The sequence below is a fragment of the Leucobacter sp. genome (genome assembly GCF_053528595.1).
Genome location: NZ_JAIVPF010000075.1, coordinates 56,600 through 114,270, shown reverse-complemented (window position 1 = coordinate 114,270; position 57,671 = coordinate 56,600). Strand labels below are relative to the sequence as shown.

The following is a 57,671-nucleotide window of genomic DNA, read 5'->3' as shown; positions in this document are numbered from 1 at the left end:
ACTCAAGAACAACAGGGACGCTCGACACAAAAACCCTGGTCAAAGGCAAAAAAGAACCCCCGCAAGTAGAAGCCTTGCGGGGGTTCAGTAGCGGTGTAATAGCCGCTACGTGGCTCCGACCGGCATCGATCCGGTGACCTTTCGATTTTCAGATTGATCAGGGGTTTTTCTCTACTGTATATATATGCAGATCGGCAGAATCACGCGGTTCGGGTCGGTGAGTGTCAGTTAGTTTCAGTTGCTCTTCACGGGATTTATGGCACAAATATGGCACACAATCCAGTGGCCTACTTCCGCTTCACCGTTGCGTGTTTGACCTTCTCAAGTTTCGCCAAGCTCTCCTCGCTCATCAAGCCGGAAGCTACTCGAGTGAGGACAGGACGCTCGCGGTAGAACACCTCACTGTGGTGCAGATCAGAGATTGAGCTCTGCCAGAGATGCAACTTAGACTCGTGCGTTATCTGATGCCTCATGTGTCCGGCCAGAGCGTCGGGAATCCAGCCGTATCGCGACTGCGGCTCCAATTGATAGTCAATCGCTCGACTCACCGCTGTCGCCACCCAGTCCGCGAACTGGATGTTCGAGCTGAGTGCGCTGTCGATATGCATTGGTGGTTCGACAGCAGCCTCCATCTCGGGGAACTCTTTTGAACGCGAGAAGATGTGGGCGTAGCTTGCAGAAACATGCGCGGCGCGTTGCTTCTCGTTGATCTGATCCATCATGATGAGCAAGTTTGAATCTTGACCAGCCGCGTAGCGGCAAAGCCGGTTCACGGTCTCCTGCATGGCGCGCGTCTCCCGTTCGTCACGGTCGAGGCGCACTTGCTTCTCAGTGCCCTTCTCCTTCTGATCGGCGTAGTAGAAAACCTTGCCGCCAAGATTGCCCAGCGTCCGGATGAGGCCTCTGAAGGTGCGGATCTGGCTCCGATAGCTGACCCAAGCGTCTGGAGTAAAGATGTCTGAGCCCTTGCGTTCCCATCGCCCCGGATGCTCGATACCAACCAACTCGTTCGCGAACTGACGTCGCTTTTCTTCGGTGAAGTGCCTACCGAAGCGGCGGGCCGTGCGCTCGGGGATCACGAACCCGGCATAGCCGAACACTGGATTGGTGTTGAAGCGCGGGTGCTCCTTGGAGACGTATGCGCCTGGCTCGCCAATCTCATCGATGTAGGCAAGCAGCACCGGAACTCCTATCGTTCAACGCAGAAACCCACACCGAGGTGTGGGTTTCGCGACTTGGCGCTCTGAGAGATCAAGCTCCCCGCTACCACTAAACATTCTTACACCGTCAAGCGCTCAAATCAACCTTGCTGTTACCTTGAGCACTGCTTCCTCGCCAGCAGCGAACGGCCTCGGCACCAAGCCTGCCGCTGGAACTCGGGGGCCTGGAACGAGGGCTCGCGGTCGTCCAACACTCCGGTCTGCGCCTCACAACATCGGGCTCAAAGTTGAGGTTGAACATTATTTGGACGGGCTCTGCACTTTCTCAACGAGCTCTACCATGCGCTGAACAGATTCAAGTAGTTGAGTCTCGCTGACTGCTGCATTCATATCGTTTTCAGGGTGGTGAACCGAGTTTCTAACGTATGTAGGAAGCGTTGTCATGTACTCACTGCCCGATGTGCGTTTCCATTTCATACATTGGTCGAGTCCGTTTTGGTGAATGAAGCCGTCAATTTCCTTCTCTCTAGCTTCTTTCCCGTCAGGGTCGGCCTGCTCAAGGTGCCATTGGATCCTTCCGTACAACTCATTGTGAAACTCGTTACTACAGACACCGAACGCTCGGTAGTTGATCTCGCCCCAGGTAGGCTCCCCGATACCGAATAACCCGAACTTGGTCGAAGGGTCAACCCGCCGTTCGACACCCTGCCCCGCGACCACTGTAAGCAAATGGCTTTGGGGATCGAACTTGCGGATGAGGTACGGCGAGTGAGTGATAATGAATACCTGCTCGCGCTCCCCAATTTTGCTGAGCGCCTCACCAAGCTTGAGTTGAGCGCTCGGATGGAGCCACGTCTCAGGTTCGTCCAGCATCAGCACAAGAGGGGTTGCATTGCTCTCATCGAGTAGCGCGGCTGATCTGGCATAGAGCTGGATGATTCCAAGCGCAATAGCGCGCTGCATACCAGTTCCCTTACCGTCAACCGGCGTCTCCCCAGCACCATCATCGACGTGCAGACGACCTTGCTTCATGAACACAGCGGCATCGGGAAGCCCGAAATCGAATCGGTAGTCGGCTTGCCCGTACTGCTCATCAACGAGTTGCTTGATACCCGCAGCAAGCTTCTTCGTCTCTGCGATGAACGAATCCTCTTCATCGAGCGCGAATGCTCTCTCATGCGCTTCCGCGAGAGCTCTCCAACGTTCCGTCTCCACAAATCGTTTGAACGACGAGTCAAGCAACCGACCAAGAGTCTTGGTGTTGGCAAAATCGATATGGTCGCCAGGCTGAGCGTCCGCCCATACTGCTTCAAAGTCGAAGATGGCCTTAACTTTGGCATCAATGCCAGTAACATTCTCGAACTGTTGACGCTCCGGATGCCAGAAGCACACCGCTTTCACATCAACGCTCTTTTCCTTACCGCCTTGCACGACTGATCTGGCCTCACTACTTCGCTCCAGACGAAGCACTCGCTGCCCCTCGTCATCGAATACGAAGTCCTTGAGCACCTTAAACTTCTCTTGCTGCACGAGTTCATCAACGTCGTCGGCTACGTCCACCTCCACACGCGTTGGCCCGCTCGCATCGGAGCAATAGAACTTCTCCGGCGTCCACTTTGAAGCAGATGGCCCCTCGAACATGAACAGCAGTGCCTCAAGCACCGTCGATTTGCCACTATTGTTATCGCCCACGAAGTAGTTCACGCCTGGCCTCAACTCGAAATGGTGCTTCCCTCGGAAGCTCTTCACATTCTCAACCGTGACGCTTCTGATATGCATAGCAACTCCATCTGTTCGAGTATTGGTGCGGCGGACAGGCTGCGATCTCAGAGTATCGACTCCCTCCGACAACGAGAGACGACCGATCCCGGTAGAGGCACTTAGAGTCCGCGCGTCAGGCCGCTCTGCGGGCGCGTGTGGCGGTGCTCGTGTCCGTAGTCGTAGCGGTTGGCGCGCTCCTGCGCTGCCCGTTGTGCGTTTTCGCGGGCTGCTTCGGCGGCGCGGGTCTGCTCGATCCGTGCGACCGCTTCGGCGGGTGTGAGTGACCGCAGTAGCTCGGCCTCTGCTCGTGCGTGCTGCGCGGTTTGTGCCGCGCTCTCGGCGCGCTGTGCGGGGTTGGTGCTCAGGTAGGCGTCACGGTTGCGGAGTACGCGCTCTGCGCCGAAGACGCGACCGAACGCCGCCAAGCGCGCGGTCTGTGCCCGCTCCGGCCTGCTCAGGACTTCATTACGCGCCGCCCGGTGTACTTGCTCTGCTTTGATCAGGCGGGGGTCGTTCTCGATCTTGGGCTTGGTGACTCGCTCGACCCAGGCATCGGCGCGTTCGTTCCACTTCGGCGGCTCGCCCCACTCGTCCGTCAATTCCTGGCGCGCTTCGTGAGTTCGCACCTTGCTGCGGTCATACTCGTCGCGGGCACGCCGCTTCCCGAACCACGACGACCCCCGCACCCGCTCACCTGCCGTCTGCTCGGTGGCTTCTGCCTGCTGCCACTCGGTAAGCACTGACTGTGCCGCCGTGACCAGCGGTGTTGTGACCTCGACGCGTACCTGCTCAGCGTGCTGCCTCGCCTGACGCTCGGCCTTGCTTGCCGCTTCGCGTATCGCTGTCTCGCGGGTACGGAGGTCGGCAAGGGCGGCGCTGACCTGCTGCCAGCGTCCGGCCTGCGCCTCAGCAGTCGCCGCCCGTTGCATGAGCGCGGCTACCTCGTCGCCCACGAACCGCGCCGGGCCATCCGCGATCAGCCCCGCGACTTCCTCAGCGGCGCGCTGGGTCGCCTCGGAAAGGCCACGGTCGGCCCGGTCGCGCTCCATCGCCGCCACGAACTGCACTCGCGCTTGATCCAAGTCCTCTGCCACGAAATGCAGCAGATTCGATTCGCGACCTCTGGTCATGCCGACGTAGATGCTTGCGGCGCTGGTGGAGTCGGTCAGGAGGGTGTGCGAGGCGGGCACAGTCGCGCCCTGCACCCCGTAGGAGGTTGCCGCGTAGGACAGGTGGGCGTGCTCGGCCACATAGTCGGCAGGCAGGCGCACGGTGCGCGGTCGTTTCCGCCCACTCGCCGCCTCGCGCGCGGTGACGGTGCCGTCGTCTGCGACGTGCTGCACGATCCACTGCTGCCGATTCGCCACCCCCAGGCGAGTGTTGTTCTTGCGGGTCTGGATCAGGTCACCGGCTCCGACGGGGAGACCGTCGTTCCCGTAAGCGGTGCGGTGCTCGTCGACCTCGCCGCGTGCCACGCGCTTGTCGCGGATACTCGAGTTCACGGCCCGCGCCTCGTCGTTCGAGGTCACCGTGACGGCCTCGCCGTTCTGTCGCTCCTGAGCGATATACTCGCGCAACTCATCACGGCCCGCGTGGAGGCGTACAAGTCCAAGTGCGGCGAGCTGGTCGAAGACCGCGCCGGGGTCTCTGCCGTCGCGCATCTGCAAGGTGACTTCGGCATAGGCCGGGTCGGTGAAGCGGTGGACTTCGGCCATGTCGTAGGTGCGGCCTCTGAGTTGCGCGGCCATGTCGAGCACACCGCCGCGCCCGACTGCAGCAAGCTGCGCACGATCCCCAACCAGTGCGACCGTCGCCCTAGCCTCAGCGCAGACGGTGAACAGTGCGATTGCGGTGTCTTGGTCGAGCATCCCCGCCTCGTCCACGATCACCCGCTCACCCTGCGCTATCCGCGCACGCTTGCAGGGCCCACGATAGACCTCGCCAGTCTCGGGGTCGGTATCGCCTGGCGCGAGCCGCGACCATACGCCGTCACTGTTCCAGCGCCACCCGTATGCGCGAACCAGCGCCGCCACCGAAGCGGTCTGCACACCGAGTTCGTCGCGCGCAACCAGCGCGGCACGTTTCGTCGGTGCAACCACCCGTGATGCTCTGCCGTGTTGCGCTGCGGCTTCGATTGCAACGCCGAGCATGGTTGTCTTGCCTGCGCCCGCTGCTCCCTCCACGATCACCAGCGGATCGGCTGATGCAACGGCGGCGGCGGCGCGCTCCTGCCCTGCATTAAGCCCTCGCGCTTCTGCCGCCGCGCGCACGTCAGCGTGTTCCGGTTCGTGGTCTGGCACTCGTGCGGCAATGAGGTCGCGTAGTTCCGTCTCGGCCTGCACTACGCGCAGGCTCGTGAGGTGCGCCACGCGCTCCGGCGTCGGCGCACCAGGTGCGAGCACCGAGAAGCAGTCTTCTAGCGCGAGCGCGGTGGCGATACTCACAAATTCGCGTATCTCGGCGGGTGCTGCTTGCACGCCGTACTCGGTCATGATCCGGATGGCGTGCTCCTGCACGGTATGGCGCGTCCAGGTCGAACTTCCTGCGGCGCAGCGATCCAGCGCTCGGTTCGCCACCGTTTGCACCAAGAGATCATCCAAAGACACCGGCGCACGGCACACTGGCCGGCGCAACGTAGCGGGATCGTAGCCGGCCTCGCGCAACTCCGTCACCCACGCATTTTCTTCGCGGAGCGTGGTGGGCTTCTTCGCGGGTCGCTCATACGCCCACGCTTTCGCCGCGAGCCGGGCGGAGATAACCGGCCCTATCGATTCCCCGGGATGTGCCGCCTCCCACTCTGCCCGCATACGGTCAAGATGACCGCGCACCTGTTCACCGCGCTTACTCATCACCGCGTTGAATCGTTCGAGTTCGGCAACCTCGCCGGTCACGGGGTCGAGGGTAAGGTCGTGCCGATCCAGCACCTCGGCAAGCTCAGGGTGCGCGGCGATCACTGCCATGCCCAGGGCGCGGATCGCACCCTGCTGTCGGAACAATGCAGCGGTATCGAGCGCCCGCCACTTCCCTGCCGCCCGCACCCGTGTACCGATCTGGAAGTGGATGTGCCGGTGGGGATCGCCTGCCCGCGAGGTTCGGTGCGAGACGGCTACGGTCTGCAACTGCTCAACGGGCACGACCTCCTGTTTTCCGCGTGAGCCGACACGGGTAACCGAGTGCTGAGCGAGCCAGTGCTGAATCTCCGCCACGGCGTCCTGCTGTGCCCGGTCGAGCGCAGCCGATACCTCGGGATGGAGTGCGGCAGCGATTGAGAGCGACTTCGGGGCGGTCACGACCATTTCAGCGAATCGCGGCGACCCCCGCCGATCCTCCCCCGGCAGACGCGGTCTGCCCATCGACTCTCCCGCGAGCGGGTTCACCCAGTCCACCCAGCTTGAATACGCTTCCGGGTCAAGCCCCAGCGCGGCGGTCACGTCGCCGTCACCATCGAGCGCGGTGAACGCTGCGACAGTCGTCTCCGCGCTGAGATAGTAGTCGTCCGCGCGGGAACGGTCGGCCTCGACGTAGCGGCGCGCGTCAGCTCCGGTTCCCCGGAACAGGATCACGCCGCCATGCATGTCACTCGCCTCACTTACTCATGTTCTTGCAACTACACACTGTAGCATACGCCCATTCTCTGAAATCCAGAAGATCAAGAACGATGACATGGATGCCTGAAGATGAGGGGCACTTTCAAGTATCAGATCGAGTGGCAGATGAAGCATCATAAGAATGGGCACAGCGCGTTCTGCTGGGGCCCTAGCCAGGCCGAATGTCGCTGGTTGCGGATACTCTGATCAGTATGGTTGACCCTCAATCTGCTATGGATTACCGCAGCGCGGTCGAACGCGCCTCCAGAGAGTGGAAGAATTCGCTGCTCGATATCGGCGGGAACAATCGTCTTCTTTTCTTCAAGAAAGCTTCGGGCCAGCTCGACTTGGGTGAGGCCGATCAAACTGCAGTCCAACAACTCCTCGAGGGCAAATCGGTGGCTCTCGGCCGTTTGTACCCCGATCCGCAACAGGCCGACATCGCTGCAAGAGCTTGCAGGAGGCTTGCCGCAAAGCAGAAGGAGTCTCTGGAGGAGTATGGGGTTTCAGTAACGTACCTAGCGCTGGGACTCGCCTCTTGGGGCCATCAAGAGGGCAACGCACCAGGGGATGGCTCTCAAGAGGCCGATAGAGGCCCAAACACTGAACTGCGCTTGCGTGAGCCCCTCCCGAATGCTCCCGTCTTCTTGCGCTCAATAACAATTGAACGCAAGAAAGCTAGAACAGAAGCGTGGGAGCTTCAACTCGAAGAAGACACGCAGTTCAATAGTGTGCTTGCTCACGTCCTGGAGGCTGAGGGAGTGACCTTAGATGAAGAAGCGCTACTCGACGCACTGACCTCCGGTGATTTTCGAGCAGGCTTGAGCGAAGCCTACGATGCATTGGTTTCAGCATGTGCTCAAGCTCATGGTTTTCGGATAGAGCCTATAAGTGTCATCGGCACTTTCACCTATCAGAAACAGCCGATGGTCAACGATGTGACTGACATAGAGGCTCTCAGCAGGTCGGACCTCGTTGCCGCCCTCGCTGGAAGCGCAGAAGCTGCCCAACGTGTTCGTTCCGTTGCACAGGACACGCCGGTTGATGAACGTGACCCTGATTACAATCCCCCTCAGTCAGAGTTTCTCGTTCTTGATGCAGATGCCAGCCAGTCGTATGTAGTAAATGCTGCCGTTGCAGGCAGAAACATGGTGGTTCAAGGTCCTCCCGGAACTGGTAAGAGTCAGACGATTGCGAACGTAATTGCTGCGCTCGTTGCAGCAGGCAAACACGTGCTGTTCGTAGCGCAAAAACGAGCAGCAATTGAGGCTGTGCTTGATCGTCTTGAGCAGGTTGGTCTTGATCACTTGTTGCTCGATCTATTCGCCGCCGATGGCTCGCGACGCTTTGTCAGCCAGCAAGTCCGGGAGTCTCTGGAGCGACAGAACACGGTAACTCTTCCAGATGTTTCCGAACTCCACCATCGGCTAGAAAGAAACCGCACGCACCTGGTTTCTCACAAAGATGCGCTCTTCAAACGATCACATGCATGGGGTACCAGCGTCTCAGATCTCCGTGTCGCTTCCGCAGCGATACCGACCGCCGCGCGGACCAATCTTCGACTCCCAACAAACACGTTCAAACGATGGTCCCCCACAACTCTCACTGAAATCTCAGAAGATCTCGACACGCTCTATCGGCTGGGTGGATTGAATTCCGGATGGGAAGAGAACTCAAGCTGGCGTCAGTCTTCATTGAAATCCAGTGCTGACCTTCAGAGAGGATTATCTGCAGCTCAGAATCTGCAGGCCATCCTGCATAATACTCAGATCCTGCGCGCTCACCTAGCTCGTAACGCAGGATATGCCGAACCTGCGACCTGGGCTGAAGTAGCCGGCCTGACCACCCTACATCGCAGACGATCTGGGCTCCAGCAAGAGCTACCATTGCTCCTGCAAGACCATGACCTTGAAGCGATTATCGCAACGCTCAATCGCACTTTCCGTAAGGAACATCCTGAGATCGACCGAAAGCGGTTAGTAGACGCCAGGAAGCGTCGCAAGTCGATCTTTGGGAGTTTAAGGAAGAAGCAATGGGCACATAAGGCCGCAGATGCCCTGGAACTCCAACAAACCTGGCTCTCGCCGGAATCTCCACTTACAGAAAGAGATCTCTCTTCACTTGACGCTGCCGAGACCCAGGCCTCAGTGTCGTCCGGGGTCTTGGCGACGCTCACGCGGCTCCCTGATCCGCAGGTGCTTCCTTTCTCGACGCTTGAGTCGCGACTCAACGAATTGGTTGTCGACAGAAAGGCCGCGCAGTTCGTCAGAGCGAATGAGATACAGGCAAAGCTAGAAGCGCATGGCGTTGGACAAGTAATCGCGATGCTTCGCAGCCACCTTGCACAAGGCAAAGATCTTTCTGCACTGCCGAGCGAGGTTCTTCGCTGGGTTGTCTACCAGTCGGTGTTGACTGATGCTCAACTGCAGTCACCGGCGCTGGCGAACCTTAACGGTGACGAGCTTGCTGCGGCGACTGAGCAGTTCCAGGATGACGATAGGGCTCACCTATCTGCTAATGCTGCACGCGTGCGTCGTCGCGCAGCCGAGTACCTCAAATCCGCCTTCGACACCCATCCAGACCAGCACTCCATACTCAAGACCGAAGTCACCAGGAAGCGTCTTTTCCGCCCGGTACGTCGGCTTTTTGCAGAGGCTCCAGACCTGCTTCTTGCAACTAAACCTGTATGGGTAATGAGTCCTCTGCAGGTATCACGGGTTTTGCCACCAGAACAGTGCTTTGACGTGGTGATCTTTGACGAAGCAAGTCAAGTGAAGCCAGCTGATGCGGTTCCCGCGCTGATGCGAGGGACCCAAGCGATCGTCGCAGGAGACAGTCGTCAGCTTCCTCCGACTGAGTTCTTCAGCAAAGTGATGGAAGACGATGAAGAGGAAGACGAAGAAGTCGAACTGAGTCACGGAAACTCTGAAGAAACTGTCACTCGGAGATCTCGTCGCCAAAGCCTCACTCGAGATGCCGAGAGTATCCTCACGTCCATGGATCGACTGCTCTCAGGACAAAGCCGGAGCCTGCAGTGGCATTATCGTTCCAGAGACGAACGCCTCATCGCTACTTCGAATGAGCACATCTATCATCGCAGTCTGACCACCTTTCCGGCGGTCGATGCGCTGGAAGCCGTTAGGCATATCACCGTCCCTCCCAGTCGTGGCATTGGATCAACGACTAACAGTCCGGAGCTTGAAGTCCAACGGGTGGTCGAACTCGTGAAAGAGCACACTCACAATCACCCCTCAGAGAGCCTCGGCGTCATTACATTCGGCATCAAGCACCAGCAGCGAATCGAACACGCGGTGGATGAAGCCAGGCGGATGGACCCTGCATTCGATGAAGCTCTCGCGAGCAGCACGAACGAGCCCTTCTTTGTGAAGGCAATTGAACGAGTCCAAGGCGACGAACGCGACGCCATAATTCTCTCTGCTGGCTATGGCAAAGGCCTTGACGGAAAACTCCGATATTTCTGGGGGCCAATCCTCAAAGACGGCGGCGAACGGCGCCTCAATGTTGCTATCAGCCGCTCTAAGCGAAGAATGACACTGGTCACGAGTTTCTCTCCCGACGATCTCGCTCCCGACGCACACCCCTCCGCAGGATACAAGCTCATGTATCACTTCATTCGCTTTATGGCTTCCAAAGGTGAGGATCTCAAAGACGGCAATCTAAGCAGCGTTCCGCTTAACCCTTTTGAAATCGATGTAAAGACTCGTCTTGAGGCCGCCGGGCTTGAGCTAGATTCTCAGGTCGGAGTTGGGAGCTACCGGATTGACTTTGCGGTTCGACACCCAGAGCATCCAGGACGTCACGTCTTAGCGGTGGAGGCAGATGGGGCCGCCTACCACTCGGGCCACACGGCTCGAGAACGAGATCGATTGCGCCAACAGTTGCTTGAAGCTCGAGGCTGGAAATTCCATCGGATCTGGAGCACGGACTGGTTTAACGATTCAAGTCGAGAAGTGGAAAAAGTAGTCCGCGCATACGAAGCAGCCATCGCCGACGGCGAGCGACCAGAAACGATTAAACAGTCCGATTCGACTCCGAGAGAAGCCTGGCTAGAAGATAAGCCTCAAAGGTCGCTTCCACGTCCTCCAATAGGCAATCGTGCCAGCATCACTGATTACAGGGATGCCGAACTCATTGCCCTTCTCCAGCACATCCGCTCAGATAGCATTCTTCGCTCAACCGAAGACGAGCAACGCCTCATGATGCAAGAGCTTGGATTTAGTCGGCGAGGCGTTCGGATCGCACAAACGTTTGAACGGATACAACAGACACTTGATTCTGGCGGCGCGCCCGCCAACCTCCGCTGATTCCGAGAGATCAAGAAACCCAATAGAAAGTTCTGCCTACGCCGTATTGACTCACCGACGGTAGGCATCAGATTATCCCGCCCGCCCGCGACGACCAGGCGGGAGCAATCCTCGGCTGCGGGCTTTAGCGACCCAGCCCTGCGCTGTGCTGAGCGCCACACCGTTAATGTCGGCCATCGTCGCTGACGGATTCTCATCGCCCTGCCCCGAGAGCTTGCCGTGCTGTAGGGCGACGAGTTCGTAGAAGTCGGGTATCTGCTTCGGGTTGCCGAGCGGTTTCAGCAGGTCCCGGTCGCTGACCTTTCGGCCGCTCGGGAGCACGACCTTATTCCCGGTGACGGTGGTAACCGGCTTCATGGCAAACAGGCGCCTGTTGATCGCTGCCTCAATCTTCGCAGTTGGCAACTCGCGTAGCAGGTGACTCGTGATGGGCTCGCCCGGTCGCCACGGTAGATAGATCACGCCCGTAATCCGCACCTCTTCCGGGGTGGCATAGAGCTGTCGCTGCAAACGGATCATCACACGGGTATGGGTGCCCTCGTGCTCGATGTAGCGCCAACGCCCGTCAGCGGTTTCGTTCTGCTCAGAGTCGGCACCGCTGCCGCTTACCTGGTCGTCGTAGCCGAGCACGCGGTCTATCTCGTCGCTGGCATCGTCGGCCCGTTCGCCAGGGAATCTCGCCGCGAGGTGCCAGCCTGCGGGCAGGTCGTCCTGAGTGAGCAGACCGTCTTCGGTCTGATCCCAGGGGCGGGACGTCGGAAGTGCCATGTGCATCAGTCTAGCGAACAGACCCACCTATCTCATGTAGTTGCGATTACGTCTTGTTTGTGTTTCAATATCAGGTACTAGCAAGAACGCTAGGTATTGACGGCGTTCATCCGCCCCGGCGGAAGGAAAGGGCATGACCGAAGCGACGACGCAGACGGACTACCTCACGCGCGCCGAGGCCGCCGCCCGATGCCGGGTGCCGCTACCGACGTTCGACAAGCTGCGCCGTGACGGGCTGATCCCTGAGCCTGATGCCGAGGTCGGCAAGCACAAGCTCTGGCGCGCAGACACCATCGAGGAGTTCCTCGAAGTCGGCGGAACGAGACGCTGATGGCTGGCCGACCGTCGAAAGATTCTCCGCTGCGGCTCGATCCGCACACTGGGAGGCCGCTCCCCGAGGGCATCCGGTGGCGTGAAGATCGGCAGCGGTATCAGATTCGCGTGCTCGTACCCGACCTCTACGGAAACTGGGCCGAGCGCGCCCGCACATTCCGCACGCTGGGCGAAGCGAAGAAAGAGCTTGCAAAGGCCGTCGCAGGGAAGAACCCGAATGGCGCAATGACGCTGACCCAGTGGCACGAGCGGCATTGGTCGGCGATCGAGGCATCGGTGCGCCCTGGCACGGCACGGGCCTATGGGGTGGCGTGGCGCAGGCGCGTGCAGCCGACACTCGGGCACATGAAACTCGAAGCTATCACCTCCCCGCTGATCGAATCGGCGATGGTCGAGTGGGATTGCTCGCCCTCGACCAAGGTGGATTCCCTCGCGCTCATCAGCCGCCTACTCGACGCCGCACGACGCGCACGCATCATCGACTACAACCCGGCGCGGGAAATCAAACGCCCCACTCAAGAAGCCGGGGCCGCTCCGACCTCGCGGGCGCTCACCATGCCGCAGGTCACCAAGATGCTCGAACTCATCCCTGCGGGGGTCTACCGCCGCTACGCCGCTGCGCTTGTGTTCACGGGGATGCGGGCAGGTGAGGCAACCGCGATCCGCGTGCGCGACGTTGATCTGCAACAGGGCGTCTTGCGCGTGAGCCGCAGTTTCTCGCCCGGCCTGAACGGGGAACTAATCGAGCAGACCCCGAAGAGCCATAAGGAACGACAGGTACCCATCGTCAAGGCGCTGCTCCCGCACGTGCAGGAAGCGATGAAAGACAAGGAGCCCGACGATCTGCTGTTCTCGGGGCCGCACGGCGGCAGACTCGTTGCGGCGAATTTCCGCCGCGCGGTGGACTGGGCTGTGATCCGCACCGCCGTCAAGCGCCCCGATCTGCGCGTGCATGATCTTCGCCACACCTTCGCCACCATCTTGTTCGATGCAGGCGCGTCGGCTCCTGATGTGCAGGCGGTGCTCGGGCATTCGAGCCTGCAAGTCACCGAACGCTACTCACGCGCCCGCGAGGGCGTCGCCAGACGAACCGCCGCCGTGTTCGATACACTCACCCACGACAGCGAATATGGCACAAATATGGCACAGCGCCCCGATATGCCCCGCCTATGAGCGCCGCCAGCGATCCTGCGACTGCGCACAGGGTGACCGTGGGGTGGAACTGGACGGCGCGAGAGCGGCACAAAACTACCGCCTGACCAGGGAAAACAAGCGAACCCCCGCAAGTAGAAGCCTTGCGAGGGTTCAGTAGCGGTGTAACAGCCGCTACGTGGCTCCGACCGGCATCGATCCGGTGACCTTTCGATTTTCAGTCGAACGCTCTACCAACTGAGCTACAGAGCCAGGCACTCACCTCATGGCGACCGCCAGAGACGAAGAAACCCTTCCGTAGAAGGGCTCTTCATCTGGCGACCCTGACGGGACTTGAACCCGCGACCTCCGCCGTGACAGGGCGGCGCGCTAACCAACTGCGCCACAGGGCCATGGTGTATTCAATTGTATTCGGTGTTTAGTGACCCCAACGGGATTCGAACCCGTGCTGCCGCCGTGAAAGGGCGGTGTCCTAGGCCGCTAAACGATGGGGCCGAAGCAATTTCTCGCTTGCTACCGAGATGAAATCCTATGACGGATCTCACGTCGAGCGCAAATCGAGCCCGCGAAAGCGGGATCCCTGGCGTGTCGCAGCCCCATGAGCGCCCGCCGGCGGCGCGGCCGCCTGCGGGTCCGAGCTCCCGAATCGGCCGGAACCGTGGCACAGTGGGAGCCAGCGGTCTGCAACGGCGCGGCCCGGCGACTGGAGGAACCATGGGATCCCACCCGCTCGATTCACTGACGGCAGACGAACTCTCGGCGACCTCGGCCCTGCTGGCCGCGGAGAAGGGCGTCGACGCCGGCTGGCGCTACGCCTCGATCATCCTGCGCGAGCCCCCGAAGATCGCGGTCAAGGCGTGGCGGGAGGGCGACCCGATCGTGCGCCGCTCGCTCGCGGTGCTCTGGAACAAGCAGAGCAACGACGTCTACGAGGCCATCGTGAACCTGACCGAGGGCTCGCTGGAGAGCTGGGAGCACGTCCCGGGCGTCACCCCCAACTTCACGGTCGACGAGTACCACGACTGCGATGTGACGCTGCGGCAGGACCCCGCGGTGCGGCAGGCGCTCGAGCGCCGCGGCGTCGATCCCGAACTCGTGCTCTTCGATCTCTGGACCTACGGCCACGAGGTGATGCCCGAGCAGTGGCGGGATCGCCGGCTCGGCTGGGTGGACGTCTGGAGGCGCGCGACGACCGGGGGCAATCCTTACGCCCACCCCGTGAGCGGCCTCAAGGTGATCGTCGACGTGAACACCATGGAGGTGCTGCAGATCGACGAGGGGCACGACCGCGGCTTCCCCGAGGTCGATGCGGAGTACACGCCGGAGCTGCGCGGAATCGAGGAGCGGCGGGACCTCAAGCCGCTCGACATCGTGCAGTCCGACGGGGTCTCCTTCGAGATCGAGGGATCGCGACTGCGGTGGCAGGACTGGGAGTTCCGCCTGGGCTTCAACTACCGCGAGGGCCCGGTGCTCTACCAGGTGCGCTTCAAGGACGGCGACGAGTACCGCGACATCGCCTACCGCATGTCGCTCGCCGAGATGATCGTGCCCTACCGCGACTCCGGCTTCGACCACTACCGCCGCACCGCCTTCGACATCGGCGAGTGGGGCTTCGGGTACATGTGCACCTCGCTGGAGCTGGGCTGCGACTGCCTGGGCGAGATCACCTACCTCGACGGGGTGCTCCCCGACACCGCGGGACGCCCCCGTGTCACGAAGAACGCGATCTGCCTGCACGAGGAGGACGACGCGGTGCTGTGGAAGCACGTGGATCCCGACGCCGGCGCCGAGGTGCGCCGCATGCGCCGCTTCGTGATCTCCGTGCACGCGACCGTGGCCAACTACGAGTACCTGGTCTACTGGCGCTTCTATCCCGACGGCAACATCGAGTGCGAGATCCGCGCCACGGGGATCATGGTCTCGACGCCGATGCAGGAGGACGGGGCGACCTTCCCGACGGGCACGGTGGTCGACCGCCGCACCTACGCGCCGTACCACCAGCACTTCCTGGTCGCCCGCCTCGACCTCGACATCGATGGCGACGACAACACCGTGGTCGAGTCCGATTCGATGGCTGCGCCGATCAGCGAGGCGAACCCGCTGGGCCTCGACCTCCACACGCAGGGCACCGTGATCGCCTCGGAACAGGAGGCGGGGCGCATCTACAGCTGGGAGCGGCAGCGAGCCTGGAAGGTGCAGAATCCCGGCCGCCTCAATGCGTGGGGTGCCCCCACCGCGTACAAGCTCGTGCCCACGGGGTCGTTCCCGGCCATGTTCGACGAGTCCTCGCCGATCCTGCGCCGCAACCCCGTCATCGGCAGCACGGTCTGGGTCACCCGGCACCACGACAGCGAGATGTGGCCGGCGGGCGACTATCCGACGCAGTCGAAGAACGACCTGGGCAACGGCATGAGCTCATGGATCGCCGACGACGAGAACCTCGTCGACACCGATGTGGTGCTCTGGTACGTCTTCGGCATCCACCACATCACCCGCACGGAGGACTGGCCGATCATGCCGGTCGACAAGGTCGCGTTCACGCTGAAGCCCTTCGGCTTCTTCGATCGCAACCCGTCGCTCGATGCGCCGCGCTCCCCCGCCAAAGGATCCTGCTGCGCCGGCGGGGAGTGCCACTGCGGGCACGACTGATCCACGGGAGCGGGGCGGGTTTCGGCTCGCTCCGCTCGCTCGACCGGCGGGCGCGGGAGCAGCGCGTCGCGTCAGCCGCCGAGCGCGCGCTGCACGCGGCTCAGCGAGATGTTCTCGTGCAGCATGGTGCCCGAGCTGGTGCGCTGCTCGAAGTGGTACCCCATCTTGCCCTGGCAGAGCATGCCGATGAGGAACGGCTCGTCGGCATTCCACATGATCCACGTCGGCTGGCCGTACGCGTTATTGCCCAGGAATGTGATCTCGATGTCGCGGCCGCCGATGCGCTGCACGCTCGGTGTCAGCGTCTCGCGCGTCAGGGCCACGCTGCCGTTCCCCGCCTGCTGCATCTCACTCATAGCACGATCCTAGCGAACGGCAGTGCCATTCGGACAGAGCCCCTCCGAGGATGACGCGAACGTCGCCCCCGGAGGCTCATCAGGCGAAGAACGCCCCGGTCGCACGGGCGAGCCCGTGGAGGTCGTCGACGTGCGCCAGCTCGCGCGCCGAGTGCATCGACAGCAGCGGCACGCCCACGTCGACGGTGCGGATCCCGAGCCGCGTCGCGGTGAGCGGTCCGATCGTGGATCCGCACGGCACCGTGTTGTTCGACACGAACTCCTGCGTCGACACCCCCGCCGCCTCGCAGATGCCGCTCCACAGCGCGGCGCCGTGCGCGTCGCTCGCGTAGCGCTGGTTCGCGTTGACCTTGAGCATCGGCCCGTTGCCCGCCAGCGGGCGCACCCGGGGATCGTGCTTCTCCGGGTAGTTGGGGTGCACGGAGTGGCCGGCGTCGGCGGAGAGGCACCAGGATCGCGCGTTCGCGCGCGCGGCATCCTCCGCCGAGGCTCCGAGTCCGGCGCGGATGCGATCGAGCACGTCGGCGAGGAAGGGGCCGCTGGCCCCGGAGCGCGTGTCCGATCCCAGCTCCTCGTGATCGAAGGCGGCGAGCATCGCGATGGTGCCGGGGGCCGGCTCGGTCTCGATCAGCGCGACGAGCCCGGCGAAGGTCGAGCTGAGGTTGTCGAGGCGCGGCGAGGCGAGCAGATCGCCGCGTGCACCGATCCGCTGCGGGTACTGGGTGTCGTACAGGCGCACATCCGCGCCCGCGATGTCATCGGGGCCGATCCGGCGTGCATCGTTCGCGAGCGCGGGATCGGCGGCAGCGGGATCCTCCGCAGCCGCCGGGTCCGCTCCCTGCGCGAGCAGCTCGAGCACGGAGACGCGCTCGGCGCCCGCCGCCAGCACCGGCTGCACGTGGCGCTGCCGGTCGAGCGCGAGGCCGGTGTTCGCCTCGCGGTCGAGGTGGATGGCGAGCTGCGGGATGCGGGCGACCGCGGGCGTGCGCACCAGGTGCTCCGCGCCGTCACGGGTCACCACGCGACCGGCGAAGCCGAGGTCGCGGTCGAGCCACGAGTTGATGAGCGGGCCGCCGTACACCTCGACGCCGGCCTGCGCCCATCCGTCCGCGGTGAAGTCGGGCCGGGGCTTGAGCACGAAGCCGGGCGAATCGGTGTGGGCGCCCAGCACGCGCACCGGGCTCGTCGCCACGACGTCCACGCCGGCCCGCCACGCGATCACCGCGCCGTCGCGCACCACGAAGCCGCGGGAGCCCCCGCGCACCGCCTCCCACGCCTCGGCCTCGTCGTGCGCCTCGAAACCGGCGTCCCCGAGCGCGGCGGCGAGCGCCGCCGCAGCGTGGTAGGAGCTCGGAGACGACGCGACGAACGCGGAGAACTCCTCGACGTAGGTGTCCCGATCGGCCAGCAGGTGCCGGCGGAGACCCCGCTGCAGGTTCTGCTGCTCAGCCCCCACGGCGCCTAGACCTCGTCCGTCTCGCCCGACTCGGTATCGGTCTCGTCGGTGTCCGGCTTCTCGAAGGCCGCCGCGAACTCGGCGAGCAGGCGCGCGCCGAAGCCGGTGGACCCCGTCGAGCGCCACAGGTCGTCGCTCTCGGCCTGCATGGTGCCGGCGATGTCGAGGTGGCCCCAGGGCAGGCCGTCGACGAACTCGTTGAGGAACAGCGCGGCGAGGATCACGCCGGCGTACTGACCGCCGATGTTGGACAGGTCTGCCGTGCCCGACTTGAGCTGGTCGCGGTAGCGGTGGTCGAGCGGGAAGCGCCAGATGTTCTCGTCGGTCGCGTCGGCCGCGGCCTGCAGCTGCTCGGCGACGGCGTCGTTGTTGGCGAGCATCGCCGCGGTGCGGGTGCCGAGCGCCATCATCGCGGCGCCGGTGAGCGTGGCGATGTCGACGATCGCGTTGGGGCGGCGCTCCTCCTCGGTGGCGAGCACGAGGCCGTCGGCCATGACCAGGCGGCCCTCGGCGTCCGTGTTCTTCACCTCGACGGTCTTGCCGCCGCGGATCGTGAGCACGTCGCCCAGCTTGGTGGCGCTGCCCGAGGGCATGTTGTCGGTGCACATGAGCCAGCCGGTCACGGCGGTCGTGGCGCCGAGCTCGCGGAGCGCGGTCATCGACGCGAACACCGCGGCCGCGCCCATCATGTCGAACTTCATGGCGGCGTGCATGGCGTTCGACGGCTTCAGGCTGATGCCGCCCGAGTCGTACATGATGCCCTTGCCGATGAGCGCGAGGAAGCCGTCGGCGTCGACCGGGCGGTACGAGACCTTGATCATGCGGGGTTCCTCGATGCTGCCCGCGTTGACGCCGAGCAGTCCGCCGGTGCCGAGTTCCATCAGCGCCTCGCGGTCGAAGACCTCGACCTCGAGCCCGAACTCAGGGGCCAGGCGCTCGACCACCTCTGCGAACTTCACGGCGCTGAGGTGGCGGGGCGGGGTGTTCGCCAGGTCGCGGGCGATCGCGGCGGTGCGAGCGAGCACCAGGCCGCGCTCGACGCCGTACTCGGCCGCCTCGACGTGCTCGTCGCCGATCTGCAGCATGAGCTCGTCGAGCGCGACGGTGCCGGGGTCGCTCTTCAGCGCGTCATAGCGGTAGCGGGCCAGCACGGCCCCCTCGATCGCGGCCTGCACGGCGACGTCGGCGTCCCAGTCGCCCGATCCGAGGATCCCGGTGAGGTCGACGGCCAGCCGGTCGGCCTCGCGGGCCGCCCGGGTGAACGCGGCGACCGCGTCGCGCAGCTGCGCGTCGGTCTCGATCCCGGACTTGCCCGTGCCGACCAGCACGCGCAGCGGGGAGCCAGGCAGCAGCAGGGTCTGGTTCGCCGCGCCGGTGAAGCCGGCGGCGGCGAGCGCCTCGCGACCGATTCCGGCGAGGTCGCCGGGCAGCTCGCCCTCCGAGGCGACGAAGACGGACGTCGCGGCGGGATCCTCGGGGGGCGCCGCCGAGACGCTGACCCGCGTGGAGTGCGCGAGCGAGGGAACGGGATCGAAGGAGGGATCAATCACTACACTCATGGGCTCCAGCCTAGCCCTCGTCGGGCCGCAGCCATCTCCGGCGCATCATGCGACCGCACCCGTCGCCGTGCGCGCAGTCGCAGGATCCTCCCGCCATGGATTCTGCGACTGCGCGCAGAATGACCTCGGGGGCCGGCAGAAGACGACTCCCGCTTCGCGGATCAGTCGACCGCGAGCGCCACCACCGGTGACACCCGGATCGCCCGACGGGCCGGGGCGGCGGCGGCGACGAGCGCGAGCAGCACGCCGAACACGCAGATGCCGACCAGCACGGGCCAGGGCACGGTCGGCGCGGCGATCCCGAGCTGCGAACCGAGCAGGGACTGGGCCGCGGCCCAGCCGTAGAAGACGCCGAGCAGCAGCCCGAAGCCGAGCGCGGCGAGTGTCGTCTGCGCGCTCTCGGCGAGCACCATGCGCCGCACCTGGCCCCCGGTGAAGCCGAGCGCGCGCAGCAGGCCGAGCTCGCGGGTGCGCTGCAGCACGCTGAGCGACAGCGTGTTCACCATGCCGACGGCGGCGATGACCGCCGAGAAGCCGACGAGGCCGGTGAACACCGCAGTGGTCACCGCGAGCGTCTGGTCGAGCGCCGCCGCGAGCATCGGATCGTTCTCGAACGCGAGGAGGGTCATGGTGCGGTAGCTGTCGAGGGCGACCGCGAACATGGTGACCAGCGTCACGCCGATCACGAGCCCGATCGTGGAGCGCGAGCTGCGCTCGGGGAAGCGCACGGCGTTCGCGGCGGCGAGCCGGCCGGTGGGCGTGCCGGCGAAGAGGCGCCCGGCGAGGCGGAGCAGCGGCGGCATCACGAGGTGCGCGCCCAGGGCGATGCCGGTGAACGAGCAGAGTCCGCCGAAGAACGAGACGAGCAGCGCGAGCGGGGACACGAGGCTGAGCAGCAGACCCAGTCCGAGCAGCGCGGCGCCGACGACGACCAGGATCACCGCCCACACGGTCCGCGCCGTGCGGCCACGGGCCTCCTCCGGCCGCAGCTCGACGGCGGCGCCGGTCGCCGCGACGGGCGACACCCGGCCCACGCGCCTCGATCCCGCCCAGGCGGCGGCCCAGGTGGTCGCCGCGACCACGGCGGCCGCGACGAGCGCGAGCGGGTCGAACAGCGGATAGTCCCGTCCCGCCGGCAACCAGCCCAGCCCCGGCCCCCGGACGACCGCGAACGCGCAGAGTCCCTCCGCGAGCGCGAAGCCGAGCGCGGCTCCGAGCGCGCCCATGACGAGGCCCTCCCCCGCGACCCTGGCCCGCACGCGCGCAGAGGTGGCCCCGACCAGCCGCAGCAGCGCGATGGTGCGGGTGCGTCCCGCGATGATGGTGGCGAAGGTGTTGGCCGTGACGATCGCGCCCACGTAGAGCGCGATCACGATGAACACGAACGACACGACGAGCAGCATCATGCGGAAGGTGCCGGATCCTTCGACGAGCTCGGGATCGAGCGCGGCTGCGAGGATCCCGGTGAACAGGATCAGCGTGACCGCGAACAGGGTGCTGAGCGCGGAGACGACGACGGTGGCGGCGTGCTCGCGGATCCCGGATCTCACGCCGCGGCCCCCTGCGCCTCGAGGTTCAGCATGGTCTCCGAGATCTGCTCCGGCCGCATCGCGCCGCGATCCGAGACGATGCGCCCGTCGGCGAGGAAGAGGATCCGGTCGGCGTGGCTCGCCGCGACGGGGTCGTGGGTCACCATGGCGATGCTCTGCCCGCCCTCGACCACCGCGGAGCGCAGCAGGCCGAGCACCTCGCGGCCCGTCCGCGAGTCGAGTGCCCCGGTCGGCTCGTCGGCGAAGACGACGTCGGGCCGGGTGGCGAGGGCGCGCGCGATCGCGACGCGCTGCTGCTGCCCGCCCGAGAGCTCGTGCGGGCGATGGGTCGTGCGCCCCGCGAGTCCGAGCGCCTCGACGAGGGCGTCGATCCGGTCCCGCTCCTGCGGCGACGGCCGGCGCCCGTCGAGTTCGAAGGGCAGCCGCAGATTGCCCATCACGTCGAGGGTGGGCACGAGGTTGAAGGACTGGAAGACGAAGCCGATCCGGCGTCGGCGCAGTCTCGTGAGCGCCGCGTCGCCGAGGTCGGTGATCTCGTCGTCGCCGAGCCAGACGCGGCCCTCGCTCGCGCTGTCGAGACCGGCCATCACGTGCATGAGAGTCGACTTGCCCGATCCCGACGGCCCCATGATGGCGGTGAACTGGCCGCGCTTGATGCCGATCGAGACGTGGTCGAGGGCGGTCACCCGGTGGGCCCCGTCGCCGTAGTGCTTGCTGAGGTGGGCGACCCGCGCCACCAGGTCCATATCGCTCGGTCGAATATCCATGCTCCGACGCTATGGGCGGGAATCGCCCCGCCGCGTCGGCCCTGGGTACCGCGGGGATCGTCCCCCGGTACCGCGTTCGCGCGGCGCGGCGCATTTATATGCACAGGAATACAATCCCGTGTCGCGTGTTGCACCGGGCATGAAAGCGTTCGGATTCCTCTCCTTCGGGCACTACGGGCCCGTTCCCGGCTCGCGCGTGCGCACCGCGGGCGACATGCTGCACCAGACCATCGAGCTCGCCGAGGGAGCCGATGAGATCGGCGTCAACGGCGCCTACGTGCGCGTGCACCACTTCGCACGCCAGGCGGCCTCGCCGATCCCGCTGCTCACCGCGATGGCCGCGCGCACGAAGCGCATCGAGGTGGGCACCGGCGTGATCGACATGCGGTACGAGAATCCGCTCTACTTCGCCGAGGAGGCCGCGGCGCTCGATCTCATCGCCGACGGGCGCATCGCCCTCGGCGTGAGCCGGGGATCCCCCGAGACGGCGCTGCGCGGCTACGAGGCCTTCGGGTACACCGGAGCCGAGGATGCGCGCGGCGCAGACCTCGCGCGGGACAAGTTCGAGCTCTTCCTGCACGCGATCGAGGGCGGCGCGGTCGTCGACAGCGACCCGCAGATGGCGCCTCCCGGCCGGCTCGCGATCGAACCCCGCTCGCCGGGCCTGCGCGACCGCATCTGGTGGGGTGCGGGATCCCGCGCCACCGCCGAGGACACCGGCCGCCGGGGGCTCAACCTCATGAGCTCCACGCTCCTCACCGAGGCGACGGGCGAGCCCTTCCACGTGCTCCAGCGCGAGCAGATCGAGCGCTTCCGAGCGGCGTACCGGGAGGCCGGGCACACCGGGTCGCCGCGCGTCTCGGTGAGCCGCAGCGTGTTCCCGATCGTGAGCGCCGAGGACGAGGCGTACTTCGGGCTGCGCGGGCGCGACGGGCAGGATCAGATCGGGATCATCGACGGGTTCCGCTCGACCTTCGGCAAGACCTACGCCGACTCCCCCGATCGGCTCATCGAGCAGCTCCGGGCCGACGAGGCGGTCATGGCCGCAGACACCCTCATGCTCACGATCCCGAACCAGCTGGGCCCGGAGTACAACCTGCACGTGCTGCAGGCCTTCGCCGAGCACGTGGCCCCGGCGCTGGGCTGGAAGCCGAACACGGAGGGACCGGTGCGGGGCGACGCCGCGTAGAACGCAGGGGGCGTCGTGCCGCAGGCGGTGAGGGCTCAGCGCCGATACCTGGTGTAACCCGGAGTCCGCGCCGATGCGGTGAGTCCGGCGCGTTCGAGGACGCGCCGGAGGTCGCTCGACAGCTCGGGGAGGTCGGCGCGATGGCCCGAGAGCGGCCGGGCGATCCCGGCGAGGAGCGAGCATCGTCCTCCCCGCCAGTCGAGGACGATCCGAGCGTACTCGGTGCCGGTGCACCAGACGAGGCTGTTCATCTCGCCAAACGGCACCCGGTGGGCATCCGCGCCGATGGCGAGCGTCAGGGCCTCGTCGTCGTAGGCGAGCCTCACCAGTCTCGTCCGGGCCCGGAACGGCGCCTTCACCAGGAGGAGCAGCGGGAGGCACAGGCACAGCGCGGCCGCGACGATCAGGATACGCGCCGCGCTTCCGGACTCGGGCGCGAGCAGGATCGCCAGAGCGCTGACCAGCGCTCCCGCGCAGAGGGTGATCACCGCGGTGGCCGCCGCGAACGTCGCCAACCGGGACCTCGCGGCGGAGAACACCAGGGATTCGCCCTCGTCGCACCGCTCCCATCCGGGTGCAGGCAGCGGCAGGACGCGAGAGCGGGAGAGGAGCATTGGCAAGCCGGTCCAGGGGTGGGGCGATCGCTGCGCCGGGCATCGATCGCGGTCTTCACGGGTTCGTCAGTCCGCGAAGAGCGGACGGGAGTTCAGTGTATTGGCCCGGGCGCGCCGCCGACGATCCGGAGGCTGCGGCCCGGATCCTCTGCGAGCAGCCCCGCGAGGAGGCCGCCGTGACGCCGAGCCGTCACCGGCGGGGGGGTGACGCGGGCGTCAGTTGATGATCTCGGCCCGCTCATCCGCGCGAATCGCGGCGAGGCGCTCCCGCCAGAGCCGCAGCGCGTCGGGCGTCAGCCGCACCCAGTCGTCGATCTCGCGCACGACGCGGAGCGGGGAACCGCTGCGGTACGAGCGGGTGGGATTGCCGGGGAACTTCTTGTCGGTCACGTTCGGGTCGTCCTCGAACGGCCCCGTCGGCTGTACGAGGTACACGTGCGGGTCGGCGCCGCCCGAGGCGAGCTCCGCCGCGATCTCGGCGGCGAGGCCGGCGCCGTCGGGGAGCGCCGTGAAGTAGACGTGGTTCATCACGATCTCCGGGCGGTAGTTCGACCGGTGGCCGGCCGTGAGGAGCTCTCCCGCGCGGAGCACCGCGACGGTGCCGTGGAAGAACGGCCCGGCGTCGAGAACGTCACTCGGAGGAGTCATCCGAGGACGCCTCCCGCGCGCGCCGGGTGGACGTGCCGGAGCTGAGCGCGCGGAACGAGTCGGTCACGATCTGCTCCAGCACGGCGAGATCGTTCTGCTCCGGCCCGGTCAGGTCGAGGCGCCCGACGCCCTTCCGGTGGGGCCGAGCCGGGCCAGCAGTTCCCCGTGAGCGCGTCACGCCTCCGCTTCGCGGGCGCGACCTTCGCCAGGAACTCCTCGGTCTCCTTCGACACGGCTCGAGTCTACTCCGCGATCCGGCTCTCGCCACGGGGTGTCTCGGGACCCTGGCGCCTCGTTCGACGCAGGCGCCGCCGCCCCGGCTCAGGACGCGGCGCGGCTCGCGAGCCAGGAGCGGTGGCGGCGCAGCGCCACCCGCTCGCGCAGCTGGTCGCTCACGAACGCCAGCTTCGGGTTCACGCCCGGCCGGGTGCGCGCGCCGCGACCGAGCCTGCGCAGCTGGTGCCGCACCCGCGCCATGCCCGCAGCCGACGCGATCGCCTTGTCCTCGATGTTCACCGGGGCCAGCACGACCTTCGCCTCGTCGCTCGTGCGCCACCGGTTCGGCAGTTCCGGATCGACGGCGAGCGCGGTGCCCATGCCCACGAGCGCGACGCCGCTCGCCAGCACCTGCTCGGCCACGGGACGCCGCGCGATCCCGCCGGTCAGCATGAGCGGCACGGCGCTCGTCTGCGCGAGCGCGCTCGCGAGCTCGAGGAAGTACGCCTCGCGCGCGACGGTGCGCGAGTCGGCCGAGCGACCCGACATCGCGGGGCTCTCGTAGCTGCCGCCCGAGAGCTCCACGAGGTCGACGCCGAGCGGGGCGAGCATCTCGATCACCCGGCGCGCGTCGTCGGCGTCGAAGCCGCCCCGCTGGAAGTCGGCGGAGTTGAGTTTGACCGCGACGGCGAAACCGGGCTCCACGGCGACCCTGACCGCGCGCACGACGTCGAGCAGCAGGCGGGCCCGGTTCTCGAGCGATCCGCCCCAGCGGTCGGCGCGACGGTTCGCGAGCGGCGAGAGGAACTGGGAGAGCAGGTAGCCGTGGGCCGCGTGGATCTCCACCCCGTCGAACCCGGCCTCCTCCGCCCGGCGGGCGGTCACCGCGAAGCGCTCGACCGTCTCGGCGATCTGACCCGCCGTCATCTCGGTGGGCTCGGCGAGCACCCGGCTCGCCCTCCCCGCCTGCACCCCGATCGCGGAGGGGCCCCACGCGACACCCGGCATCGCCGCCTTGACCTGCCGACCGGGGTGGTTGATCTGCATCCACACCCGCGCACCCCCGCTCCGGGCCGCGCGCGCCCACTCGCGGAAGGGCTCGAGCGGCGAGCGCTCGTCGAGCACCACCCCGGCGGGGCCGGTCATCGCCTCGGCGTGCACCATCACGTTCCCGGTGATGAGGAGCCCAGCTCCCCCGCGGCTCCAGCGGCGGTAGAGCTCGAAGAGACGCCCGTCGGGCAGCTGCTGCCCGTTCGCCATGTTCTCCTCCATGGCGGCCTTCGCGATGCGATTCGGAATCTCGACGCCGCGGCGGATGACGAGCGGTTCGTACAGGGATGACGGCATGGCTTGCTCCATCGGATGAATTATGTTTACACTGCTTACATTGGAACGATAACGAAGGAAGTGTTCAGTGTCAACATCTGCGCGTGAGGCGTACCATCACGGCGACCTCAGATCCGCCCTGCTCGACGCGGCGACGGAGATGCTCGAGGCCGGCGAGTCCTTCTCGCTCCGGGCCGTCGCCCGCCGGGCCGAAGTCTCGCAGACCGCCCCCTACCGGCACTTCGCCGACCGCGAGGCACTGGAGTCGGCGCTCGCCGTGCGGGGGTTCCGCGACCTCAAGAGCGAACTCTCGCTCGACGGCGCCCCGGCCGCCTCGGAGGAGCAGCTCGTCGAGTTCGCCGTCGCCTACGTCGCCTTCGCACTCCGGCGCCCGGCGCTGTTCAAGCTGATGTTCGGGCAGGAGTGCGACGACCGGAACGACGAGCGCGTGCTCGCGTCGGGCGAACTGCACGCTCTGCTGGCCGACTCGCTCCGTGGGATCTTCCCCGGAGCGGATCACGACTCGCTCGCCACCGCGCTCTGGGCCCTCACGCACGGACTGGCGTTCCTCCACCTCGACGGCAAGCTCGCCGCCGTTGCCCCGGACGCGGTCGCCTCCCGGGTGCGCGAGTCGTTCTCGGCGCTGCGCGCCGCGTTCGGAGCCACCGTCACCGCGCCGCCGCGCATCTGACGCACCCCGCACCCGACGCACCCCGCATCCCACCGCGCACCCGCACCAGACCGCGCCGCACCGCGCACCGGCTGAACCAGGGAGAACCCGCATGACCACCCGTATCCTCCACATCGTCACCAACGTCGGCCACTACGACGACGCCGCTCACCCCACCGGGCTCTGGCTCTCCGAACTCACCCACGCCTGGCACGTGTTCGAGCAGCGGGGCTTCGAGCAGACCATCGTCAGTCCGAGCGGCGGCCGCGTTCCGCTCGAGCCGCGCTCGCTGAAGTTCCCCAACTTCGACCGGACCGCGAAGGCCTGGCGATCCGATCCCGCGAGAATGGCGCTGCTCGAGCGCACGCCGAGCCCGGACCAGATCGACTCCGCCGACTTCGACGCCGTCTCCTTCACCGGCGGCCACGCGGTCATGTACGACTTCCCGGACAGCGAGGGTCTGCAGCGGATCGCACGCGAGATCTTCGAACGGGGCGGCATCGTCTCCTCGGTCTGCCACGGCTATTGCGGCCTGCTCGACACCCGGTTGTCGGACGGCTCCTTCCTCATCGCGAACCGCAGGATGACCGGGTTCTCCTGGCGGGAGGAGCAGCTCGCGGGGGTCGCCGGGCTCGTGCCGTACAACGCGGAGGCCGAGGCGAAGCAGCGGGGCGCCCTCTACGAGAAGGCGAAGCTCCCGTTCGTGTCCCACGCCGTGGTCGACGGCAGGCTCGTCACCGGGCAGAATCCCGGATCGGCGCAGGAGACCGCGCGGAAGGTCGCCGAGCTGCTCTGATCCGCTCTCGCGGTCCCCGCGCCCCTCGGCTAGGGTGAGGGCATGAGCGGGGGAACACGCATCGCGAGACTGATCGGCTGGGCCGGACTCACGGCGGCCGGAGCGCTGCACGCCATCTGGGCTTCGGGATCGCCGTGGCCGGAGAAGAACGCGAGGCGGCTGAGCGAGGCCGTGGCGGGAAGCGCGAAGGCGGCGCCGAGCCCCGCGGCCACCTGGGTGGTCGCCGGAGCCGCGCTCACCGGAGGAGCGGTGGTCGCGGGCGGGCTCGGCGAAGGGCGCGCGGCGGTCGGGCTCAGGCGCCTCATCGGGCTGGGGCTGCTCGCTCGAGCGGCAGCAGGGGGCGACGCCGCACTCGCCGTGCTGGGACTCCCGCCGGCCGGCAAGCGCTTCCGCGAACTCGACCGCACCTGCTACCGCCCGCTGTTCGGCGTACTGGGGCTTGCAGTGCTGCTCGGAGCCAGGAAGAAGTAGCACCCGCACCACGGCCGGGCGCTACCGCCTCCGCGCGATGATCGTTCCCTGAGGACGGGCGCCGGGATCCACCCTAGTGCGCGCCTCGGTCACGATGAACCCCGCCCGTTCCAGAGGCCCGGTAAGCGCCTCGGCCGACCAGAAGTAGGCGGTCGTCACCGCGTGATCGAACGGCTCGCCCGCCGGTCCGTCGAAGAAGCCGAGCAGCAGGCCGCCTCCGGGCCCGAGGCAGCGGGCGAACTCCGCGAGCGGGGCAGCGATCGCGTCGGGTGCCGTATGGATGAGCGAGAACCACGCGAGGATCCCGCCGAGGGCGCCGTCCCCGACCCCCAGCTCCTCCGCGCGTGCCACTCGATAGCGCGCATCGGGGTATCGCACCGTCGCTCTCTCGACGAAGGCCTCGGTCGGGTCGATCCCCTCGACGTCGATGCCCGCACCCCGGAGATGGTTCGTCCACTGCCCCGGCCCGCATCCGACGTCGAGGACGCGTCCCTCGATCCCGCGCGCCCAGGAGAGGATCAGATCGCGATCCCGCTGCGCCGCGTGCTCGATTCCGCCGACCACGTCGATGTACTCGGCGGCCCGCGCGGTGTAGGCCGCCCGCACCCGGTCGATCGTCACGGGCGCTGCGACAGATAGGCCTCGCGCAGCGACGGGTAGTACTGGTCGAAGCCCGGACGCTCGGTGCCCTCGGTCGCGGCGATGAGCAGATCGAGGTAGTACTCCCAGCCCGGCCCGATCTCGCCGACGCCGTCCACGCCGTCGTCATCGAGATGGTGCACGAGCGTGAGCAGGGCGTCGTCGCCGTCCTCCTCGAGCCGCAGCTCCATGTGCCAGCCGCCGACCTCGTCGTCGGCCTTGAGCACGAGCCGCTCGAGCGCCTCGCAGGCGATGATGCGGATGCTGATCGCCGGCTCGTGATCCTCGAAGCGCATCCGCACGCGCACCGCGCCGCCGGCGCGGCCGTCCCCCTCCCACGGCCCGAACCACTGCTCCGTGAGCTCGGACTCGGTGAGGTACGCCCACGCCTCGTCCACGGGCAGCGCGAGCGAGCGCACGAGGACCAGATCGACCCCGCGCTCCGTGCGCACCAGCTTTCCTGTCGCCTCAGCCATGTGCCCAGAGTACTCTTCTCCGGCCCCCGCGCGCCCGCCGGTCGTGGATCCGAGGCACGGCGGACGGGACCGGGGATCGGGACCGTGGATCGGGGCCGGAACCGAGGCCGGGATCGGGAGCCGGGGCCCGGCGGCCGGAAAATGCCCCTTGCGCTCCCCCGCACCCCGTGGCGTACACTCGTGGGCGTGAAGATCTGACGCAGCTCCGACCCCTGTTTCGGTTCCGCCGGCCTCGACCCGAGTGCCGATGACGGTCCCGGGGAAGCTGCACGTCACACCGGGCACGGCCTGCTCGATCGCCTCTCGCACCCGCGCGATCGCAGGCCGCAGTGCCGACGATGCGACCCGGCGTCGAGCGACGCGCGCGCCTCCCGCCTCCGCCGCACGCCCGCTCCGACCCGCAGCCCTCGGGCCCGGTGGAACCATCCGAACCCGAGAGGCGGCTCACATGCCCGCACCACACCCCGCACGCATCTCCACCGCGCCCGACCTCGCCGCGGCCGCTCGCGCCGCGGCCCGCGATACCGGATCCACCAGCCTGACCCACCTCGCGGTCGAGGGTCTCTCGCACGCGTACCAGGACCGCCGCGTGCTCAGCGACATCTCGTTCTCGGCTTCGCCGGGCGATCGCATCGGTCTCGTCGGCGAGAACGGCACCGGCAAGTCGACGCTGCTGCGCATCCTCGCGGGTGCGCAGCGCCCCGATACCGGCGCCGTGTCGCTGCCCGGCAGCGTCGGGCTGCTCGCGCAGGAGCTGCCGTATCCCGAGGACGCCCCGCTCTCCCGCGTGCTCGACGACGCCCAACGGGCCGCCGTGGCCGCCCTGACGCGCATCGAGGCCCTCGGCGAGCAGCTCGCAGCCCACCCCGACGACGCCGGAGTCGCCGCCGCCTACGCCGCGGCCCTCGAGGACGCCGAGCAGAGCGACGCCTGGTCGGCGGAGGCTCGCCGCGGTGAGACGCTGACCGGCCTCGGGCTCGGCGGGATCCCGCCGCACCGCGCCATCGGCGCGCTCTCGGGCGGGCAGCGGCTGCGGTTGTCGCTCGCGGCCCTGCTGCTGGAGGCGCCGCACACGCTGCTGCTCGACGAGCCGTCGAACCACCTCGACGACGCGTCGGCGGCCTACCTCGAACGTGTGCTGTCGGCGTGGCCGGGCATCGTGGTCGTCGCGAGTCACGATCGGGCCCTGCTCGACGCCGTGAGCACGCGGATCCTCGACCTCGATGCACTTCCCGTCGCGGCGAGCGTGCTCGCCGACGCCGCTCCTTCCGGGCACCCGGATCCCGCCGCCATCGGGCCGAGCGGCGCGGCGGTCCCCGACAGCGAGGATCCCTACTCCGCCCCCGAGACCGACGACACCGGATCGGGCCTGGGCGTGCGCGTCTGGGGCATGGGCTACTCGGCGGCCCGCGCCGCGCGGCAGGCCGAACTCGCCCGCTGGCGGGAGCGCTACGCGGCCGAGCAGGAGGAGCGCGCGGGCCTCATCCACGAGATCGAGGTCGGGTCGCGCGAGGTGAACCGAAAGCACGAGTCGAAGTCGGAGGCCAAGATCACCCGCAAGTTCTACGCCGACAAGGACGCCCGGGTCACCGCCCGTCGGGCGCGCAACGCCCGGGTGCGGCTCGAGGCGCTCGAGCGCGAACGCGTGCGGCGCCCGCCCGAACCGCTGCGCTTCGGCGGTTTCGGGGCCGTGCCGGAAGTCGGTACCTCGCCCGCCGTCGCGACCGGCGATGGTTCCGGCCCCGGCCATGGGTCCGGGCCCGGCGAGGGGGCCGTGGCCGACACCGCTTCCGAGACGCCCCTGCTGCACGCGCACGGGGTGGCCCTCGCCGAGCGGCTTCAGGAGACCTCCCTCGAGGTGATGCCCCGCGGACGGATCATGCTCACCGGGCCGAACGGCGCGGGGAAATCGACGTTGCTCGCCATCCTCGCCGGTGAACTGCAGCCGGATCGCGGCACCGTGGAGCACGAGACGCGCGTGGGCTACCTCCCACAGGAGGTCTCCTTCGCCGACCCCGCCCGCGAGGCGTCGGCCGTCTACCGCGATGCGGTGGGGCCCGACATCGCCGAGGCGACGCCGCTCGCCGCCACGGGCCTGCTCGCTCCCCGCGATGTCGAGCGGTCGGTCGGAAGCCTGAGCGTCGGCCAGCGCCGCAGGCTCGCGCTGGCCGCGCTGGTCGCGGATCCCCCGCCGGTGCTGCTGCTCGACGAGCCGACCAACCACCTCTCGCTGACACTCGTCGAGGAGCTCGAGGAAGCCCTGCGCGGCTTCGCCGGAGCACTCGTGATCGCCACCCACGACCGCTGGCTGCGCTCGCGCTGGGCGGGCACGATCAGGGAGATCGCAGCGGTGCCGTGAGCCGGGGTCCCGAGCCGCGGGGAGTCGGGACGCCGCTGCTCCGAGTTCGATGCGGCGAACTCGGAGCAGCGGATCGGCGAGGTGGGATGAGGGCTTCTCCCTCTCGCCGGAACCTTGCTAGCGTGGCTGCTCGTGCGGATCGCGGCGGCCCCGCGCGCACCCGAGCACCACGAAAGCGATCATGAACGACATCGACATCTCCAAGCCCCACGAGTACGATCACCGTCACGCCGACGTCTCGTCGGGCTGGCTGCGCGCGAGCGTGTTCGGCGCGATGGACGGTCTCGTCTCGAACGTGGGCCTCATCGCCGGCATCGCCGCGGCCGGGGCGGCGCCCGGGATCGTGGCCATCACCGGCGTCTCGGGCCTCATCGCCGGCGCGATCTCGATGGCTCTGGGCGAGTTCACCTCCGTGCGCACGGCGAACGAGCAGCTCGACAAGGAGGTGCGCACCGAGCAGGAGGCGCACCGCCGCAACCCCGACGGCGAGCAGGCCGAGCTGGCTGCCCTCTTCGAGCGTCTCGGCATGGAGCAGGACGTCGCGGACGTCGCCGCGGGCCAGGTGCACGCGAACAGCGACCAGGCGGTGCGCGTGCACCTGGCGCACGAACTCGGTCTGAGCCCCGAGGAGAAGCCCTCGCCCTGGGTTGCGGCGGTCTCCTCCTTCCTCTCCTTCGCCGTGGGCGCGATCATCCCGATCCTGCCGTTCCTCTTCGGCTTCGGCACCCTCTGGTGGGGGCTCGCCTTCGGCGGTGTCGGCCTGCTGTTCGCGGGTGGCATCGCGGCGAGCATCACCCGTCGCAGCTGGCTCGCCGGTGCCGTGCGGCAGCTGACCTTCGGCGGCATCGCTGTGGCCGCGACCTACTCGATCGGCATGCTGCTCGGGGTGTCGTCGCTCGGATAGCGGCGCTCGATGCCGAAGCGCCCGCACCGCCTATGCTGGGGGCATGGTGTCGGAGGAGTTCGCCGAGCAGGTGCTCGACGTGGTGACGCGCATCCCGGAGGGCCGGGTGATGACCTACGGCGACGTCGGCATCGCGCTCGGCTCGGAGGCTCCGCGAGCGGTCGGCCGGGTCATGGCGCTCTACGGGCACTCGGTGCCCTGGTGGCGCGTGGTGCCCGCGAGCGGGCTGCCGCCGCAGGGGCACGCTCGACTGGCACTGCCGCACTACCGCGAGGAGGGCACACCGCTGCGGCACGTGGTCGCGCCCGACGACTACCGCATCGCGCTCTCCTCGGCGCGGCTCCCCTATACGCATGAGATCTACTCGGAGATAGCGCTGTGAACGCACCCATCCTGCTCGGCTTCACCCGCGGCGTCGCCCCGAGCAAGTGGGCGGCGCGCTGGTCGCAGGCCGCACCGGGGCATCCTCTCGAACTCGTCCCCTTCGCGCGGCCGTTCGGCCGGCCGGCCGATGCCGAGCAGGACATGCTGATCGAGCGCGCGGCGCCCGGTGAGCGACCGCTCGGCAGCGATCCCGCGGACGAGCAGCGCTCGCACCACGCGCTGCGCCTCTACGAGGAGGCCTTGGCGCTGGTGCTCCCCGCCGACCACGAGCTCGCAGAGCTCACGGAGATCCCCCTCGCCGATCTCGCGCTGGTGCGGCTCCTCGACCACCCCCACCACGCCCCCGGCTGGCCGGCCGCCGAGCCGTGGGACGATCCGAGCTGGATGCCGCGGGGACTCCCCGCGGCACTCGAACTCGTCGCGACCGGGATCGGCGGTGTGCTCGCGCCGCTCCCTCTCGCGCGGCATCTCGTCGGCAAGCGCGAGCACGCCGTGCTGCGCGTCGTCCCGGGCGACGAGCCGCTCCCCGGGACCACGATCTGGGCGAGCTGGCGCGTGGAGCGCGACGCAGCCGACCTGCAGCAGCTGGCCGGGATCCTGCGCGGCCGCACGGCGCGCAGCTCGCGGCCCTCGGCGGCGAGCGCGGAGGGTAGCACCGGCCCGGGCGCGGGATCCGGAGCCGACGCGACGAAAGCCGCGAAGGCGGCGAATGCGGCGAAGGCCCCAGCCAAGAAGAAGCCGGCCCTCAAGCCGAACTCCCGCGGTGCTCAGCTCGCCGCGGCGCGCGAGAAGGCCGAGCGGGAGAAGGCCGCGAGACGCAGGGCGAAGAAGCGCCGCTGAGGCGTTCGCCCCCTCGGCTCGCCCAGCCAATCGAGACGGCCCCCGCGCGCCTCGAACGGCGAAGGGCCGGGAAGGATCCCGATCGGCGCGATCCCCGCCTACAGCTCCGAGGCCGGAACGTCGAAGGTGCCGCAGGCCGTCGGGCCCTGCTCGTAGCCCGTCCGGAACCACCGCATCCGCTGCTCGGAGGTGCCGTGCGTGAAGCGCTCGGGATTCACGCCCACCCCCGCCGACTCCATGATGTGGTCGTCGCCCACCGCGGCCGCGGCGCTCATGGCGTCGGCGATCTGCTGCTGCGTGATGGGCTTCAGGAACGGCACGCCGCTGTCGTCGGTGACGGTCGACGCGTTCTGCACCCACGCCCCCGCGAAGCAGTCCGCCTGCAGTTCGAGACGCACCGATCCCGAGGCCGGCCCGCTCTCGCGACCGACGCCCTGCAGGGAGCCGATGAGATTGGAGATGTGGTGGCCCCACTCGTGGGCGAGCACGTACATCTGCGCCAGCGAGCCGTTCGAAGCCCCGTACTCGCCGCTCAGCGTGTCGAAGAAGGAGACGTCGATGTAGATCTTCTCATCGGCCGGGCAGTAGAACGGACCGGTCGCCGCCGAAGCGGCGCCGCAGCCGGACTCCGTCTGCCCTTCGAAGAGCACGACGTTCGCGGGGCCGCGGTAGTTGCCGACCTGCGTGGCCCAGTAGCGCTCGAGCGAGTCGCTCGCGGCCGCCATCCGGCACTCGACATCGGTGTTCGCGTCGGCCCCGGTCTCGCAGCCGGGCACCGACCCGGCCTGCTCCTCCGAGACGACTCCGCCGCCGATCGCCTGCTCCACCACGGGGGCGAAGGGCATCAGGTTGACGCCCAGCAGCTGCGAGCCCAGCGCCAGCAGCAGTACGACGCCGATGCCGCCACCGGCGATGAGGCCGCCGCGGCGGCCACCGCCGCTCCGCTTCGACACCCGGCTCGTGTCGATCCGCACGTTGTCGTTGAAGGTCATGGACTAACGGTACCGCGGCGAGCGCCCGTTCCACCCACTGCGGAAGTCCCCCACGCCGAAACCGAGCCCGTTCGCCGAGACCGAGCCCATTCGCCGAGACCGAGGTCTCCAGCGACGATACTTCACGCGGTTCCGAACAATCGGGTCGGGTTCGAGAAGGCGCGCGTCGACGAGCCCGCTACGCGGCGAAGCGGTCGGTGGCGCGCACCAGGGCGTCGACGATGCCGGGTTCGCTCGCCGCGTGCCCCGCGTCCGGGATCATCGCGAACGCGGCCTCCGGCCAGGCGCGGTGCAGATCCCACGCCGTGCGGGGCGGGGTGCAGGCGTCGTACCGGCCCTGCACGATCACACCCGGGATACCGGCGAGCTTCTCGGCGGCGTCCCGGATCAGCTGGCCGTCCTCCATCCAGCCGCCGTTCGAGAAGTAGTGGTTCTCGATGCGCGCGAAGGCCACCGCCGCCGCGATGTCGGCGCGCGCCTCGGCGATGCCGGCCTCGTCGGGGATGAGCCTGACCGTCGAGTTCTCCCACACTGTCCAGGCGACACCCGCCGGAACGTGCACGGCCGGATCCGCGTCGAACAGCCTCCTGTGGTACGCCGCGACCAGGTCGTCGCGCTCGGCCTCGGGGATCACCGCGAGGTACTCCTCCCAGACGTCGGGGAACAGCTGCGAGGCGCCCTCCTGGTAGAACCAGTGGATCTCGCTGCGGCGGAGGGTGAAGATGCCGCGCAACACGATTTCGGTGACCCGCGCCGCGTGGGTCTGGGCGTAGGCGAGGGCGAGAGTCGACCCCCAGGAGCCTCCGAAGACCTGCCAGCGGTCGATGCCGAGGTGCTCGCGCAGGCGTTCGATGTCCGCCACGAGGTGCCAGGTCGTATTCGTGGACAGGTCGGCATCCGGTGCGCTCGCGTGCGGCGTGCTGCGTCCGCAGCCGCGCTGGTCGAAGAGCACGATGCGGTAGCGATCCGGGTCGAAGTACCGGCGGTGGTCCGGACTGCAGCCGCCGCCGGGACCGCCGTGGAGGAAGACCACCGGCTTGCCGTCGGGGTTGCCGCTCGTCTCCCAGAACACCTGGTGGTCGTCTCCGACGGGGAGCCGGCCGAACGCGTAGGGTTCGATGGGCGGGTAGAGCGTGCGCAGTTCAGACATGGATCCACCCTATTCCCTGCCCGGTCGCCCGCGCCGGGCGCCGATCCCGCATCCGGTCGCTGCATCCGCGGTCCGAGCAGCACCTGCGACGATCCGAGGCCTGGCCGAACGCACCCGCCCGGTGCACAACCGAGCACCGGCCTTCAGCACCGGCCTGCGGCAGCGACCGCAGACAGCCGCCGCGTGGGATCGCTACGCGCTCGCCCTCTCCTCGACGCGCTGCTTCTCGCGCTTGCGCAGCTCCTTCTCGTGGATCGGCCAGGTGCCCGCCGCCATCTGCGCCGCGACGTAAGCCTGCGCCTCCTCCTGACGCTCCGCCTCGATGCCGGTGGCGATCTCGGCGCGCAGCAGCTGCGGGGTGAGCCCGAACGCTTCGACCAGGTCGAGTGCGTGGGGCCGCAGGCGGGAGATCAGCCGGTCGATGTAGGCCGTCACGGCCTCGGCGCGCTGGCCCGAGATGCGGCCCGCCACGAGGTACCAGGCGGCGTTGCGCTCGATGATGCCGAGACCGAAGAGGTCGCGCAACCAGGTCAGCACCTGGCGCGAGTCGGCGTCGTCGAGCTGCTCCACGGCCTCGGTGAAGGCCTCCCACTGCAGCAGTTCGCCGTGCGCGCGAGCGGCCTCGATGAGCTTGTGCTGCTGCGCGTTGAAGGCCTCCTCGTTCGCGATCGCCCGCGCCCGCTTGTCCTCCCGCGGGATCCCCTTGGTGGCCTCGCGCAGCGCGAGCGCGATCTCCGCGACCATCGTCTGGACCCGGTCGGTGAGCAGCTCGCGCTGCGACTCGGTGCTGCGCAGGCTCTCGACCGAGCGCGACACCTGGCCGAGATCGGCGATGCTCTGGCCCATCTGCCGCAGGCCGAAGCGGCTCACGCGATCGCCCAGCTGCGCGGCCGCGGCCTTCGCGATGGCGGCGCGGTCGCCCGGCTTGAACTGCGCGGCGTAGTCGGTGAGCAGGCGCTTGCCCACGAGCTGCAGCAGCACATTGTTGTCGCCCTCGAAGGTGACGTAGATGTCGAGGTCGGCACGCAGGCCCACCAGGCGGTTCTTCGCCATGAATCCGGCGCCGCCGCAGGCCTCGCGCGCCTCCTGCAGGGTGTCGAGCGCCGCCCAAGTCGAGAGCGGCTTCAGCGCGGCGGCGAGCGTCTCCAGATCCTCGCGGTTCTCCTCGGTGTCGCGGGCCCCCGAGAACACCTCGTCGAAGATCGTCAGCAGGCGCTCGTCGGCGAAGGTCATGGCGTAGGTCTGGGCGAGCCGCGGCAGCAGCCTGCGCTGGTGCTGGCCGTAGTCGAGCAGCACGGTCTCGCGCCCCGAGGCTCCCGGGAACTGGCGCCGCTCGCTGCCGTACCGGATCGCGATGGTCAGGGCCGCCTGCATCGCGCGCACGGCCGAGCCGTCGAGCGACACGCGGCCCTGCACGAGCGTGCCGATCATGGTGAAGAAGCGGCGGCCGGGGCTCTCGATCGCCGAGGAGTACGTGCCGTCGGCTGCGACGTCGCCGTAGCGGTTGAGCAGGTTCTCGCGCGGAATGCGCACGTGGGTGAAGTGGAGGCGGCCGTTGTCGATGCCGTTGAGGCCGCCCTTCACCCCGTCGTCCTCGCTGCCGACCCCGGGCAGCATCTCCCCGTCCGGCGTGCGGATCGGCACGAAGAAGGCGTGCACGCCGTGGTTGACCCCGCGGGTGATGAGCTGCGCGAAGACCACCGCGGCCTGGCCGTGCAGCGCGGCGTTGCCGAGGAACTCCTTCCAGGCGCCCGTGGACGGCGTGTGGATCTCGAACTCCTCGGTGTCGGGATCGTAGGCGGCCGTGGTGCCGATCGAGGCGACATCGGATCCGTGGCCGATCTCGGTCATCGCGAACGCACCGGGCAGCTCGAGACTCATCACGTCGGGCAGCCACTTCTCGTGGTGCCTGCGGGTGCCGAGGTGCAGGATCGCGGCGCCGAAGAGGCCCCACTGCACACCGCTCTTGATCTGGAGCGAGGGATCGGCGAGCACGAGCTCCTGGAAGGCGGCGATGTTGCCGCCGTGATTGTCGCCGCCGCCGAGGTCGCCGGGGTAGGCCCGCTGGATCGCCCCCTCCTCGACCAGGATGCCCAGCTGGCCCAGGGCGCGCTCACGATGCTCGGGCATCGGCTGACCGTGGATCGTGTGCAGCCGCGGGTCCTCGGCGACGCGCCGCGACTCCAGTCGCTCGTGCTTCCACTTGCCCAGCAGCGCATCGCCGACCGCCTCGACGTCGATGCGGGGTTCGGGCCGGGTGGGGGTGTCGCTCATCGGTGCTCCTTCGACGTGGCGTTCGGGATCGCGCCCTGCGACGCGATCCCCGTATCCGAATGCTGCCAGGTTAGAAGCGACGTCCGACACTCACAACCGCACGCTCCACCGCGCACAATCGGGCCTCACGCGCACCACCGGGAGCCTTGTAGGGATTCACCAAAAACCTCGTCATCGGAATGGAGGAGACCTCCACTCGCCTCCACGCCGGAATCCGCGGCGCCACCCGGCTGCCGGCTCTCCGCGTGGGCGGCGCTCCCGCTCGGCGGACCTCGCCGAGGGTGCACGAAAACGCTCGCACGTCTTCTCTCAAGCGGCGCCCGCCCCGCTCCGTGCTCCGCACGTCGCCTGAGCGCGAGGGTGCGCTCAGCGCCGTCGGCGCGCTAAGCTCCGCTTTGCCTACAGCGCCTTGCCGGACTCGAAGTCGCCGAAGTACTCCGGCTCGATCCCCGCGGTGTCGAGCATCTCGCGCGTGCGCTTCTGCCGGGTGCGCGGGATCACGGTGATCACCAGGCCGTCCTTTCCCGCGCGCCCCGTGCGACCGGCGCGGTGCACATAGGTCTTCGCGTCGTCGGGCGGGTCGGCCTGCAGCACGAGGTCGACGTCGTCCACGTGGATCCCGCGCGCCGCCACGTCCGTCGCCACGAGCACCGATGCCTTGCCCGAGGAGAAGCGGGCCAGGTTCCGTTCGCGCTTCGCCTGGCTCAGGTCGCCGTGCAGAGCGGTGACCCGCAGCCCCTCCTCGGCGAGCATCTCGGCGACCCGCTCGGCGTACGCCCGAGTGCGGCAGAACACCATGGTCCGCGAGGAGTCGGACGTGCGGCCCGGCTCGGAAGCGAGCTCGACGAGGGCATGGTCCTTGTCCTCCCGCAGCACCACGAGCACCCGGTGCCGCACCGACCCGGAGGCGCTCTCCTCGGCCTCGTGCACCGCCGGCTCGCGCAGGAACTCTCCCACGAGCTCCGACACGCCGCTGTCGAGCGTGGCCGAGAACAGCAGGCGCTGGCCGCCGCGCACGGTCTGCCGCAGTGTCCACTGCACCGGCTCGAGGAACCCGAGCTCGCACATGTGGTCGGCCTCGTCGATCACCGAGATCAGCACCTCGCGCAGGTCGAGCCGACGGCGGTTCACCAGGTCGCGCACGCGTCCCGGCGTGCCGATCACGATGTCGACCCCGCGTTCGAGCGCGTGCACCTGCGGGTCGAGCGGCACTCCGCCCACCAGCTGCGCCGTGAAGAAGCCGACGGAGCGGGCGATCGGTTGCACCGTGCGGTCGATCTGCAGCGCGAGCTCGCGGGTGGGGGCGAGGATCAGCGCCTTCGGCTTGCGGGCGGCGCGCTTCGGGGCGCGCTCGCGACGTTCCCCGCGCTGCGGTTTCTTCCGGGTCGGTGCGGGATCGCTCGCGAAGGCGCCCTCAGCCTTGAGACGGAGCAGTCGCTCCACGAGCGCCGATCCGAAGGCGATCGTCTTGCCGGAGCCGGTGCGGGCACGCCCGAGCACGTCCCTGCCCTGCAGCGCGTCGGGGATCGTCGCGGCCTGAATCGGGAACGGCCGCTCCGCACCCAGTTCGCCGAGCGTGCGCACGATGTTGCCGCCCAGCCCGAGATCTCCGAAGCTCATCCCCGCGACGTCGGCCGCGGTGGTGAGCCGGGCGTCGAGCGGCTCGTAGAGCTTCTCACCGCCGGCACCGCCGGATCCACCGGGGCGCTCGGTGCCGCCGGACGCCCGCTCGGCCGCGCCGGGCGCCTGTTTCGCCGCACCGTCCCGGCCGAAGGCGAACACCTGTGCGCCATCGCCCTCAGCCGACCCTCGCGAGGCCGCCGGGGTGTTCCCGCTCTTATCGCGCCCCTGGGATCGCTCGCCCCGCGGCTGGCCGCCGTCCGGCCGTCCCTGTGCGGCGCCGCGTTCGGCCCACCGGTTGCGGCGCCCCGGCGCGCGACCGGGCTCGTAGTTGGCCGGCGGCCGGTAGCCGCGGCGCCCCTTCTGAGCCATCGCTAGTCCTCCCCGCGGTTCCGGCTGTCCCCGGCGCCTGATCCGGGATCGGCCCCGGAGTCCGACTCGTCCTCCTCCGGCTCGTCGACCTCCTGCGTCGCCTGCCACATGAGCTGCTCCCAGTCGAGCTCGCCCGTCACCGGCGGAGCGGCCGGGTCTCCTGCGTCCGCCGGATCGGCGGGCGTCGGATCGGCCGCGGATCCGGACGCGGGCCGGGGCTCGGGTGCGGTTCCGGGTTCCGCTCCGCCTTCTGCGTCTGGGCCGTGGCCTTCCGGATCGGACCGGGCGGGCAGAGGCTCGGGGAGCACGAGCGGCACCAGCTCGGTCTCGTCGACGCCATCGGTCTCCTCGGCGTCGTCGGTCGCGGCGAAGGCCGCGGGACCGGCACCCTCGGGCGCCTCGCCCGGTCCGGCCGGTCCCGCCTCCGCCTCCGCGGCGTCATCGACGTCGTCGAGCAGCGGGTTCTCGGTGCCCGTGAACCCGAGGTCGGCGAGCGCGAGAGATATCTGAGCGGTATCGGAGCCCACCTCCCCGTGCTCCGGAGCCGGGGTCGGGATCGGGGTCGGCTCCGCCGTCGAGTCGGAGGCTCTCGCCGAATCCGGCCCGGAGGCCCGGCCCGGCCCGGCCGCGCCCGACACCTCGGGCGCGGAGAGTCCCGCCTTGAAGAGCTCGCTGAGAATCGCCTGCTGAGTCGCGGGATCCGCCACCACCGGAATCGGCGCGGTCGCGACCGTCTCAGCCTCGCCCGACGCAGTCTCGGCCGGCCCGGCCTCCTCGTCCGGTCCGTCAGACGACGCATCCGCCGCGTGTCTCGCCGGCTCGGCCTCGCCGGGCACGGGTGGAGTCGCCGGCGCGGAAGGGGCGGGCACGGGGGCCGCCGCCGCGGATCGGGCCGACACCGGAGGGGCCGGTTCGGTGTCGACCGCGCGTCCGACGCCGTCGGCGCCCTCCGCATGCGCAGCACTCTCCGCATGCGCAGCACCCTCGGCGTGCGCAGCACCGTCGACATCCGCAGCGTCGAGAGCACCCGCTGCATCCGCGGCATCCGCCGCGCCGAACGCACCGAACGCACCGGCGGAGCCGGCGGCTCCGGCCCCCGCTGCGCCGAAGGCCGTCCCCGCACCGACCGCTGTGGCGGCCGGCATGGGCCCGGTCGCGTCCCCCGCCGATGCGGCAGCGGGCGCTCCGGGCGAGAACGGCACCGCTCCCCCGCCGCCGCGACGACGGCGCGGGGCCGACGGGCCCTCCCGCGGCTCGCGTCGTCGCGATCCGCCCGCTCGGCGACGCTCGACCGCGTAGTAGAGCGTGGGCAGCACGATGAGCGTGAGCGCGGTCGACGAGAGCAGGCCGCCGATCACCACGACCGCCAGCGGCTGCGAGATGAAGCCGCCCTTGCCCGTGATCCCGAGCGCCATCGGCGTGAGCGCGAAGATCGTCGCGAGCGCGGTCATCACAATGGGCCGCAGACGCTGCAGAGAGCCGTGCAGCACCGCCTCCCGCAGGGTGTCTCCGCGTTCCCGGTACTGGTTGACGAGGTCGATGAGCACGATCGCGTTGGTCACCACGATGCCGATGAGCATGAGCACGCCGATGAGGGAGGCGACCCCGAGCGGGATGCCGGTCACGATGAGCAGCAGGATCGCCCCGGTCGCGGCGAACGGCACCGACACGAGCAGCAGCAGCGGCTGCAGCAGGCTGCGGAACGTCGCCACCATCACCACGTAGACGATGAGGATCGCCGCCAGCAGCGCGAGCCCGAGCTGCTGGAACGCCTCGGCCTGCTGCGCCATCACACCGCCGACGCCGGCCGTCGCGCCCGCGGGCAGTTCGACGGCTTCGAGGGCCGCATCGACCGCGACGCCCGCCGTGCCGAGGTCGTCGCCCTCGGGCAGCGCCGAGACCGTCACCATGCGCGTGCCGTCCTCGGTGCGCACGGTCACCGGCCCGTCGGCGACCTCGATGTCGGCGAGCGCGTCGAGGCGCTGCGGGCCGAGGGCGGTCTGGATCTGGAGCGCCGCGACACCGGCCTGATCGCTCGGCGCGACCCCGCTCGCCAGATACACGTCGACGCTGTCCGCGTCCATGGTGATCTGGCCGATCTGCCGGGGCTGCATCAGCTGCGAGACCTGTCCGGCGACCCCCGACTCCGTGAGACCGGCCGCGGCCGCGGCCGTGCGGTCGACGGAGACGCGCAGATACGGGCGCGACTGGCCGAGATCGCTCTCCACCTGCTGCAGCTCCGGCTGCTCCCGCAGCTCCGCCGTCACGATCTCGCTGGCCTCGCGCAGGGTCTCCTGGTCGGGGGCCGATACGTTCACCTCGATGGCGCTCGACATCGCCACGCCGCCGCCCGACTGCCCCAGCGAGAACTCGCCCGCGTCGTCGAGGGCGTCGACCGCGGCCCGGATCTCGTCCTGCACCGCCGTCTGGTCGGCGTCGGGATCGGTGGTCAGCGAATAGCTCACCGAACCATCGCCCCCGCCGCCGAAGATCGCGGCCATGCCGCCGCCCGCGCTGCCGATCGTCACCTGCACCGTCTCGATGGCGGAGACCTCGGCGAGCGCCTCCTCGACGCGTTCCGCCTGAGCCAGCTGGGCGTCGAGGCTGGTCCCCGGTTCGAGGGTCTGCACGAGCCCGACCGAGTTCTGCTCGTCGGCGCCCATGAAGTTGGTCTTCATGAGCGGGCTCGCCGCGATGGTGGCGCCGAAGACCACGACGGCGATGAGCAGCGTCACGGCCGGTCTCCGCAGGGTCCACTCGATGATCGGGCGGTACCCGCGCTGCAACGCGGTCGTCTGCTCGGCCTGCGGCCCGACCGCCGTCGAGCGGCGCTTGGGGCGGTCTCCGCGCAGGAACCAGAACGCGAGCACCGGCACGATCGTGAGCGAGACCAGCAGCGAGGCCGCGAGCGCGATCGTCACCGTGAAGGCGAACGGCCGGAAGAGCTCGCCCACCATGCCGTCGACGAATGCCATGGGCAGGAACACCGCCACGGTGGTGATGGTCGACGCGGTGATGGCCCCGGCGACCTCGCGCACCGCCTCGATGATGGTCTTCGCGCGATCGCCGCCCGCGGCGAGGTGCCGTTTGATGTTCTCGATGACCACGATGGAGTCGTCGACCACGCGTCCGATGGAGATCGTGAGCGCGCCGAGCGTCAGCATGTTCAGCGTGTACTCCGCGAAGTTGAGCCCGACGAAGGTGAGCAGCACCGAGGTCGGGATCGAGATCGCGGTGACGAGCGTGGCGCGCACCGACATCAGGAAGACGAGGATCACGAGCACTGCGAAGAGCAGGCCCAGAAGCCCCTCGGTGGTGAGGGTGTGGATCGACTGCTCGACGTACGGCGCCTGGTCGAAGATCACGGTGAGCGTCGCTCCGCCCAGCTGGTCCTGCAGCTCGTCGAGCTTCTCCTGCACCGCGTGCGACACATCCACGGTGTTCGCCGCGGACATCTTGGTGACCGCGATGGTGACGGCGGGAGCCCCGTCGACGCGGGAGATGCTCTGCTGGGGGCCCGGTTCGAGCGTCACCTCGGCGACATCGCCGATCGTGATCGGGGCCGCCGGAGTCGGCGGAGCCTCGCCGGGCTGCTGCGGCGTCAGCAGGGCCTGCTGCTCGGCGGCGATCGCCTCGGCGCTCCGCGGCAGCGGCAGAGCGGCGATCTCCTCGGCGGATCCCACGGCAGAACCGGCCTGCACCGCGAGCGTGCGATCCTCCTCGGTGACCGTGCCCGCGGCGATGAGCACGCCGCTCTGCTGCAGCGCGTCGGCGATGGATTGCGCGCCGAGGCCCTGCGCCGCCAGCGCCGCGGCGTCGGGCTGGATCGTGATCCGGTCCTCCCGCGCGCCCGTCAGCTGCGCGTCGCGCACGCCGTCGAGATCGCTGAGATCCGGGATCGCGATGCGCTCGACGAGCTGCGCCGCCTGCTCGGGGGTCTCGCCCTCGGCGGGCGTCACGGCGACCTGGATGACCGGGAAGTCGTCGATGCTGCCCGAGAGCACCTGGCTGTCGCTCTGCTCGGGGAGCAGCTGCGAGATGCGGCTGATCGCCCTCTCCACCTTCTGCTCGGTGGCGGCGAGATCGACGCCGTAGGTGAACTCGGCGAGCACCATCGAGGAGCCAGTGCTCGACGTCGCGGTGGTGCTCTCGAGACTCGGCACGGCGCGCAGGGCGGTCTCGATGGGCCCCGAGACGTCGTTGTTGACGACCTCGGGCGAGGCGCCCGGATAGGTGGTGACGACCGCGATCGTGGGGAACTCGACGGACGGCATGAGCTCCTGCTTGAGCGACCCGACGCCGATGAAGCCGAACACCGCGGCGACGATGGTCACCAGGGCGATCAGTGCGCGATTCTTCAGGCTGAGCGCCGTGAGCAAGTGCATGCGGACGATTATTTCATGCACTCCCGACAGCCGGGATCAGGACCGCATCCCTCCGTCTCGCGGGATAATACTGTGCATGCCGCTGTCTCGAACCCGTCGCGCTCCGCGCACCCTGGGCGCAGTCACCCCCGCAGACTTCGAACGACTGGCCGAGCTGCGCCGCATGCAGGGCATCGCCCTCGCGCTGCTGCTGTTCATGGCCGCGGTGTTCGTGGTGTCGTTCGCCCTGCAGGATCGCTACCCGTGGCTGGGCTACGTGCGGGCCGCGAGCGAGGGCGGCATGGTCGGCGCGCTCGCGGACTGGTTCGCCGTCACCGCGATCTTCAGGCGGCCGCTGGGGCTGCCGATCCCGCACACCAATCTCATCTCGAACAAGAAGGACGACATCGGCGCGGGCCTGGGCTCGTTCATCGAGGAGAACTTCCTCGCCGACGAGGTCGTGCACGACAAGCTCTCGCGGATCAGCGGCGCCCGGGCCGCCGGGGAGTGGCTCGAGCAGCGTCCCAACGCCGAGCGCGCCGGCGACATGCTGGCGAGCGCGGGCCTCGGCGCACTCGCCGTGGTCGGCGACGACGACGTGCAGGAGCTCATCGAAGCGCTCGTGCGACGGCACATCGTGGACCCCGAGTGGGGGCCGCTGCTCGGACGGGCCGCGGAGTCCTTCCTCGACGGCGGGCACCACGAGGCGCTGATCGACATCGCCGCGAACCGCTTCGAGGACTGGCTGGTCGGCCATCCCGAGGCGTTCGATCGGGTCGTCTCATCCCGGCTGCCGACGTGGGTGCCGAGCGTCGTGAACCGCTTCGTCGACGACCGGCTGCACGCCGAGGCCGTGCGCTTCGCGCAGCACGTCGCCGCCGAACCCGATCACCCGTTCCGCCTCGCGGTCGGCCGCTTCCTCTCCGACCTCGCCCGCGATCTGCAGCACGAGGAGCGGCTGCAGCGCCAGCTCGAGACGTTCAAGCACGAGGTCTTCGACAGCCCGCGCATCCGGGCCCTCGCCGCGAGCACCTGGGAGGCCGCGCGGGCGGCGCTCGTCGAGATGCTCGAGGATCCGAGCAGCGAACTGCGCCGCCGGATCACCGGCGCGCTGCAGGACTTCGGGCGCAAGCTGCTCGAGGATCCGACGCTGCAGTACAAGATCGACGTCTGGGTGATGGGCGTGGTCGAGCATCTCGTGCGGAACTACCGGCACGACCTCGCGAACGTCGTGTCGGAGACGGTGCAGCGCTGGGACGCGCAGGAGGCCGCCGAGAAGATCGAGCTGCAGGTGGGCAAGGACCTGCAGTTCATCCGCATCAACGGCACGGTGGTCGGCTCGCTCGCGGGTCTCGCGATCTACACGATCGCGACGCTCGTCGCAGCCGCGTTCTCAGCAGGCTGAGCCGCTCGAGCCGATCCGGCGGACGGCGGCCGGGTCTGCTTCGCGAACGGTTCGCAGCCGTTCGAGCGCGTGCGGCGGCGGATCACTCCCGGAACGCGACCGGGAGCAGCATGTCCTGCACGCGGTCGCCCGAGGCGGTGTGGTCGGCGCGGGTCGCGATCGCGCAGCGCTCGACGCGGCAGTCGAGCGTCTCGCCCACCGGTTCCGGAATGGTGAGCTGCACCTCGAACGATCCGTCGTCGCCGTAGCCGTGGGTCGCGAAGGCCCGCCAGGCCCAGTCGTCCGTGACCCACGCGCTCGACAGGGCGCTCTCGTCCGCCTCGCCCGTCTCGGCGCCCTCGGGAATGCCTCCGAGGCAGGGGCTCGGCTTCTCCTCCGCGGAGTCGGGGATCGCGCAGATCGCGACGTATATGCCGATACCGGCATCGAAGCCGCTTCCGCGTACGACCAGGGTCTCCCCCGGCTGCAGGGCGTCGAGCGCGGCGGGCGCTCCGTCCGCCGTCGTCGCGCTCAGCAGACGCGTGCGCCCGTCCGCTCCCTGCGCGCTCGACTCCGAGGCGTAGTCCTGCGGCAGTTCCTGGCCCGAACCGCCCGCGCTGCGGTGGGCGAGGATCGGCACCAGCACGGCGAGCGCGCCCACGAGCACCAGGGCGGCGATCACCAGCACCACGATGAGCACGATCCTGAACGGGCGCCGCGAAGTCATGCCTTCATCGTAATGGCCCCGCTCATCCGCCCGACCGACCATGCTAGAATCTGCTCCATACGTCTAGTGAATTGGTACTGCCTCGCGGTGTTCTACCGCGGGGCCTGAATGTGTAAGGGGGTCACGCATGGGGCGCGGCCGTCAGAAGGCAAAGCACACCAAGGTAGCCAGGGAGTTGAAGTACTTCAGCCCCAATACGGACCTCTCGGAGCTCGAACGGGAGCTCGCCAGGAACTCGGAGCGCAATGCGAACGAGGATCCCTGGGAGGAGTACGCGAGCAAGTACAACGCCGACGACGAAGACGAGAACTGACCTTCGCCACGCCGTTCGTTGCGAACGCGAAAGGGCCGCTCCCGTGGAAGCGGCCCTTTCGCTGTTCTGATCAGCCCTGCTTGCCCTGAGCGGCGACCGCCGCGGCACCCGCCGCAGCGGCCTCGGGATCGAGGTACCGGCCGGGGCCGGCCGGAGTGCCGTCCGCGTTGATCTCGTACACGAGCGGCATGCCCGTCGGGATGTTGAGGCCCGCGATGTCGGCGTCGGAGATGCCGTCCAGATGCTTCACGAGCGCGCGCAGCGAGTTGCCGTGCGCGGTCACGAGCACGGTCTTGCCGGTGTTCAGCGCGGGGAGGATCTCGCCCTCCCAGTAGGGCACGAGCCGCTCGATGACGTCTTTCAGGCACTCGGTGCGCGGCAGCTCCCCGTCGATCCCCGCGTAGCGCGGATCGCCGGACTGCGACCACTCGCTCGAATCATCCAGTGCGGGCGGCGGGGTGTCGAAGGATCGACGCCACTCCATGAACTGCTCCTCGCCGTACTGCCGCAGCGTCTCGGCCTTGTCGAGGCCCTGCAGCGCGCCGTAGTGGCGCTCGTTGAGACGCCAGGAGCGCTGCACCGGGATCCACAGCCGGTCCGCGCTGTCGAGGGCCAGATTGGCCGTCTGGATGGCACGGCTGAGCACCGAGGTGTACAGCACATCGGGCAGGATCCCCGACTCGGCGAGCAGCTCGCCGGCGCGCGCCGCCTCGCTCCGCCCCAGCTCGGTGAGCCGCACGTCCACCCATCCGGTGAACAGGTTCTTCTGGTTCCACTCGCTCTGGCCGTGGCGGAGCAGGATCAGCGTATTCGTCATGATTCCAGTCTATATAGGCGGGACAGCGCGTTCGGGGCGGCATCGCTCGCTCGCAGGCGCCGCGTTCGGAACGGCTCCGACGCTCGCTGAGACGGGGACCCCTCGCTCGTCGCTCCTTCGTCGCGCCGCGCGGCCCCGGTGCGCTCGCCTCCCGGAGCCGTTCCGAACGCTCCGCATGAGCTGGCATGACGAAGAGGCTGAGCCCAGTATGAGTGGTGGGGGTCAGAGGCGCTTGAGACGGGGGATGTCGCGCACCGATCCCGCATCGGCGGGAACGATGACCTCCTGCGCGGCGGCGATGATCTCGCCGGGTGCTGCGGCTGGATCGGACCCCTCCGCGCCGCCGCGCACCTCCAGCGGCGCGTCCTCGGCGACCGAGCGCTTCAGCAGCGCGAGCGCGATTCCGCCCCACTCGTGGTGCATGGCGGCGCGGGTGACACGGCCGACCGGCCGGGCATCGGCAGCGGCCGCGGATCCCGCGAGGTAGACGAGCGCTCCCGCGACCGGCAGCTCTCCTCCCGAGCCGTCGAGGTGCAGCATCGCGAGCCGGCGCGGCGGATGGCCGAGGTTGTGCACCTTCGCCACCGTCTCCTGGCCGCGATAGCAGCCCTTGGTCAGGTGCACCGCCGTGCGCAGCCAGTCGAGCTCGTGCGGAATCGAGCGCTCGTCGGTGTCGGCGTGCTGCGCGGGGCGCCAGGCGCGCACCTCGAGCGCCTCGAGCGCCAGCAGGCCGGCCGCGCGCAGCTCGCCCGAGCCGGGCACCGGTCCCGAAGCGCCGGGCGACACGATCCTCGCGATCTCGGCCAGTCGCCCGCGCGGGAACACGAACTGCGATGCCGTCCAGTCCCCGCCCGCGTGCTCGCCGCGCGCGTACTGCACGCCGCCCGCCGCCACGGCGGCCCAGGGATCCCGCCACTCGAAGACCGGAGAGGCCGCGCGCAGCGCCTCGGCCGCACGCCCCTCGAAGGCCAGCACCGCGGCGTACTCCGACGATGCATCGCGCACCTCGACGCGCAGCGCGAACCGCATGCGCTGCAGGAACTCGACGAGCGGCTCCGCGGATCCCTCGTCGACCAGCAGCCAGCTGCGTTCGCCGTCGTCGACCAGCCTGATCGCCCGCTCGATGCGGCCGTTGGCATCGAGCAGCAGCGTCTCGACGCTCTCGCCCGGCCGCAGGCCGACGAGCTGCTGACTCGTCATCGAGTGCAGCCAGCTCAGGCGATCGGGGCCCGATACGGCGACCACGCCGCGATGCGAGAGATCGACGATCGCACGGCCCTCGTCGAGCGCCCGCTGCTCGGGCACCGGCTCGCCGTAGTGCGCGGCGACACCCGTCCCGGGATCCGCCACCGCTCCCGGCAGGTCAAGAAACGGATTCATCGCTCACCGCGCGCGGCGCTCCCGCGAGAGTTCAGCGCTGTCCCTTGAAGAGCTTGTAGATGACCGTGCCGGAGACCCAGGCGATCGCCAGCGACGCCAGACCGAGGAGTCCGAGGAAGAAGAGTTCGAGCGCGAGAAGCATGACGCCAGTCTACACCGCGTCGCAGCGACGGAGATCGAGCCCCGCCCCCATGCTCTCCGTCGCCCTCGACCTGCGCGTCAGTAGATGTCACCGAACCCGGGGAATGCCCGCAACTACTGACGCGCGTAGAGCGGGGGCAGCACGGAACAGAGGCGGGCGGGGCAGAGCAGAGCAGAGCAGCGGCGGGGGCTCAGTCGAGCAGAAAGCCGATGAGGTCGATCACCGCGATCACCAGCACCGAACCGGCCACGCTGAACGCGACCCGCGTGATGAAGCCCTCCCGCTGCGCCGTGCCCAGCTGGAGTGCGAATGTGACGAGGGTGCTCACCCCGATCGCGAAGGCCAGCCACGAGAATCGCGCCTCCCCCGAGACGAATATCGTCACCAGCACCCCGATCACGGCCGCGACCGCCCACGCCACGATCAGCCGCGGAATGTGCCACGAGTGCGCGGTCGGCATCTCGAGGGCGTCGTCGTCGGTGGTCACGGCTCCATCCTCCCACATCCGCTCGCGCATCTGCCGGGTAACCTCGGCGAAACGGACGCGAAACAGAGCGCGCAGTACTATTGCCTCGGAACGAACGAACAGTAAAAGGGAGGCGGATCGATGCAGCTGCTCTGCCTCACGGATCGCGATCCCGCGGATTCTCTGCCCGGACTCGACCTGCTGCCCCACGAGGTGCGCACCTCTCCGCTCTCGCTGCGCGTGCCGGAGACCATGGCCGAGCGCTTCGACGCGATCCTCATCGACGGCACCCTCGATGCGCGGCGCGCGCGCTCCGCCTGCCTCGGCCTCGCGGACGGGGCGGCCACACCCCGCGTCGTCATCCTCCCGGAGGTCGCGCTCACCGCACTGACCACCGAGTGGGGTGTGAGCGAGCTGCTGCTGCCCACCGCGAGCCCCGCGGAGATCGAGCTGCGCCTGCGCCTGCTCGAGCGGCCCGCCACAGCCGCACCCCCGCCCGCGGTCCAGGCCGCGGGCGTCGTCATCGACGAGTCGAACTTCACCGCCCGGCTCTTCGGCCGGCCGCTCGATCTCACCTACAAGGAGTTCGAGCTGCTGCACTTCCTCGCGGGACACCCGGGCCGCGTCTTCACCCGCGAGCAGCTGCTCAGCGAGGTCTGGGGCACCGACTACTTCGGCGGCACCCGCACGGTCGACGTGCACGTGCGGCGGCTGCGGGCCAAACTGGGCGAGCACGAGGGCCTCATCAGCACGGTGCGGGGTGTGGGGTACGGCTTCGCGCGGGCCCGGGCAGAGGACGGGGACGAGTAGCCTGGTCTCCCGAGACGTCGATCACCGGGAGGGAGCGCGATCATGACGGAGCGGCTGACGGTCCACGAGGCGACGGAGGATCGCGCGTTCGAATCCGCCCGCGAGCTGATCGCGGCGGCGGAGTCCGTCGACGGGAGCTCCCCGGTGTCGGATCAGGCCATGCTCGCCGCCGCGCAGGGGCAGCGAGCGCTGCTGCTCTTCGCCGAGCCGGGGAATGCGTCGCAGCCGGCGGCCATCGGCGTGGTCGGGCAGGGGGAGGTCGACCTCGTCGTGCTGCCGAGCGCGCGGGGCCGCGGGATCGGCGCGGCGGCGCTCGAGATCCTGCTCGAGCGCGATCCCGGAACCGCCGGCGGGGAGCTGCGCGCGTGGGCGCACGGCGAGAATCCGTCCGCGGAGGCGCTGCTGCGGCGCGCGGGATTCGCGCCCGTCCGCTCCCTGTACCGCATGACCCTGGATCCCGGGCTGCTGCCGAGCGGCGGGCCGGATCCGCTCGCGATCCCCGCTCCCCCCGGACTGCGGCTGCGAACCTTCGATCCGGAGCGCCCCGGCGACGCCGCGGCGTGGGTGCGCGCCAACGCCGCGGCATTCGCCGCGCATCCCGAGCAGGGCCGCATCACGGAGGCCGATTTCGCGCTCATGCGGCAGGAGCCGTGGTTCGATCCGGCCGACCTGATCCTGCTCGCCGAGGAGCACGGCGACGAGCTGGCCGGATCGACCTGGATCAAGACGGTCCGCTCCGGATCCGGCGACGCCGCGGAGTGCGAGCTCTACGCCGTGGGCGTGCGGCCCGAGTACGCGGGCCGCGGACTGGGCGGGCTGCTGCTCGAGGCCACCCTCGCGCGCATGGCGCAGCACCGCCCGGAACGCGTGACCCTCTACGTCGACGGCGAGAACGAGCGCGCGGTGCGCCTGTACGAGCACGCGTCGTTCACCATCGATTCACGCAGCCGTCAGTGGTCGAGGCGGGCTTCGTCGGCGGTCGATGCCAGAATGGACCCATGAGCGAAGAGAACACCGAGACGACCGGCCGCGAAGAAGCGCCGGCGGTCGGCCTCGCCGACGAGCTTCCGGCCGACCGCTACATCGACCGCGAGCTGAGCTGGCTGGCGTTCAACCAGCGGGTGCTCGAGCTCGCCGAGGACACGACGATCCCGCTGCTCGAGCGCGCCAACTTCCTCGCCATCTTCGCCTCGAACCTCGACGAGTTCTTCATGGTGCGCGTGGCGGGCCTCAGGCGCCGTATCGTGACCGGCCTCGCCGTGCCCACCAATGTCGGCCGCGCCCCCACCGACGTGCTCGCCGACATCAATCGCACCGCGTACGAGCTGCAGCTGCGGCACGCCCACTGCTTCCGCGAGCAGGTGCAGCCCGCGCTCGCCGAGGCGGGCGTGCGCATCGTCGACTGGGAGCAGCTCGACGACGCCGACCGCGAGATCCTCACCGACTACTACGAGCACCACATCTACCCCGTGCTGATGCCGCTCGCGGTCGACCCGGCGCACCCGTTCCCCTACATCTCGGGCCGAGCGCTCAACCTCTCCATCCGCGTGCGCAACCCGCGCACCGACAAGGTCGAGTTCGCGCGGCTCAAGGTGCCGCAGATGATCCCCCGCTACGTGCGCGTGGATCGCCGCGAGAGCGCGGACGACGTGCGCTTCATCCCGCTCGAGGGACTCATCGCGAACCAGCTCGACGGGCTCTTCCCCGGCATGGAGGTCATCGACCACCACGTCTTCCGGGTCACCCGCAACGAGGACATGGAGATCGAGGAGGACGAGACCGAGAACCTGATCCAGGCGCTCGAGAAGGAGCTGCTGCGACGGCGCTTCGGCCCGCCGATCCGCCTCGAGATCTCGGACGACATGGACGAGGCCACGCTCGAGCTGCTCGTGCGCGAGTTCGACATCGACGAGCAGCAGGTCTACACCCTGCCCGCACCGCTCGACCTCAGCGGCCTGTTCGCGCTCACGCGCATCGCGCGGCCCGACCTCAAGTTCAAGCCGCACATCCCGGTCACCGCGCCGCAGTTCCGCACCAGCTCGCCCAGCGAGAAGCCCGACACCTTCTCCGCGATCGCGCGCCGCGAGGTGCTCGTGCACCACCCGTACGAGTCGTTCTCGACGAGCGTGCAGGCCTTCGTCGAGCAGGCCGCCACGGACCCGGACGTGCTCGCCATCAAGCAGACGCTCTACCGCACCTCGGGCGACAGCCCCATCGTGGCCGCGCTCATCAAGGCGGCAGAGGCCGGCAAGCAGGTGCTCGCCCTCGTCGAGGTGAAGGCGCGCTTCGACGAGGAGGCCAACATCACGTGGGCCCGCAAGCTCGAGCAGGCCGGCGTGCACGTCGTCTACGGGCTCGTGGGCCTGAAGACCCACTGCAAGCTCGTGCAGGTGATCCGTGAAGAGGGCGGGCGCCTGGCGCACTACTGCCACATCGGCACGGGCAACTACAACCCGAAGACCAGCCGCATCTACGAGGACTTCGGGCTCTTCACGGCCTCGCCCGAGGTCGGCCGGGACGTGACCAAGCTGTTCAACGTGCTCTCGGGCTACGCCATCGAGACCGACTACGACCGCCTGCTGGTCGCTCCGCTGCAGCTGCGCAGCGGCCTCCTCGAGCGCATCGAGCGGGAGGCGGATCACGCGCGTGCGGGCCGCCCGAGCGGCATCAAGCTCAAGGCCAACTCGATGGTCGACGAGGCCATCATCGATGCGCTCTACCGCGCCAGCCAGGCCGGTGTGCCGATCGAGGTGTGGGTGCGCGGGATCTGCTCGATCCGGGCCGGCGTCCCGGGGTTGTCCGAGAACATCAGCGTGCGCTCCATCCTGGGCCGGTACCTCGAGCACTCCCGCATCTACTCGTTCGAGAACGCGGGGGATCGCGAGATCTTCATCGGCAGCGCCGATCTCATGCACCGCAACCTCGACCGCCGCATCGAGGTGCTCGTGCAGCTCTCCGATCGCGAGCACCTGGCCCGCATCGACCGCTTCTTCGGGTTCGCCTTCAGCGACGACGTGTCGTCGTGGCGCATGCTGCCCGACGGCAGCTGGCAGCGCCGCGTGGTGAGCGAGGAGGGCGAGCCGCTGCCCGATCTGCAGGACCTCGTGATGACCGACCGCACGGAGGCGCGGTCGCGGAGGGCCAGGTGAGCGGAGGCACCAAGAAGATCTCTCAGGAGGAGGTGCTCGCAGCCGGTACGGTCTGCTGGCGTCGCGTCTTCGACGAGCACGGGGACTCGCGAACCCTGGTCCTCCTCATCCACCGCACGAAGCAGCGCGACGTGTCGTTCCCGAAGGGGAAGCTCGATCCGGGCGAGAGCATGCCGCAGGCGGCCGTGCGCGAGACGCTCGAGGAGACCGGCATCGCCGTCGCACTCGGAGTGAACCTCGGCACGATCCACTACGAGCTGAGCGGCAACCGCACCAAGACCGTGCAGTACTGGGCCGCGAAGGTGCGCGAGGAGGCGCTGCAGGCGTCCACCTTCACCCCGAACCGCGAGGTCGAGGCGATCGAGTGGGTGCCGATCGACGCGGTGCGCAAGCGGCTCAGCTACAAGGCCGACCGCGAGCTGTTCGACGTGTTCCTCCGTCTCGCCTCGCGCGATCTGATCGACTCCTTCTCGGTGACCCTGCTGCGGCACGCCAAAGCGGAGCCCCGCAGCGGGACCTCGCGCGCGGACCATCTCCGGCGGCTCACCGCGGACGGCGAGGACCAGGCGGAGACCCTGGTCCCGATCCTGGCGGCGTTCGGTCCCCGGCGCATCTACTCGTCCACCGCGACGCGCTGCCTCGCCACCGTCGCACCACTGGCGTCCTATCTGCGGAAGCGGGTTCGCGCGAAGCGCTCGCTCAGCCAGGATTTCTGGGACGAGGGCGATCTCGCGGCGCTGCGACGACGGATGAGCAAGATCGTGGGCCGCGGCAGGAACGCCGTGGTCTGCAGCCACCGGCCCGTGCTGCCGGATCTCGCCCGCCAGCTCATGGTGGCGACGGGCAGTCCCCCCGGTTCCTACCTCAACGCGTCGGCGGCCCTGCCTCCGGCCGGGTTCTCGGTCTTCCACTTCTCGCGCCACCACCCGGACGCCGGGATCCTCGGCGTCGAGACCTACCCGCTCGAGCACTGAGCGCCGGCGGGTGCCGCGCCGGCGGGTGCTGCGCCGGCGGGGCGAGCGCGGCGAGCCGGGACCGCGCTCACACGCAGGAACCCGCCGAGACCGGCGCGCCCAGCTCGGGTGCGATCGCCAGCACCGGCGCGAGCTCCTCCATCGAGAGGGCGAAACCCACGTTCGGGGAGGTCTCCGCTCGCGCGAAGATCATTCCCGCGAGCGCGCCATCGGCCGTGAGCAGCGGGCCGCCCGAGTTGCCGGGCTCGACGAGACCGGCGATCCGGATCGTCGAGCGCGATACCGCGGCGGCGCCGTAGATGTCGGTGGCGGTCACCGGCCCCGCGGAGAGCACCGCAGCGCTGCGCGACACGAAGGGGCCGCCGTACGGATGCCCCTGGAAGAATACGGTGGTCCCCGGGGCCGGTGTCGCGCTGAACGGCAGCGCAGCGGCGCCGAGACCGCTCGCGGAGAGCACCGCGATATCCGCATCGGGATCGAAGTAGACCACACTCGCGGAGCGCGGCAGCTCGCCCCTCGCCTCGACGACGACCTCGCTGGAGCCGGCGACGACGTGGGCATTGGTCATCACGAGGCCCTCGCCGATGACGAAGCCGCTGCCCGAACTCGACGCGCTGCAGCTGGGTGCGCTCGTGGTGATGCGGAGCACCGAGGCCGCCGCGACCCGCAACGCCTCCGTATCCGGGTCGGTGTCGGGAACCTCGGCGTCGACGACGCCCGCGGCGTCGAGCACCGTCGGAAGGCCGTCCTCGATCGCGATCGACCGGATCCGCGCGAGCGCGGACTCGACCGGCGCAGGGACGACGTCCTCGAGGAAACGCAGCACCGTCGACGAGGAGACGGCCTGGGTGGCGCCGGGAACTCCCGAGCTCCCGACGCTCATCGAGAGGATCAGCAGCACCGCTACCGATGTGACGAGACCGGCCGCTCCCCCGAGGAGACGGTCGATGATGCCGAGCCCGACCCGGTGCACGGGACGGCGGATGGCGCGGGCGATCATCTCGCCGATGGCGATGCCGATCACGATCAGCGCCAGCCCGGCGGCGAGCGCCGCCGCGACGTTCCATCCGACCACCGGCACCTGGGCCGAGACGATCGGCATCACCACGAGCGCGGCGGCTCCGCCCGCGACGATCCCGGCTACCGTTCCCAGTGCGCGGAGCAGACCCCGGGCGAGGCCGGACGCCACCGCGGAGACGATGACGATCACCACGAAGACGTCGATGATGAGACCGACTGACATGCGCCTACTCTACGGAGACAATCCGGGAGATCCGTGGCAGGGAGCGCCTACTCCTCGGTGATCAGCCACTCCCGCGCGCCGTTCTCGGCCGCGCCCATGCTGTTGACGGTGGCCCTCGTGCGCTCCAGCACACCCGCGTCGAACTCCGGCGACTGGCACACGCCCTGCGGCTGATCCGGCATCACCGAGCACCACTTGTAGCGCCCGTCCTGCGTGTTGGTCGCGGCGTTCCACGACACATCGTTGGTCGTCCAGGTGCCATCGGCCTGCCGGGCGAACTGCACCCGGGTCATCAGGAACTCGTTGTTCACCTGCTGGGCCGGAGGTGCCGACTCGCTGATGGTGTTGCCCGTGCCGTAGAGGATCCATTTGCCCTCGTAGCTCTCGAGCGGCTGCACGGCGTGCGCGTGGTGCTGGTAGACGAAGTCGAAGAGGCCGCTGTCGTGCAGCTGGTGCGCGAGCTCCATCTGCCCCGGGGTGGGCTCGGACCAGTACTCCTCGCCGATGTGCTGCACTCCGATCACGATCTCCGCGCCCATCTCGCGCGCCTTCTCGGCCTTCGCGATGGCCCGCTCGGGATCGACCCGCGGTTCCTGCTCGCGGTAGTCGACCTGCCAGTCGTACTCGGCGTAGAGGCCGTTCAGCGAGAAGGTCGAGGTGATGACGGCGATCTTCACGCCGTTGGCCTCGACGATCAGCGGCACGTCGCGCTCGCCCTCGGCGCGGTACGAACCGGTGTGCGCGATGCCCACGGCGTCGAGCTCGTCGAGCGTGCGCACGAGGCCCTCGGTGCCCTGGTCCACGGTGTGGTTCGACGCCGTCGTGCACACGTCGTAGCCGATCTCCTTGACGGCCGCGGCGAGCTCGGGCGGGGTGCTGAACGCCGGATAGCCGGCATAGGGTCCGCCGACCGGGGCGAGCGGCGTCTCCATCTGGCAGATCGCGAGATCGGTGCGATCGAGATAGGCGCGCTGCCCCTCGAGCAGCGGCACGAAGTCGAAGTTGCGCCCCTCGGCATCGGTCGGGATCGCGTACTGGCTCCAGAGACCCTCGTGGAACAGCAGATCGCCGGTCACCGTCACGCTGACGCAGTGGTCGGTGGGACACTCGGGGCCCGCTCCGGGCTGCGGTTCCGGCTCCGGCTCGGGCTCCGGCGTCGGCGTCGCGGTCCGCCGCGGCTCCTCGGCTGCGGGCGCGGCTTCCGGCTCCGGGGCGCAGCCCGCGATTCCCAGCAGCACGGCGAAGGCCGCCCCGACGGCCGCGATCTTGTTCACTCGAGTCACGCAGAACATGCTATCGTTCCGGGTTTCCGGCCACTTTCCAGCCCTGTGAGTTCACCCGCTGTTCACCCTCCGGCAGACCGCGCGACACCCGGCTTCCCTAGCGTGGACATGTGGTCGTTCGCGACCATGCACCCACATCCGCTCTCAGATTGGATCATTCCCAAGTGAAGCTTTCAGCATTCGCCAAGGTCGCAGCCATCGGCGGTATCGCCGCCCTCACGCTCACCTCCTGCGCCGCCAATGAGTCGGCTCCGGAGACTCCGGCCGACGGCAGCAGCGCTTCGGCCTCGTCCCTCTCGGGTGAGCTCGTCGGCGCGGGAGCGTCCTCGCAGGGTTCGGCCCAGGAGGCCTGGGTCACCGGCTTCCAGACCGCCCACTCGGGCGTCACCGTGAACTACGACCCCACCGGCTCGGGCGCCGGCCGCGAGACCTTCCAGCAGGGCGCCAGCTCGTTCGCCGGTTCGGACCGCGCCTTCAAGCTCGAGGAGATCGAGGCAGGTCCCTTCGACGGATGCGCGACCGGTGACATCGTCGAGTTCCCCGCATACATCTCCCCCATCGCCGTGATCTTCAACGTCGAGGGCGTCGATTCCCTGAAGCTCGACGCGTCGACGGTGGCCCAGATCTTCACGGGCGAGATCACCAAGTGGAACGACCCCGCGATCGCCTCGCAGAACGAGGGCGTCGAGCTCCCCGACCTCAACATCACCGCGGTGCACCGCTCCGACGAGTCGGGCACCACCGGCAACTTCACCGACTACCTCTCCGCAGCCGCCTCGAGCGACTGGACCGTCGGCTCGATCGAGTCGTGGCCGACCGAGTTCGGCGGCGAGGGCGCGCAGGGCACCTCGGGCGTCGTCGAGGCCGTGACCAACGGCGTGGGCACCATCGGCTACGCCGACGCCTCGCGCGCCGGCGATCTCGGCACCGTCGAGATCAAGGTCGGCGACGAGTACGTCGCCTACTCCCCCGAGGCCGCCGCCGCGATCGTCGACGCATCGCCGTTCGAGGAGGGCCGTACCGATCACGACCTCGCGATCCAGCTCGACCGCACCTCGACCGAGGCCGGCGTCTACCCGATCGTGCTCGTGAGCTACCTCATCGGCTGCGAGCAGTACTCCGACGCGGCCAACGCCGAGCTGGTCCGGGAGTACTTCGGGTACATCGTGAGCGAGGAGGGCCAGACGGCCGCCGCCGAGTCCGCGGGCAGCGCCCCCATCTCGGCCGATCTCCGCAGCAAGGTGCAGACCGCGATC

General features: G+C 68.8%; 45 protein-coding genes and 3 tRNA genes (1 of these 48 cut by a window edge). 19 read left to right on the top strand and 29 right to left on the bottom strand.

Annotated elements, in window-relative coordinates; all coding sequences use genetic code 11:
* Window positions 1-287: 287 nt before the first annotated feature.
* The 3 genes from ACWKZU_RS15425 to mobF all read right to left on the bottom strand — a co-directional run bounded on the left by ACWKZU_RS15425 (window position 288) and on the right by mobF (window position 6,496).
* Window positions 288-1,181 (bottom strand): DUF3800 domain-containing protein, encoded by an 894-nt coding sequence (locus tag ACWKZU_RS15425; protein ID WP_449283215.1) that lies wholly within the window; start codon window positions 1,179-1,181, stop codon window positions 288-290.
* Between the two features lie 279 nt (window positions 1,182-1,460).
* Window positions 1,461-2,939: an ATP-dependent nuclease gene (locus ACWKZU_RS15420; protein ID WP_449283214.1), complete on the bottom strand. Its 1,479-nt coding sequence runs from the start codon at window positions 2,937-2,939 to the stop codon at window positions 1,461-1,463.
* A 101-nt stretch (window positions 2,940-3,040) separates the two neighbouring features.
* The gene (mobF, locus tag ACWKZU_RS15415) at window positions 3,041-6,496 is read right to left on the bottom strand and encodes a MobF family relaxase (protein ID WP_449283213.1); all 3,456 of its coding nucleotides are present in this window, start codon (window positions 6,494-6,496) and stop codon (window positions 3,041-3,043) included.
* A 194-nt stretch (window positions 6,497-6,690) separates the two neighbouring features.
* Here mobF and ACWKZU_RS15410 point away from each other — a divergent pair, with 194 nt between their 5' ends.
* Window positions 6,691-10,833 (top strand): AAA domain-containing protein, encoded by a 4,143-nt coding sequence (locus ACWKZU_RS15410; RefSeq protein ID WP_449283212.1) that lies wholly within the window; start codon window positions 6,691-6,693, stop codon window positions 10,831-10,833.
* Between the two features lie 72 nt (window positions 10,834-10,905).
* Here the strand turns inward: ACWKZU_RS15410 and ACWKZU_RS15405 are convergent, their stop codons facing one another.
* The gene (locus ACWKZU_RS15405) at window positions 10,906-11,601 is read right to left on the bottom strand and encodes a hypothetical protein (protein ID WP_449283211.1); all 696 of its coding nucleotides are present in this window, start codon (window positions 11,599-11,601) and stop codon (window positions 10,906-10,908) included.
* Window positions 11,602-11,734: 133 nt separating this feature from the next.
* On the opposite strand from ACWKZU_RS15405, the gene ACWKZU_RS15400 reads away from it, so the two are divergent.
* Window positions 11,735-11,932 carry a helix-turn-helix domain-containing protein gene (locus ACWKZU_RS15400; RefSeq protein ID WP_124969193.1) on the top strand — a complete coding sequence of 66 codons (198 nt, stop codon included), beginning with the start codon at window positions 11,735-11,737 and terminating at the stop codon, window positions 11,930-11,932.
* Window positions 11,932-13,107 carry a tyrosine-type recombinase/integrase gene (locus ACWKZU_RS15395; protein WP_449283210.1) on the top strand — a complete coding sequence of 392 codons (1,176 nt, stop codon included), beginning with the start codon at window positions 11,932-11,934 and terminating at the stop codon, window positions 13,105-13,107. Before ACWKZU_RS15400 ends, ACWKZU_RS15395 begins: the two co-directional genes overlap by 1 nt.
* Window positions 13,108-13,265: 158 nt before the next feature.
* Here the strand turns inward: ACWKZU_RS15395 and ACWKZU_RS15390 are convergent.
* The 3 genes from ACWKZU_RS15390 to ACWKZU_RS15380 all read right to left on the bottom strand — a co-directional run bounded on the left by ACWKZU_RS15390 (window position 13,266) and on the right by ACWKZU_RS15380 (window position 13,581).
* Window positions 13,266-13,338: transfer RNA gene (locus ACWKZU_RS15390), tRNA-Phe, on the bottom strand.
* A gap of 63 nt (window positions 13,339-13,401) precedes the next feature.
* Window positions 13,402-13,478 (bottom strand) — tRNA-Asp (locus ACWKZU_RS15385).
* 30 nt (window positions 13,479-13,508) lie between these two features.
* Window positions 13,509-13,581, bottom strand: a tRNA-Glu gene (locus ACWKZU_RS15380).
* A gap of 219 nt (window positions 13,582-13,800) precedes the next feature.
* Between ACWKZU_RS15380 and ACWKZU_RS15375 the strand changes: the two genes are divergently transcribed.
* Complete coding sequence (locus tag ACWKZU_RS15375; RefSeq protein ID WP_449283209.1) at window positions 13,801-15,735, top strand: primary-amine oxidase; 1,935 nt, start codon at window positions 13,801-13,803, stop codon at window positions 15,733-15,735.
* Window positions 15,736-15,806: 71 nt separating this feature from the next.
* Here the strand turns inward: ACWKZU_RS15375 and ACWKZU_RS15370 are convergent, their stop codons facing one another.
* The 5 genes from ACWKZU_RS15370 to ACWKZU_RS15350 form a co-directional block, all read right to left on the bottom strand.
* Window positions 15,807-16,091 carry a hypothetical protein gene (locus ACWKZU_RS15370; protein ID WP_449283208.1) on the bottom strand — a complete coding sequence of 95 codons (285 nt, stop codon included), beginning with the start codon at window positions 16,089-16,091 and terminating at the stop codon, window positions 15,807-15,809.
* Between the two features lie 79 nt (window positions 16,092-16,170).
* Window positions 16,171-17,502: a M18 family aminopeptidase gene (locus tag ACWKZU_RS15365; RefSeq protein WP_449283232.1), complete on the bottom strand. Its 1,332-nt coding sequence runs from the start codon at window positions 17,500-17,502 to the stop codon at window positions 16,171-16,173.
* 50 nt (window positions 17,503-17,552) lie between these two features.
* Complete coding sequence (locus ACWKZU_RS15360) at window positions 17,553-19,106, bottom strand: leucyl aminopeptidase family protein (protein ID WP_449283207.1); 1,554 nt, start codon at window positions 19,104-19,106, stop codon at window positions 17,553-17,555.
* 161 nt (window positions 19,107-19,267) lie between these two features.
* Window positions 19,268-20,656 carry an FtsX-like permease family protein gene (locus tag ACWKZU_RS15355; RefSeq protein ID WP_449283206.1) on the bottom strand — a complete coding sequence of 463 codons (1,389 nt, stop codon included), beginning with the start codon at window positions 20,654-20,656 and terminating at the stop codon, window positions 19,268-19,270.
* A complete protein-coding gene (locus ACWKZU_RS15350; protein WP_449283205.1) occupies window positions 20,653-21,423 on the bottom strand; it encodes an ABC transporter ATP-binding protein in 771 nt (256 codons plus the stop codon). Before ACWKZU_RS15350 ends, ACWKZU_RS15355 begins: the two co-directional genes overlap by 4 nt.
* 139 nt (window positions 21,424-21,562) lie before the next feature.
* Between ACWKZU_RS15350 and ACWKZU_RS15345 the strand changes: the two genes are divergently transcribed.
* The gene (locus ACWKZU_RS15345; RefSeq protein WP_449283231.1) at window positions 21,563-22,612 is read left to right on the top strand and encodes an LLM class flavin-dependent oxidoreductase; all 1,050 of its coding nucleotides are present in this window, start codon (window positions 21,563-21,565) and stop codon (window positions 22,610-22,612) included.
* 35 nt (window positions 22,613-22,647) lie between these two features.
* On the opposite strand, the gene ACWKZU_RS15340 is transcribed toward ACWKZU_RS15345, so the two are convergent.
* From ACWKZU_RS15340 to ACWKZU_RS15325, 4 genes are all read right to left on the bottom strand, one after another.
* On the bottom strand, window positions 22,648-23,127 hold the full coding sequence (locus tag ACWKZU_RS15340; RefSeq protein WP_449283204.1) for a hypothetical protein: 480 nt from the start codon (window positions 23,125-23,127) through the stop codon (window positions 22,648-22,650).
* A gap of 315 nt (window positions 23,128-23,442) precedes the next feature.
* Window positions 23,443-23,874 (bottom strand): NAD(+)--rifampin ADP-ribosyltransferase, encoded by a 432-nt coding sequence (gene arr / locus ACWKZU_RS15335; protein WP_449283203.1) that lies wholly within the window; start codon window positions 23,872-23,874, stop codon window positions 23,443-23,445.
* Complete coding sequence (locus tag ACWKZU_RS15330) at window positions 23,858-24,052, bottom strand: hypothetical protein (RefSeq protein WP_449283202.1); 195 nt, start codon at window positions 24,050-24,052, stop codon at window positions 23,858-23,860. The genes arr and ACWKZU_RS15330 overlap by 17 nt, the downstream gene beginning before the upstream one ends.
* A 143-nt stretch (window positions 24,053-24,195) precedes the next feature.
* A complete protein-coding gene (locus ACWKZU_RS15325) occupies window positions 24,196-25,437 on the bottom strand; it encodes an NADH:flavin oxidoreductase/NADH oxidase family protein (RefSeq protein WP_449283201.1) in 1,242 nt (413 codons plus the stop codon).
* Between the two features lie 67 nt (window positions 25,438-25,504).
* Here ACWKZU_RS15325 and ACWKZU_RS15320 point away from each other — a divergent pair, with 67 nt between their 5' ends.
* The 3 genes from ACWKZU_RS15320 to ACWKZU_RS15310 all read left to right on the top strand — a co-directional run bounded on the left by ACWKZU_RS15320 (window position 25,505) and on the right by ACWKZU_RS15310 (window position 27,353).
* Window positions 25,505-26,107 carry a TetR/AcrR family transcriptional regulator gene (locus ACWKZU_RS15320; protein WP_449283200.1) on the top strand — a complete coding sequence of 201 codons (603 nt, stop codon included), beginning with the start codon at window positions 25,505-25,507 and terminating at the stop codon, window positions 26,105-26,107.
* A 91-nt stretch (window positions 26,108-26,198) separates the two neighbouring features.
* A complete protein-coding gene (locus ACWKZU_RS15315; protein WP_449283199.1) occupies window positions 26,199-26,882 on the top strand; it encodes a type 1 glutamine amidotransferase domain-containing protein in 684 nt (227 codons plus the stop codon).
* A gap of 42 nt (window positions 26,883-26,924) precedes the next feature.
* Entirely contained in the window at window positions 26,925-27,353 is a 429-nt protein-coding gene (locus ACWKZU_RS15310) for a DUF3995 domain-containing protein (protein WP_449283198.1), read from the top strand.
* A gap of 21 nt (window positions 27,354-27,374) precedes the next feature.
* On the opposite strand, the gene ACWKZU_RS15305 is transcribed toward ACWKZU_RS15310, so the two are convergent.
* A complete protein-coding gene (locus tag ACWKZU_RS15305) occupies window positions 27,375-27,974 on the bottom strand; it encodes a class I SAM-dependent methyltransferase (protein ID WP_449283197.1) in 600 nt (199 codons plus the stop codon).
* Entirely contained in the window at window positions 27,971-28,468 is a 498-nt protein-coding gene (locus ACWKZU_RS15300) for an SRPBCC family protein (protein WP_449283196.1), read from the bottom strand. The genes ACWKZU_RS15305 and ACWKZU_RS15300 overlap by 4 nt, the downstream gene beginning before the upstream one ends.
* 448 nt (window positions 28,469-28,916) lie before the next feature.
* Between ACWKZU_RS15300 and ACWKZU_RS15295 the strand changes: the two genes are divergently transcribed.
* The 4 genes from ACWKZU_RS15295 to ACWKZU_RS15280 all read left to right on the top strand — a co-directional run bounded on the left by ACWKZU_RS15295 (window position 28,917) and on the right by ACWKZU_RS15280 (window position 32,955).
* A complete protein-coding gene (locus tag ACWKZU_RS15295) occupies window positions 28,917-30,827 on the top strand; it encodes an ABC-F family ATP-binding cassette domain-containing protein (protein WP_449283195.1) in 1,911 nt (636 codons plus the stop codon).
* Window positions 30,828-31,008: 181 nt separating this feature from the next.
* Window positions 31,009-31,731, top strand: a complete 723-nt coding sequence (locus ACWKZU_RS15290) for a VIT1/CCC1 transporter family protein (protein ID WP_449283194.1) — start codon at window positions 31,009-31,011, stop codon at window positions 31,729-31,731.
* Between the two features lie 43 nt (window positions 31,732-31,774).
* Window positions 31,775-32,113, top strand: coding sequence for an MGMT family protein (locus ACWKZU_RS15285; protein ID WP_449283193.1), 339 nt, complete (start codon window positions 31,775-31,777; stop codon window positions 32,111-32,113).
* The gene (locus ACWKZU_RS15280) at window positions 32,110-32,955 is read left to right on the top strand and encodes a LysR substrate-binding domain-containing protein (RefSeq protein ID WP_449283192.1); all 846 of its coding nucleotides are present in this window, start codon (window positions 32,110-32,112) and stop codon (window positions 32,953-32,955) included. Before ACWKZU_RS15285 ends, ACWKZU_RS15280 begins: the two co-directional genes overlap by 4 nt.
* A gap of 98 nt (window positions 32,956-33,053) precedes the next feature.
* Here the strand turns inward: ACWKZU_RS15280 and ypfJ are convergent, their stop codons facing one another.
* From ypfJ to ACWKZU_RS15255, 5 genes are all read right to left on the bottom strand, one after another.
* The gene (ypfJ, locus tag ACWKZU_RS15275) at window positions 33,054-33,947 is read right to left on the bottom strand and encodes a KPN_02809 family neutral zinc metallopeptidase (protein ID WP_449283191.1); all 894 of its coding nucleotides are present in this window, start codon (window positions 33,945-33,947) and stop codon (window positions 33,054-33,056) included.
* A 178-nt stretch (window positions 33,948-34,125) separates the two neighbouring features.
* Window positions 34,126-35,097 (bottom strand): prolyl aminopeptidase, encoded by a 972-nt coding sequence (gene pip, locus ACWKZU_RS15270; protein ID WP_449283190.1) that lies wholly within the window; start codon window positions 35,095-35,097, stop codon window positions 34,126-34,128.
* A gap of 192 nt (window positions 35,098-35,289) precedes the next feature.
* Complete coding sequence (locus ACWKZU_RS15265; RefSeq protein ID WP_449283189.1) at window positions 35,290-37,371, bottom strand: acyl-CoA dehydrogenase family protein; 2,082 nt, start codon at window positions 37,369-37,371, stop codon at window positions 35,290-35,292.
* A gap of 399 nt (window positions 37,372-37,770) precedes the next feature.
* On the bottom strand, window positions 37,771-39,363 hold the full coding sequence (locus ACWKZU_RS15260) for a DEAD/DEAH box helicase (RefSeq protein WP_449283188.1): 1,593 nt from the start codon (window positions 39,361-39,363) through the stop codon (window positions 37,771-37,773).
* A 2-nt stretch (window positions 39,364-39,365) separates the two neighbouring features.
* Window positions 39,366-43,748 carry an efflux RND transporter permease subunit gene (locus tag ACWKZU_RS15255; protein ID WP_449283187.1) on the bottom strand — a complete coding sequence of 1,461 codons (4,383 nt, stop codon included), beginning with the start codon at window positions 43,746-43,748 and terminating at the stop codon, window positions 39,366-39,368.
* A gap of 76 nt (window positions 43,749-43,824) precedes the next feature.
* Here ACWKZU_RS15255 and ACWKZU_RS15250 point away from each other — a divergent pair, with 76 nt between their 5' ends.
* Window positions 43,825-45,132, top strand: coding sequence for a DUF445 domain-containing protein (locus tag ACWKZU_RS15250; RefSeq protein WP_449283186.1), 1,308 nt, complete (start codon window positions 43,825-43,827; stop codon window positions 45,130-45,132).
* 82 nt (window positions 45,133-45,214) lie between these two features.
* On the opposite strand, the gene ACWKZU_RS15245 is transcribed toward ACWKZU_RS15250, so the two are convergent.
* A complete protein-coding gene (locus tag ACWKZU_RS15245; protein WP_449283185.1) occupies window positions 45,215-45,838 on the bottom strand; it encodes a hypothetical protein in 624 nt (207 codons plus the stop codon).
* Window positions 45,839-45,965: 127 nt separating this feature from the next.
* Between ACWKZU_RS15245 and ACWKZU_RS15240 the strand changes: the two genes are divergently transcribed.
* Window positions 45,966-46,151, top strand: coding sequence for a DUF3073 domain-containing protein (locus tag ACWKZU_RS15240; RefSeq protein WP_449283184.1), 186 nt, complete (start codon window positions 45,966-45,968; stop codon window positions 46,149-46,151).
* A 70-nt stretch (window positions 46,152-46,221) separates the two neighbouring features.
* On the opposite strand, the gene ACWKZU_RS15235 is transcribed toward ACWKZU_RS15240, so the two are convergent.
* From ACWKZU_RS15235 to ACWKZU_RS15225, 3 genes are all read right to left on the bottom strand, one after another.
* Entirely contained in the window at window positions 46,222-46,968 is a 747-nt protein-coding gene (locus ACWKZU_RS15235; protein ID WP_449283183.1) for a phosphoglyceromutase, read from the bottom strand.
* Window positions 46,969-47,190: 222 nt separating this feature from the next.
* Window positions 47,191-48,348, bottom strand: coding sequence for a CAF17-like 4Fe-4S cluster assembly/insertion protein YgfZ (gene ygfZ, locus ACWKZU_RS15230; RefSeq protein ID WP_449283182.1), 1,158 nt, complete (start codon window positions 48,346-48,348; stop codon window positions 47,191-47,193).
* 332 nt (window positions 48,349-48,680) lie between these two features.
* A complete protein-coding gene (locus tag ACWKZU_RS15225; RefSeq protein ID WP_449283181.1) occupies window positions 48,681-48,977 on the bottom strand; it encodes a hypothetical protein in 297 nt (98 codons plus the stop codon).
* A gap of 120 nt (window positions 48,978-49,097) precedes the next feature.
* On the opposite strand from ACWKZU_RS15225, the gene ACWKZU_RS15220 reads away from it, so the two are divergent.
* The 4 genes from ACWKZU_RS15220 to ACWKZU_RS15205 are packed head-to-tail and all read left to right on the top strand — an operon-like array spanning window position 49,098 to window position 53,889.
* Window positions 49,098-49,766, top strand: a complete 669-nt coding sequence (locus ACWKZU_RS15220; protein WP_449283180.1) for a winged helix-turn-helix transcriptional regulator — start codon at window positions 49,098-49,100, stop codon at window positions 49,764-49,766.
* Window positions 49,767-49,808: 42 nt separating this feature from the next.
* On the top strand, window positions 49,809-50,768 hold the full coding sequence (mshD, locus tag ACWKZU_RS15215) for a mycothiol synthase (RefSeq protein ID WP_449283179.1): 960 nt from the start codon (window positions 49,809-49,811) through the stop codon (window positions 50,766-50,768).
* Window positions 50,765-52,915: an RNA degradosome polyphosphate kinase gene (locus tag ACWKZU_RS15210; protein WP_449283178.1), complete on the top strand. Its 2,151-nt coding sequence runs from the start codon at window positions 50,765-50,767 to the stop codon at window positions 52,913-52,915. The genes mshD and ACWKZU_RS15210 overlap by 4 nt, the downstream gene beginning before the upstream one ends.
* Window positions 52,912-53,889, top strand: a complete 978-nt coding sequence (locus ACWKZU_RS15205; protein WP_449283177.1) for an NUDIX hydrolase — start codon at window positions 52,912-52,914, stop codon at window positions 53,887-53,889. Before ACWKZU_RS15210 ends, ACWKZU_RS15205 begins: the two co-directional genes overlap by 4 nt.
* Window positions 53,890-53,956: 67 nt before the next feature.
* Here the strand turns inward: ACWKZU_RS15205 and ACWKZU_RS15200 are convergent, their stop codons facing one another.
* Window positions 53,957-55,132, bottom strand: a complete 1,176-nt coding sequence (locus ACWKZU_RS15200) for a MarP family serine protease (protein ID WP_449283176.1) — start codon at window positions 55,130-55,132, stop codon at window positions 53,957-53,959.
* 47 nt (window positions 55,133-55,179) lie between these two features.
* Window positions 55,180-56,424 carry a CapA family protein gene (locus ACWKZU_RS15195; RefSeq protein WP_449283175.1) on the bottom strand — a complete coding sequence of 415 codons (1,245 nt, stop codon included), beginning with the start codon at window positions 56,422-56,424 and terminating at the stop codon, window positions 55,180-55,182.
* Window positions 56,425-56,579: 155 nt separating this feature from the next.
* Between ACWKZU_RS15195 and pstS the strand changes: the two genes are divergently transcribed.
* Window positions 56,580-57,671, top strand: the 5' portion of a protein-coding gene (gene pstS / locus ACWKZU_RS15190; RefSeq protein WP_449283174.1) for a phosphate ABC transporter substrate-binding protein PstS. It continues 15 nt past the right edge of the window; the window shows 1,092 of its 1,107 coding nt (coding positions 1-1,092); it begins with the start codon at window positions 56,580-56,582; the stop codon falls past the right edge of the window.

Coding starts and splice junctions, on each gene's coding strand:
- ACWKZU_RS15420 (WP_449283214.1), bottom strand. CDS start 2,939: ATGCATATCAGAAGCGTCACGGTTGAGAATGTGAAGAGCTTCCGAGGG.
- mobF (WP_449283213.1), bottom strand. CDS start 6,496: ATGCATGGCGGCGTGATCCTGTTCCGGGGAACCGGAGCTGACGCGCGC.
- ACWKZU_RS15410 (WP_449283212.1), top strand. CDS start 6,691: ATGTCGCTGGTTGCGGATACTCTGATCAGTATGGTTGACCCTCAATCT.
- ACWKZU_RS15405 (WP_449283211.1), bottom strand. CDS start 11,601: ATGGCACTTCCGACGTCCCGCCCCTGGGATCAGACCGAAGACGGTCTG.
- ACWKZU_RS15400 (WP_124969193.1), top strand. CDS start 11,735: ATGACCGAAGCGACGACGCAGACGGACTACCTCACGCGCGCCGAGGCC.
- ACWKZU_RS15395 (WP_449283210.1), top strand. CDS start 11,932: ATGGCTGGCCGACCGTCGAAAGATTCTCCGCTGCGGCTCGATCCGCAC.
- ACWKZU_RS15375 (WP_449283209.1), top strand. CDS start 13,801: ATGGGATCCCACCCGCTCGATTCACTGACGGCAGACGAACTCTCGGCG.
- ACWKZU_RS15370 (WP_449283208.1), bottom strand. CDS start 16,091: ATGAGTGAGATGCAGCAGGCGGGGAACGGCAGCGTGGCCCTGACGCGC.
- ACWKZU_RS15360 (WP_449283207.1), bottom strand. CDS start 19,106: ATGAGTGTAGTGATTGATCCCTCCTTCGATCCCGTTCCCTCGCTCGCG.
- ACWKZU_RS15350 (WP_449283205.1), bottom strand. CDS start 21,423: ATGGATATTCGACCGAGCGATATGGACCTGGTGGCGCGGGTCGCCCAC.
- ACWKZU_RS15345 (WP_449283231.1), top strand. CDS start 21,563: ATGAAAGCGTTCGGATTCCTCTCCTTCGGGCACTACGGGCCCGTTCCC.
- arr (WP_449283203.1), bottom strand. CDS start 23,874: ATGACTCCTCCGAGTGACGTTCTCGACGCCGGGCCGTTCTTCCACGGC.
- ACWKZU_RS15325 (WP_449283201.1), bottom strand. CDS start 25,437: ATGCCGTCATCCCTGTACGAACCGCTCGTCATCCGCCGCGGCGTCGAG.
- ACWKZU_RS15315 (WP_449283199.1), top strand. CDS start 26,199: ATGACCACCCGTATCCTCCACATCGTCACCAACGTCGGCCACTACGAC.
- ACWKZU_RS15310 (WP_449283198.1), top strand. CDS start 26,925: ATGAGCGGGGGAACACGCATCGCGAGACTGATCGGCTGGGCCGGACTC.
- ACWKZU_RS15300 (WP_449283196.1), bottom strand. CDS start 28,468: ATGGCTGAGGCGACAGGAAAGCTGGTGCGCACGGAGCGCGGGGTCGAT.
- ACWKZU_RS15295 (WP_449283195.1), top strand. CDS start 28,917: ATGCCCGCACCACACCCCGCACGCATCTCCACCGCGCCCGACCTCGCC.
- ACWKZU_RS15290 (WP_449283194.1), top strand. CDS start 31,009: ATGAACGACATCGACATCTCCAAGCCCCACGAGTACGATCACCGTCAC.
- ACWKZU_RS15285 (WP_449283193.1), top strand. CDS start 31,775: ATGGTGTCGGAGGAGTTCGCCGAGCAGGTGCTCGACGTGGTGACGCGC.
- ypfJ (WP_449283191.1), bottom strand. CDS start 33,947: ATGACCTTCAACGACAACGTGCGGATCGACACGAGCCGGGTGTCGAAG.
- pip (WP_449283190.1), bottom strand. CDS start 35,097: ATGTCTGAACTGCGCACGCTCTACCCGCCCATCGAACCCTACGCGTTC.
- ACWKZU_RS15265 (WP_449283189.1), bottom strand. CDS start 37,371: ATGAGCGACACCCCCACCCGGCCCGAACCCCGCATCGACGTCGAGGCG.
- ACWKZU_RS15260 (WP_449283188.1), bottom strand. CDS start 39,363: ATGGCTCAGAAGGGGCGCCGCGGCTACCGGCCGCCGGCCAACTACGAG.
- ACWKZU_RS15255 (WP_449283187.1), bottom strand. CDS start 43,748: ATGCACTTGCTCACGGCGCTCAGCCTGAAGAATCGCGCACTGATCGCC.
- ACWKZU_RS15250 (WP_449283186.1), top strand. CDS start 43,825: ATGCCGCTGTCTCGAACCCGTCGCGCTCCGCGCACCCTGGGCGCAGTC.
- ACWKZU_RS15245 (WP_449283185.1), bottom strand. CDS start 45,838: ATGACTTCGCGGCGCCCGTTCAGGATCGTGCTCATCGTGGTGCTGGTG.
- ACWKZU_RS15240 (WP_449283184.1), top strand. CDS start 45,966: ATGGGGCGCGGCCGTCAGAAGGCAAAGCACACCAAGGTAGCCAGGGAG.
- ACWKZU_RS15235 (WP_449283183.1), bottom strand. CDS start 46,968: ATGACGAATACGCTGATCCTGCTCCGCCACGGCCAGAGCGAGTGGAAC.
- ygfZ (WP_449283182.1), bottom strand. CDS start 48,348: ATGAATCCGTTTCTTGACCTGCCGGGAGCGGTGGCGGATCCCGGGACG.
- ACWKZU_RS15220 (WP_449283180.1), top strand. CDS start 49,098: ATGCAGCTGCTCTGCCTCACGGATCGCGATCCCGCGGATTCTCTGCCC.
- mshD (WP_449283179.1), top strand. CDS start 49,809: ATGACGGAGCGGCTGACGGTCCACGAGGCGACGGAGGATCGCGCGTTC.
- ACWKZU_RS15210 (WP_449283178.1), top strand. CDS start 50,765: ATGAGCGAAGAGAACACCGAGACGACCGGCCGCGAAGAAGCGCCGGCG.
- ACWKZU_RS15200 (WP_449283176.1), bottom strand. CDS start 55,132: ATGTCAGTCGGTCTCATCATCGACGTCTTCGTGGTGATCGTCATCGTC.
- ACWKZU_RS15195 (WP_449283175.1), bottom strand. CDS start 56,424: ATGTTCTGCGTGACTCGAGTGAACAAGATCGCGGCCGTCGGGGCGGCC.